Source organism: Bradyrhizobium sp. NBAIM03 (assembly GCF_020194055.1).
Classification (GTDB): domain Bacteria; phylum Pseudomonadota; class Alphaproteobacteria; order Rhizobiales; family Xanthobacteraceae; genus Bradyrhizobium; species Bradyrhizobium yuanmingense.
Map to the genome: position 1 here is coordinate 1 of NZ_JADYVS010000026.1, position 57048 is coordinate 57048.

Annotated in this window: 56 protein-coding genes, 1 tRNA gene and 1 pseudogene (1 of these 58 only partly in view); 40 read left to right on the forward strand and 18 right to left on the reverse strand. The window is 60.1% G+C overall.

What is annotated here, in order from left to right; genetic code table 11:
* Positions 1-147: 147 nt before the first annotated feature.
* Complete coding sequence (gene proB / locus I6F21_RS29530; protein WP_036008728.1) at positions 148-1269, reverse strand: glutamate 5-kinase; 1122 nt, start codon at positions 1267-1269, stop codon at positions 148-150.
* Positions 1270-1460: 191 nt separating this feature from the next.
* On the opposite strand from proB, the gene I6F21_RS29535 reads away from it, so the two are divergent.
* On the forward strand, positions 1461-2426 hold the full coding sequence (locus I6F21_RS29535; protein ID WP_225183866.1) for a Bug family tripartite tricarboxylate transporter substrate binding protein: 966 nt from the start codon (positions 1461-1463) through the stop codon (positions 2424-2426).
* 160 nt (positions 2427-2586) lie between these two features.
* On the opposite strand, the gene I6F21_RS29540 is transcribed toward I6F21_RS29535, so the two are convergent.
* The 3 genes from I6F21_RS29540 to I6F21_RS29550 form a co-directional block, all read right to left on the reverse strand.
* Positions 2587-4221 carry an alkaline phosphatase family protein gene (locus I6F21_RS29540; protein WP_225183867.1) on the reverse strand — a complete coding sequence of 545 codons (1635 nt, stop codon included), beginning with the start codon at positions 4219-4221 and terminating at the stop codon, positions 2587-2589.
* 237 nt (positions 4222-4458) lie between these two features.
* A complete protein-coding gene (gene obgE, locus I6F21_RS29545; protein ID WP_036008723.1) occupies positions 4459-5499 on the reverse strand; it encodes a GTPase ObgE in 1041 nt (346 codons plus the stop codon).
* Positions 5500-5584: 85 nt separating this feature from the next.
* Positions 5585-6067, reverse strand: a complete 483-nt coding sequence (locus I6F21_RS29550; RefSeq protein ID WP_036008720.1) for a MaoC family dehydratase — start codon at positions 6065-6067, stop codon at positions 5585-5587.
* 278 nt (positions 6068-6345) lie between these two features.
* Here I6F21_RS29550 and I6F21_RS29555 point away from each other — a divergent pair, with 278 nt between their 5' ends.
* Positions 6346-7260 carry a DMT family transporter gene (locus I6F21_RS29555; protein WP_057026543.1) on the forward strand — a complete coding sequence of 305 codons (915 nt, stop codon included), beginning with the start codon at positions 6346-6348 and terminating at the stop codon, positions 7258-7260.
* A gap of 174 nt (positions 7261-7434) precedes the next feature.
* Here I6F21_RS29555 and I6F21_RS29560 read toward each other — a convergent pair whose 3' ends face one another.
* The 3 genes from I6F21_RS29560 to rplU form a co-directional block, all read right to left on the reverse strand.
* Positions 7435-8028, reverse strand: a complete 594-nt coding sequence (locus I6F21_RS29560) for a GNAT family N-acetyltransferase (RefSeq protein ID WP_225130783.1) — start codon at positions 8026-8028, stop codon at positions 7435-7437.
* A 162-nt stretch (positions 8029-8190) separates the two neighbouring features.
* Positions 8191-8460 (reverse strand): 50S ribosomal protein L27, encoded by a 270-nt coding sequence (gene rpmA, locus I6F21_RS29565; protein ID WP_025032812.1) that lies wholly within the window; start codon positions 8458-8460, stop codon positions 8191-8193.
* A gap of 103 nt (positions 8461-8563) precedes the next feature.
* The gene (gene rplU, locus I6F21_RS29570; protein WP_036008712.1) at positions 8564-8950 is read right to left on the reverse strand and encodes a 50S ribosomal protein L21; all 387 of its coding nucleotides are present in this window, start codon (positions 8948-8950) and stop codon (positions 8564-8566) included.
* 332 nt (positions 8951-9282) lie between these two features.
* Between rplU and I6F21_RS29575 the strand changes: the two genes are divergently transcribed.
* Entirely contained in the window at positions 9283-10410 is a 1128-nt protein-coding gene (locus tag I6F21_RS29575; RefSeq protein ID WP_036008710.1) for an ROK family protein, read from the forward strand.
* 174 nt (positions 10411-10584) lie between these two features.
* On the opposite strand, the gene I6F21_RS29580 is transcribed toward I6F21_RS29575, so the two are convergent.
* Positions 10585-11448, reverse strand: a complete 864-nt coding sequence (locus I6F21_RS29580; protein ID WP_225183868.1) for an alpha/beta hydrolase — start codon at positions 11446-11448, stop codon at positions 10585-10587.
* A 159-nt stretch (positions 11449-11607) separates the two neighbouring features.
* Here I6F21_RS29580 and I6F21_RS29585 point away from each other — a divergent pair.
* From I6F21_RS29585 to I6F21_RS39085, 3 genes and pseudogenes are all read left to right on the forward strand, one after another.
* Positions 11608-11697 (forward strand) — tRNA-Ser (locus I6F21_RS29585).
* Between the two features lie 174 nt (positions 11698-11871).
* Positions 11872-12208 (forward strand): annotated as a pseudogene (locus I6F21_RS29590) (SOS response-associated peptidase family protein); the annotation flags it as partial.
* A gap of 21 nt (positions 12209-12229) precedes the next feature.
* Positions 12230-12430 (forward strand): 5'-nucleotidase, encoded by a 201-nt coding sequence (locus I6F21_RS39085; RefSeq protein WP_346656842.1) that lies wholly within the window; start codon positions 12230-12232, stop codon positions 12428-12430.
* Positions 12431-12505: 75 nt separating this feature from the next.
* On the opposite strand, the gene I6F21_RS38730 is transcribed toward I6F21_RS39085, so the two are convergent.
* Positions 12506-12940 carry a hypothetical protein gene (locus tag I6F21_RS38730; RefSeq protein ID WP_249787569.1) on the reverse strand — a complete coding sequence of 145 codons (435 nt, stop codon included), beginning with the start codon at positions 12938-12940 and terminating at the stop codon, positions 12506-12508.
* Positions 12941-13190: 250 nt separating this feature from the next.
* Between I6F21_RS38730 and I6F21_RS29600 the strand changes: the two genes are divergently transcribed.
* Entirely contained in the window at positions 13191-13736 is a 546-nt protein-coding gene (locus I6F21_RS29600) for a hypothetical protein (protein ID WP_225183869.1), read from the forward strand.
* A gap of 40 nt (positions 13737-13776) precedes the next feature.
* Here the strand turns inward: I6F21_RS29600 and I6F21_RS29605 are convergent, their stop codons facing one another.
* Complete coding sequence (locus I6F21_RS29605; protein WP_225183870.1) at positions 13777-14109, reverse strand: hypothetical protein; 333 nt, start codon at positions 14107-14109, stop codon at positions 13777-13779.
* A 497-nt stretch (positions 14110-14606) separates the two neighbouring features.
* The gene (locus I6F21_RS29610; RefSeq protein WP_225183871.1) at positions 14607-15503 is read right to left on the reverse strand and encodes an alpha/beta hydrolase; all 897 of its coding nucleotides are present in this window, start codon (positions 15501-15503) and stop codon (positions 14607-14609) included.
* A gap of 173 nt (positions 15504-15676) precedes the next feature.
* On the opposite strand from I6F21_RS29610, the gene I6F21_RS29615 reads away from it, so the two are divergent.
* Together I6F21_RS29615 and I6F21_RS29620 are read left to right on the forward strand one after the other, a co-directional pair.
* Entirely contained in the window at positions 15677-15907 is a 231-nt protein-coding gene (locus I6F21_RS29615) for a hypothetical protein (RefSeq protein ID WP_225183872.1), read from the forward strand.
* A 397-nt stretch (positions 15908-16304) separates the two neighbouring features.
* Entirely contained in the window at positions 16305-16721 is a 417-nt protein-coding gene (locus I6F21_RS29620) for a DUF302 domain-containing protein (protein ID WP_346656836.1), read from the forward strand.
* A 197-nt stretch (positions 16722-16918) separates the two neighbouring features.
* Here I6F21_RS29620 and I6F21_RS29625 read toward each other — a convergent pair whose 3' ends face one another.
* Positions 16919-17782: a LysR family transcriptional regulator gene (locus I6F21_RS29625; protein ID WP_225141845.1), complete on the reverse strand. Its 864-nt coding sequence runs from the start codon at positions 17780-17782 to the stop codon at positions 16919-16921.
* Between the two features lie 182 nt (positions 17783-17964).
* On the opposite strand from I6F21_RS29625, the gene I6F21_RS29630 reads away from it, so the two are divergent.
* The 3 genes from I6F21_RS29630 to I6F21_RS29640 all read left to right on the forward strand — a co-directional run bounded on the left by I6F21_RS29630 (position 17965) and on the right by I6F21_RS29640 (position 22076).
* Complete coding sequence (locus I6F21_RS29630; RefSeq protein ID WP_225183873.1) at positions 17965-19113, forward strand: HlyD family secretion protein; 1149 nt, start codon at positions 17965-17967, stop codon at positions 19111-19113.
* A complete protein-coding gene (locus I6F21_RS29635) occupies positions 19114-20721 on the forward strand; it encodes an MFS transporter (RefSeq protein WP_225183874.1) in 1608 nt (535 codons plus the stop codon).
* A gap of 731 nt (positions 20722-21452) precedes the next feature.
* Positions 21453-22076, forward strand: a complete 624-nt coding sequence (locus tag I6F21_RS29640) for an isochorismatase family protein (RefSeq protein ID WP_225141839.1) — start codon at positions 21453-21455, stop codon at positions 22074-22076.
* Between the two features lie 113 nt (positions 22077-22189).
* Here I6F21_RS29640 and I6F21_RS29645 read toward each other — a convergent pair whose 3' ends face one another.
* Positions 22190-22702, reverse strand: coding sequence for a DNA starvation/stationary phase protection protein (locus I6F21_RS29645; protein WP_225183875.1), 513 nt, complete (start codon positions 22700-22702; stop codon positions 22190-22192).
* Between the two features lie 340 nt (positions 22703-23042).
* Between I6F21_RS29645 and I6F21_RS29650 the strand changes: the two genes are divergently transcribed.
* From I6F21_RS29650 to I6F21_RS29660, 3 genes are all read left to right on the forward strand, one after another.
* A complete protein-coding gene (locus I6F21_RS29650) occupies positions 23043-23468 on the forward strand; it encodes a DoxX family protein (RefSeq protein ID WP_225183876.1) in 426 nt (141 codons plus the stop codon).
* A gap of 99 nt (positions 23469-23567) precedes the next feature.
* Positions 23568-24050: a nuclear transport factor 2 family protein gene (locus tag I6F21_RS29655; protein WP_225141833.1), complete on the forward strand. Its 483-nt coding sequence runs from the start codon at positions 23568-23570 to the stop codon at positions 24048-24050.
* Between the two features lie 344 nt (positions 24051-24394).
* A complete protein-coding gene (locus I6F21_RS29660; protein ID WP_346656838.1) occupies positions 24395-24694 on the forward strand; it encodes a hypothetical protein in 300 nt (99 codons plus the stop codon).
* Between the two features lie 62 nt (positions 24695-24756).
* Here I6F21_RS29660 and I6F21_RS29665 read toward each other — a convergent pair whose 3' ends face one another.
* From I6F21_RS29665 to I6F21_RS29685, 5 genes are all read right to left on the reverse strand, one after another.
* Entirely contained in the window at positions 24757-25647 is an 891-nt protein-coding gene (locus tag I6F21_RS29665; protein ID WP_225183877.1) for a LysR family transcriptional regulator, read from the reverse strand.
* A 415-nt stretch (positions 25648-26062) separates the two neighbouring features.
* Positions 26063-26293 (reverse strand): hypothetical protein, encoded by a 231-nt coding sequence (locus I6F21_RS29670; protein WP_225141830.1) that lies wholly within the window; start codon positions 26291-26293, stop codon positions 26063-26065.
* 137 nt (positions 26294-26430) lie between these two features.
* Positions 26431-26895 (reverse strand): nuclear transport factor 2 family protein, encoded by a 465-nt coding sequence (locus tag I6F21_RS29675; protein ID WP_225141829.1) that lies wholly within the window; start codon positions 26893-26895, stop codon positions 26431-26433.
* A gap of 182 nt (positions 26896-27077) precedes the next feature.
* A complete protein-coding gene (locus I6F21_RS29680) occupies positions 27078-29156 on the reverse strand; it encodes a pyridoxamine 5'-phosphate oxidase family protein (RefSeq protein ID WP_225183878.1) in 2079 nt (692 codons plus the stop codon).
* A 57-nt stretch (positions 29157-29213) separates the two neighbouring features.
* Positions 29214-29831 carry a glutathione S-transferase gene (locus tag I6F21_RS29685; protein ID WP_225183879.1) on the reverse strand — a complete coding sequence of 206 codons (618 nt, stop codon included), beginning with the start codon at positions 29829-29831 and terminating at the stop codon, positions 29214-29216.
* A 361-nt stretch (positions 29832-30192) separates the two neighbouring features.
* Here I6F21_RS29685 and I6F21_RS29690 point away from each other — a divergent pair, with 361 nt between their 5' ends.
* The 25 genes from I6F21_RS29690 to I6F21_RS29805 all read left to right on the forward strand — a co-directional run.
* On the forward strand, positions 30193-30816 hold the full coding sequence (locus I6F21_RS29690; protein ID WP_225183880.1) for an isochorismatase family protein: 624 nt from the start codon (positions 30193-30195) through the stop codon (positions 30814-30816).
* Between the two features lie 394 nt (positions 30817-31210).
* Positions 31211-32200, forward strand: a complete 990-nt coding sequence (locus I6F21_RS29695) for an NADPH:quinone reductase (RefSeq protein ID WP_225183881.1) — start codon at positions 31211-31213, stop codon at positions 32198-32200.
* A gap of 278 nt (positions 32201-32478) precedes the next feature.
* Positions 32479-33396 carry a LysR family transcriptional regulator gene (locus tag I6F21_RS29700; RefSeq protein WP_225183882.1) on the forward strand — a complete coding sequence of 306 codons (918 nt, stop codon included), beginning with the start codon at positions 32479-32481 and terminating at the stop codon, positions 33394-33396.
* 215 nt (positions 33397-33611) lie between these two features.
* Entirely contained in the window at positions 33612-34658 is a 1047-nt protein-coding gene (locus I6F21_RS29705) for a carbon-nitrogen hydrolase family protein (protein WP_225183883.1), read from the forward strand.
* Between the two features lie 124 nt (positions 34659-34782).
* Positions 34783-36387, forward strand: coding sequence for an MOSC and FAD-binding oxidoreductase domain-containing protein (locus I6F21_RS29710; RefSeq protein WP_225183884.1), 1605 nt, complete (start codon positions 34783-34785; stop codon positions 36385-36387).
* A gap of 112 nt (positions 36388-36499) precedes the next feature.
* On the forward strand, positions 36500-37471 hold the full coding sequence (locus I6F21_RS29715; protein WP_225183885.1) for an ABC transporter substrate-binding protein: 972 nt from the start codon (positions 36500-36502) through the stop codon (positions 37469-37471).
* Positions 37468-38253: an ABC transporter ATP-binding protein gene (locus tag I6F21_RS29720; RefSeq protein ID WP_225183886.1), complete on the forward strand. Its 786-nt coding sequence runs from the start codon at positions 37468-37470 to the stop codon at positions 38251-38253. Before I6F21_RS29715 ends, I6F21_RS29720 begins: the two co-directional genes overlap by 4 nt.
* Positions 38240-39037 (forward strand): ABC transporter permease, encoded by a 798-nt coding sequence (locus I6F21_RS29725; RefSeq protein WP_225183887.1) that lies wholly within the window; start codon positions 38240-38242, stop codon positions 39035-39037. The genes I6F21_RS29720 and I6F21_RS29725 overlap by 14 nt, the downstream gene beginning before the upstream one ends.
* A 223-nt stretch (positions 39038-39260) precedes the next feature.
* Complete coding sequence (locus I6F21_RS29730) at positions 39261-40013, forward strand: pirin family protein (RefSeq protein ID WP_225141807.1); 753 nt, start codon at positions 39261-39263, stop codon at positions 40011-40013.
* An 836-nt stretch (positions 40014-40849) separates the two neighbouring features.
* A complete protein-coding gene (locus tag I6F21_RS29735; protein ID WP_225183888.1) occupies positions 40850-43804 on the forward strand; it encodes a formate dehydrogenase subunit alpha in 2955 nt (984 codons plus the stop codon).
* A 12-nt stretch (positions 43805-43816) separates the two neighbouring features.
* A complete protein-coding gene (fdh3B, locus tag I6F21_RS29740; RefSeq protein ID WP_225183889.1) occupies positions 43817-44419 on the forward strand; it encodes a formate dehydrogenase FDH3 subunit beta in 603 nt (200 codons plus the stop codon).
* Between the two features lie 60 nt (positions 44420-44479).
* Positions 44480-45475: a formate dehydrogenase subunit gamma gene (locus I6F21_RS29745; protein ID WP_225183890.1), complete on the forward strand. Its 996-nt coding sequence runs from the start codon at positions 44480-44482 to the stop codon at positions 45473-45475.
* An 81-nt stretch (positions 45476-45556) separates the two neighbouring features.
* On the forward strand, positions 45557-47572 hold the full coding sequence (locus I6F21_RS29750; protein ID WP_225183891.1) for a 4Fe-4S binding protein: 2016 nt from the start codon (positions 45557-45559) through the stop codon (positions 47570-47572).
* Between the two features lie 74 nt (positions 47573-47646).
* Positions 47647-48108, forward strand: coding sequence for a DUF3305 domain-containing protein (locus I6F21_RS29755; RefSeq protein ID WP_225183892.1), 462 nt, complete (start codon positions 47647-47649; stop codon positions 48106-48108).
* A 28-nt stretch (positions 48109-48136) separates the two neighbouring features.
* Positions 48137-48514: a DUF3306 domain-containing protein gene (locus I6F21_RS29760; RefSeq protein ID WP_225183893.1), complete on the forward strand. Its 378-nt coding sequence runs from the start codon at positions 48137-48139 to the stop codon at positions 48512-48514.
* 257 nt (positions 48515-48771) lie between these two features.
* The gene (locus I6F21_RS29765; RefSeq protein WP_225183894.1) at positions 48772-49353 is read left to right on the forward strand and encodes a molecular chaperone TorD family protein; all 582 of its coding nucleotides are present in this window, start codon (positions 48772-48774) and stop codon (positions 49351-49353) included.
* Positions 49354-49400: 47 nt separating this feature from the next.
* Positions 49401-49526 carry a hypothetical protein gene (locus tag I6F21_RS38900; RefSeq protein WP_276573625.1) on the forward strand — a complete coding sequence of 42 codons (126 nt, stop codon included), beginning with the start codon at positions 49401-49403 and terminating at the stop codon, positions 49524-49526.
* 48 nt (positions 49527-49574) lie between these two features.
* Positions 49575-49781, forward strand: coding sequence for a hypothetical protein (locus I6F21_RS29770; protein ID WP_225183895.1), 207 nt, complete (start codon positions 49575-49577; stop codon positions 49779-49781).
* Between the two features lie 364 nt (positions 49782-50145).
* Positions 50146-51555, forward strand: coding sequence for a cytochrome ubiquinol oxidase subunit I (locus I6F21_RS29775; RefSeq protein ID WP_225183896.1), 1410 nt, complete (start codon positions 50146-50148; stop codon positions 51553-51555).
* Positions 51552-52559 (forward strand): cytochrome d ubiquinol oxidase subunit II, encoded by a 1008-nt coding sequence (gene cydB / locus I6F21_RS29780; RefSeq protein WP_249787571.1) that lies wholly within the window; start codon positions 51552-51554, stop codon positions 52557-52559. The genes I6F21_RS29775 and cydB overlap by 4 nt, the downstream gene beginning before the upstream one ends.
* Positions 52559-52705 (forward strand): DUF2474 domain-containing protein, encoded by a 147-nt coding sequence (locus tag I6F21_RS29785; protein ID WP_225183897.1) that lies wholly within the window; start codon positions 52559-52561, stop codon positions 52703-52705. Before cydB ends, I6F21_RS29785 begins: the two co-directional genes overlap by 1 nt.
* A gap of 512 nt (positions 52706-53217) precedes the next feature.
* Positions 53218-53970, forward strand: a complete 753-nt coding sequence (locus I6F21_RS29790) for a response regulator (protein WP_346656843.1) — start codon at positions 53218-53220, stop codon at positions 53968-53970.
* 169 nt (positions 53971-54139) lie between these two features.
* Positions 54140-54571: a hypothetical protein gene (locus I6F21_RS29795; protein ID WP_225183899.1), complete on the forward strand. Its 432-nt coding sequence runs from the start codon at positions 54140-54142 to the stop codon at positions 54569-54571.
* A gap of 260 nt (positions 54572-54831) precedes the next feature.
* Positions 54832-55773, forward strand: a complete 942-nt coding sequence (locus I6F21_RS29800) for a cytochrome c peroxidase (RefSeq protein ID WP_225183900.1) — start codon at positions 54832-54834, stop codon at positions 55771-55773.
* 14 nt (positions 55774-55787) lie between these two features.
* Positions 55788-57048, forward strand: the start of a protein-coding gene (locus I6F21_RS29805) for a two-component system VirA-like sensor kinase (protein WP_346656839.1). 1307 nt of this gene lie beyond the right edge of the window; only the first 1261 of its 2568 coding nucleotides appear in the window; the start codon lies at positions 55788-55790; the stop codon falls past the right edge of the window.

Here is a 57048-nt window from a genome sequence, read left to right on the forward strand (position 1 = left end):
TCGAGCGCATCAGCGCCTGGACCAAGACATTGGGCGACCGAGGTATCCTTTTGGTGCCATTGACAACCGCGATGCTGAAATCAAAATCCAGCTAAATCAACGAATTGGTTCGGCGCGGGTCTCCCGGCGGCGAGCGGGGCGGGGCCCTTACCCGCCCACCACCAGATCATCCCGGTGGATCATCTCCGCGCGGCCGCTGATGCCGAGGATGGTCATCACGTCGGGGGAGGAGCGGCCCTTGATCCGCTCGGCATCATCGGCGTCATAGGCGATCAGGCCGCGGCCGACCTCGCTGCCGTCGGGGCCGCGCACGATCACGGCATCGCCGCGGGCGAACTGGCCCTCGACCTTGTTCACGCCGGCCGGCAGCAGGCTGGCCCCGGCCCGTAGCGCGGTCACCGCGCCGGCGTCGATGGTCAGCGTGCCCTTCGGCTCCAGCGTGCCCGCGATCCAGCGCTTTCGCGAGGTGATGGGATTGGCTGGCGTCAGGAACCAGGTGCAGCGGCCGCCATCGGCGATCGCCTGCAAGGGATGCTCGATCTTGCCGGAGGCGATCAGCATATGCGTGCCTCCGGTCGTCGCGATCTTGGCGGCCTCGACCTTGGTGCGCATGCCACCGCGCGACAGCTCGGACTCGGCATCGCCCGCCACCGCCTCGATCTCCGAGGAGATGCTGTCGACGACGGGAATGAGTTTTGCGTTCGGATTGTTCTTCGGCGGGGCATCGTAGAGCCCGTCGATGTCAGACAGCAGCACCAGCAAGTCGGCGCTCGCCATGGTCGCGACGCGCGCGGCGAGGCGATCGTTGTCGCCGTAGCGGATCTCGGTGGTCGCCACCGTGTCGTTCTCGTTGATCACGGGGATCGCGCGCCATTCCAGCAGCTTGCCGATGGTGGAGCGCGCGTTGAGATAGCGGCGGCGCTCCTCGGTGTCCTGCAGCGTCACCAGGATCTGGCCGGCGCCGATACCGTGGGCGCCAAGCACCTCCGACCAGATTCGCGCCAGCGCGATCTGACCGACGGCGGCCGCGGCCTGGCTCTCTTCCAGCTTCAGCGGGCCGCGCGGCAACTTCAGCCGGCTGCGACCGAGTGCGATCGAGCCGGAGGACACCACGAGGACGTCGCGCCCTTCCTTGTGCAGCTTGGCCATGTCGTCGGCCAGTGCAGCCAGCCAGGACGCACGCACCTCGCCCCTGTCGGAATCCACCAGCAGCGCTGAGCCGACCTTGACGACGATGCGGCGGAATTGGCTGAGTTCGGGGCTGGCCATGTCTCTTGGGTGCTGGCGCTGGATGCGAATGACGGCGGAGCGACAGGCGGCGCCGATGAGCCCTGCTTTTGCAGCAGGACGGTGACCGGCGCAAGGCAGCCGGGATGGTAAACGACGCATGTCGGCCTTGTGTCAGCCGTCCGTCTGGCTCTAATGGCGATCAACGATAAACGGGCCGAAAGAGGAAACGAATGGATCGCCGCAAATTCATGGCCGGATGCCTCGGCCTGCCGCTGTTCGCGCAGGCGGGTGGTGCGCGGGCGCAGGCCGGGCTGACGAAGATCATCTTCCCGTTTGCGGCCGGAGCCGGCGGCGACACGCTGTGCCGGCTGCTCGCGCAGGAGATGGCTCCGCTGCTGCAGCGGACCGTCGTGGTCGAGAACCGCACCGGCGGCGACGGCCTGATCGGCATCAAGGCGGTGAAGGGCGCAAGCCCGGACGGCAGCATGGTGCTGGTGACGACAGGGCCGACCATGTATCTGCTGCCAATGGTGGAGGCGACGCCGAGCTTCGACACGGCCAAGGATTTCATGCCGGTGTCGCTGCTGGCGCGGTTCGAATTCGCCGTCGTGATCGGTCCAGGGGTCGACGCCGCGGATTTCAAGAGCTTCGTCGCCTGGCTGAAGGCGCATCCGGGAAAGACGTCGTTCGGAGTGCCGAGCAACGGCACCATTCCGCATTTCACCGGCTCCAAGCTCGAGAAGGATCTCGGCATTCCCCTGACCCGGGTGCCCTATCGCGGCAGCGCGCCGATCCTTAACGACCTCGTCGGCGGCCACATTTCCTTCGGGATCACCACGCTGGCGGACGCGCTGCCGCAGCACCGCGCCAAGGGCGTGAAGATCATCGCGGTCGCGAGCGCGGAACGTTCACCCTTCGCGCCTGACGTGCCCACGCTGAAGGAGAGCGGCATCGATCTCGTTGCCGACGCCTGGTACGGCATGTGGCTTCCCGCCGGCAGCCCGCCGGAGTTCGCGAGCAAGCTCGGGGCGGCGGCGAGCGCGGCGCTTGCCAAGCCGGAGGTGAAGAAGAAGTTGACGGCGATCGGGCTGATTCCGATCGGCAGCAATGCGGACGCGCTATCCAAGGAGCTCGCCGCGAACACCGCGCTGTGGCAGCCGATCGTGAAGGCGACGGGCTACAAGATCACGAATTGAAGGCTGCCTCTTCTCCCTCTCCCCGTTCTTACGGGGAGAGGGTTGGGGTGAGGGGCTGTCTCCGCGAAAGCGCTGGCAATTGAACTCGCGGAGAGTCCCCCTCATCCGGAATTTGCTCTCGCAAATTCCGGCCTCTCCCCGCAAGCGGGGAGAGGCTGCTTCACATCTTCGCGCGCTGGGCGATGCCGTCCTTGATCGCCGCGAGCTCTTTCTCGTCCCAGATGCCGATCAGGATGCCACCCTTCACCTGGAGCTGACTATCCGCATAGGCGGCGATCTTCTCGCGTGGTGTGGTGATATGATCGTTCGGATGCAGCGCCCAGTCGAACAGCTCGGCCTGGAGCCGCGCGATGATGCCGGCGCATTCCGGATCGTCGCCGCGATCCAGATATTCGTCCGGATCGGTTTCGAGGTCGTACAGCATCGGGCGGAAGCCGGAGGCGTGGATGTATTTCCAGCGCCCGTCGAACACCATGAACAGGCGGCAGCGCTCGATCGGCTGGTTCAGCTTCAGCCGCACGTCCTGCATGGAATAGTCGTATTCGGAGAATGCGACCTTGCGCCAGTCGCCCGGCTTCTCGCCGCGCAGCAGCGGCAGCAGCGAACGTCCTTCGAGGATATGGCCCGCCACCTTGCCCCCGAAATAGTCCACGAAAGTCGGCGCGAGATCGATCGCCTCGACCAGCGCATCGCTGCGCGTGCCGCGCGTCGCATCGGCCTCTTTCGAAGGATCGATGATGATCAGCGGGATCTTTGCCGATTGCTCGTGGAACAGGTCCTTCTCGCCCATCCAGTGATCGCCGAGATAGTCGCCATGATCGGAGGTGAACACGATCATGGTGGTGTCGAGCAGGCCGCGCTCACCTAAAAACTTCATCAGCACGCCCATCTGATCGTCGATCTGGGTGATCAGGCCCATATAGGTCGGGATCACCTTCTCGCGTGCATCATCGCGCGCCATGTTGCGGGAATAGCGCATGTCCATGTAGGCGCCGAACACCGGATGCGGATTCTGCCGCTCGCGCTCCGAGCGGATCACCGGGATCATGTCATCCGTCGAATACATGCTGGCATAGGGCTCCGGCGCGATATAGGGCCAGTGCGGCTTGATGTAGGACAGATGCAAACACCAGGGGCGGCCGTCCGTTTCCGCCTCGCTGATGAAGTCCATCGCGCGCCGCGTCATGTAGGGCGTCTCGGAATGCTCTTCTGGCACGCGCGCGGCCTTGTCGGCGTGCACCAGCAGCCAGCCGTTGTGCAGCGAGCCGTCGTCAGCAGCGCCGGAATTGGCCCAGTGCTCCCAGGGATTGGTGGCTTCAAAACCGTGCTTTCGCAGATATTCGTCGTATTTCGGCCGCGGCCGTCCGGTCGGATGCAGGCCGTCGTCGCGCTCGTAAGGCTCGAAGCCGCATTCGGCGACATGCACGCCGATCATCGATTCCGGCGGGATGCCGAGCGCCTTCATGCCTTCGATGTCAGGCGCCATGTGGGTCTTGCCGACCAGCACGTTGCGCACGCCGATCTTGTTGAGGTGATCGCCGAGCGTGGGCTCCCCGACGCGCAGCGGCCAGCCGTTCCAGTGCGAGCCGTGCGAGCGCATGTAGCGCCCGGTGTAGAACGACATCCGCGACGGGCCGCAGATCGGCGATTGCACATACGCCTTGCTGAACAGCACGCCGCGCTTGGCCATGGCGTCGATGTTCGGTGTCTTCAGCGTGGGATGGCCGGTGCAGCCGAGATAATCGTAGCGAAGCTGGTCGCACATGATCCAGAGAACGTTCTTCGCGCGCGCCATGCGTTGTCCCTGCCGTTTCTTGATTGTTTGATGCTGCGCTATCGCGGGCGCGAAGACAAGCCGGTGATGCGCGCGCTCGCAGCGATAGACTCCGCTGTCGTCCCCGCGAAGGCGGGGACCCATAACCACAGGGAGTCGTTTGGCGAAGACTCGTCGTTCGGTACTTCGACCCTTCGCAACAGATAGATCACGCGGTATGGGTCCCCGCCTTCGCGGGGACGACGTTGGGGAGAGAGTTTAAGCCGACCACGGCTCCGCTTCGGCCGCGCTCTTGGCCTTGGCGGAGACCGGGCTTTCGCCGATCACATCGGCCAGCGCGCGCAACGCCTCCTTGACGCCCTGGCCGGTGGCGCCCGACAGCAGCAGCGGCGTCTTCTTGGCGGCGCGCTTCAGGCGGTCCTTCTGCTTCTTCAGCTCGTCCGGCTCGACCGCATCGATCTTGTTCAGCGCGACGATCTCGATCTTGTCGGTGAGCTGCCCGCCATAGGCGTCGAGCTCCTTGCGCACGGTCTTGTAGGCCTTGCCGGCATGCTCGCACGTGGCGTCGATCAGGTGCAGCAGCACGCGGCAGCGCTCGACATGGCCGAGGAAGCGGTCGCCGAGGCCGGTGCCTTCATGCGCGCCCTCGATCAGGCCGGGAATGTCGGCCAGCACGAATTCGCGGCCGTCGGCATTCACGACGCCGAGCTGGGGATGCAGCGTGGTGAAGGGATAATCGGCGATCTTCGGCTTTGCCGCGCTGACCTTGGAGAGGAACGTTGACTTGCCCGCATTGGGCATGCCGACGAGGCCGGCGTCCGCGATCAGCTTCAGCCGCAGCCAGATCCAGCGCTCCTCGCCGGGCTGGCCGGGATTGGCGTTGCGCGGCGCGCGGTTGGTCGAGGACTTGAAATGCGCATTGCCGAAGCCGCCATTGCCGCCTTCGGCCAGCACGAACTTTTCGCCGACCTTGGTGAAGTCGTGGATCAAGGTCTCGCGATCCTCGTCGAAGATCTGCGTGCCGACCGGCACCTTCAGCACGATGTTCTTGCCGTTGGCGCCGTGGCGGTCCGAGCCCGAACCGTTCTCGCCCTTCTGCGCCTTGAAATGCTGCTGGTAGCGGTAGTCGATCAGCGTGTTGAGGCCGTCGGCGACCTCGATGATGACATTGCCGCCGCGGCCGCCATTGCCGCCGGAGGGACCGCCGAATTCGATGAACTTCTCGCGGCGGAACGCCACGCAGCCGTTCCCGCCGTCACCGGAGCGGATATAGACCTTTGCTTCGTCAAGGAATTTCATGGGCCATAGGTAGGCCAGCCGGCCGCCTGCGGCAACCCGGATTGACCCGCAAACCGGCTGAAATTCCGCCGACTGCTGCCCTTGCTTAACCGGTCGGTCGCCGCCGGATCAGGAATTTCTGCAGGCCGTCCAGCACCAGCTCCTTGCGCTGGTTGAACACGGTGCTGCGCAGCGTCACCACGCCGGTGGTGCGCCCCGGCACCAGCTCGGTGACTTCGAGCGCGGGATAGATGGTGTCGTCGGCGAATACCGGCTTGAGGAACCGGCTCGACTGCTCGAGGAAGCCGACCAGGGAGTCCTCGACCATGAACGGAAACAGGCCGGCGCCGGGCGCGGTGTGGATCAGGGTCTGGAAGCCGTGGGCGAGCAGGTGCGGCATGCCGCGGGCGCGGCAATATTCCACGTCGTAATGCACGGGGTGGGTGTCGCCGCTCGCGGTCTGGAATGCGGCGAACAATGCCGAGGTTTGGGTGCGGCTCGGCAGCACGAAGCGTTCGCCGACGACGAAATCCTCAAACCAGCGTTGCGTCGGGATCATGCGATGCCGGGCCGGATCGAAATCGGTCATGGCTTAGCTCTCTTCTTGGCTCTCTCGTCGCGTGGCCTGTATCGCTACCGCGATGCGAAGAGTGCGACAATCCGTTCAATTCGGCGTTGTGGGCTTGTCCCGGCGGCTCACGTCATTAAAACGACGGCAAGCACCACTACCAGCCGATTCCTGACGCTCTCTCCCCGTCATTGCGAGCGCAGCGAAGCAATCCAGAATCCCTCCGCGGAAAGATTCTGGATTGCTTCGTCGCAAGAGCTCCTCGCAATGACGAGCCCCCGAACCTGCAACTCGTCGCAATGCCCCTGTTCAAGAATCTCTCCGCCTATGACGATCGCTCCGCGCGCCTGGCCGGCATCGGGCTCATGGTGCTGTCGATCTTCATGTTCTCGTTCGGCGATGCCATGGGCAAGTTCCTGGTCGGGACCTATTCGGTGGGGCAGCTGCTATTCCTGCGCGCCTGCGCGGCACTGCTCCTGCTGTCGCCGCTGATCTGGAAGCAGCGTCACCAGTTTCTGCATTTGGAGCGGCCAGGCCTGCAGCTGGTTCGCGTCGTGCTGTCGACGCTGGAAGTCGCGGCCTTCTTTCTCGCAACCGTCTATCTGCCGCTCGCCGACGTCATCACCTATTATCTCGCCGGCCCGATCTTCGTCACCGCGATGTCGGCGATCTTTCTGGGCGAGAAGGTCGGCTGGCGGCGCTGGACCGCGATCCTGATCGGCTTCTGCGGCGTCTTGGTCGCGCTGCGGCCGTCGGCGCAGACCGTCAGCCTGCCGGCGTTGATCGCGCTCGGCGGCAGCCTCTCCTTTGCAACCCTGATGCTGATCACGCGCAGCCTGCGCAAGACGCCCGACATCGTGATGGCGTCCTCGCAGTTCGTCGGCACGTTCTCGCTAGGCGCAGTGCTGTCGGCGTTCAACTGGGTGCCGCCGACGCCCGGCAGCCTCGTGATCTTCGCGCTCGCCGGATGCGTTTCGGTAACTGCGCTGTTCTGCGTCAACCGTTCGCTCAAGCTCGCGCCGGCCAGCGTCGTGGTGCCCTATCAATATTCGATGATCGTATGGGCGGTGATCTTCGGCTTCGTCGTGTTCGGCGATGTCCCATCCATCGCAACACTCGTCGGCGCCGCAATCATCATCGGCGCCGGGTTCTACATCTATCTTCGGGAGCGGGATTTGGGACGTGAGAGCGACGAGGTCAATCCGCCGGCGTAGCCACGACGTCGTCCCGGGGCGCGCGCAGCGCGAGCCCGGGACCCATAGCCCCAGGGAGCAATTGGACGACGACCCGGAGTGGGCGCTTTGCCCCGCACTGCGCTCCGGGATTATGGATCCCGGGCTCGCGCTACGCGCGCCCCGGGATGACAATTGCGAGTGCGGCGCCTTCGCCTACCGCACCCTCCTCGCACTGCTCCAGCTCTTCAGCGAGGCCCACACGCCGCGCGACAGGCGGAAGCAGTCGACGGGGGTCGAGGAGCCGAGCGCCAGGAAGCGGTGCAGCTGCACGCCGCTCCACTGGAAGCCGCACTTCTCCAGCACCTTGCGCGAGGCCGGATTGGTGACGCGCGCGCCGGCGTAGAGATGCTCGTCCTCGAACTCCTCGAAGAAGAAATCGATCGCGCCGCGCGCGGCCTCGGTGGCAAAGCCCCGGCCCCAATGCTCGACGCCGAGCCAGTAGCCGAGCTCGGCATTGCCGGGCTTGGAGCAATCGATGCCGACCATGCCGACCGGCCCGCTGTCGTGCTCGATCAGGAACACGGTCTCAGCTCCGAGCTCGGCGGTGGCGCGGATGAATTCGGCGGCGTCGTCCTGCGAATAGGGATGCGGCAGGCGGCGCGTGTTCTCGGCGACACGGCGGTCGTTGGCGAGCCGGGCGATGGTCCTGACGTCGGCCAGCGTCGGCCGCCGCAAGGTCAGCCGCTCGGTGGCGACGACGCTTGGCCTCGCCTCGGCCAAGGTCACGCTCGAGAAATCCTGCAACATGTCCGGCTCCGTGAAAGTCACTAAGTCAAAGTGCAAAGAACAAAGTGAGCAAAGAAAAGGGGAGGCCGGTTTCCCGCCTCCCCTTGGAGCCTTCGATCTCTTGCGATCTCTAGGACTCCGCCGGTTCAGTCGGGACCGGCGGACTCCGTTTTTGTCCACCGTCTATTCAGCAGCCTCGGCAAGCGGGAGCACCGATACGAAGGTGCGGCCGTTGGCTTTGGCTTGGAACGCAACGCGGCCCTCGATCTTGGCGAACAGAGTGTGGTCCGTACCCATGCCGACATTGAGGCCGGGGTGCCAGGTCGTGCCGCGCTGACGCGCAATGATGTTGCCGGGCGTGACGATCTCGCCGCCGAACGCCTTGATACCGAGGCGCTTGCCCTTGGAATCGCGACCGTTGCGCGATGAACCGCCTGCTTTTTTGTGAGCCATGGCTCGTCTCCGAAATCCTGCGTAGTTCTAGGTCAATTCCTTGACGGAATCATTTCAAAACGTCGCACGCATCAATTCGTGAATTGGCGTGATCGGTTTTGCGTTACTCGGCGGCTTCCGCTGCCGGCTCCTTCGTCACCTTTTCCTTCTTCGGACGCGGGCCCTTGGTGGGTTTGGCGCCGTCCGTCAGAATCTCGCTGATGCGCAGAACCGTGATCTCGTCGCGATAGCCGCGCTTGCGGCGCGAGTTCTTGCGGCGGCGCTTCTTGAACGCGATGACCTTCGGTCCGCGCTTGTGGTCGAGCACCTCGACCGCGACGGACGCGCCTGCGACCGTCGGGACGCCCAGCACCGGCGTGTCGCCGCCGACCACGAGCACTTCATTCAGCTGCACGATCGAGCCGACTTCGCCTTCGATCTTGCCTACTTCGAGAACATCATCCGGCACGACGCGGTATTGCTTGCCGCCGGTTTTGATGACTGCGAACATCGTTCTTTCTCCGTGTTCAATCCCGGCCTCGGGACGCGGAGCGTCCGGGTCGGCTTTTTGTCAGTCGCTATGGTTTATGCGAGTCTGCGTGGGCGGGAGTTATCCCTTTGAAAACCCAAGCAAAAACAAGCGGCGCGAGAAACGCCCCGCGCCGGCGGTGGGACTTATAGCGGCCAACAGCCGCAAGTCAAGGAAAACTGGGCGAAAACCGCCCGGATTTGAAGGCTTTGGCCGCGCTGAAAGCGCGCAGCCGAATCTCGGGTGGGCTTTGCAACAAACGGGTTCCCCCGCAGTTGTCCCGGCCGGAACAGGAAAGCGGGGCAAGGGCTCTCATGGCAACAGACGAATTGGTCAAAACAACGGGCATTGCCCAGCATGGCGCCGAACGGCTGCCATCGGTCGATGTCGACAGCTTCAACATCGAGATCAAGGACGAGGACGGCTTTCTCGGCGACCGCGCCAGCAAGGGCGCGTTCCGGGAGGTGCTCGAGCGCTGGCGCAAGCCGCTGCGCAAGACGGGGGAGGACCCGTTCGGGAAGGTGCCGACCGAGGAGATCAACAAGAAGACGCTGGACGCCATCCTGATCGGCGACGACACCGAGGCCTCGGCCGTGGTGCACAGCGCGATCGAGGATTTCTCCCAGGAGCTCGCTTATGTCACGCGCCGATTCCTCAAGACCAAGGCCTGGGCCAAGACCGAGCGCATCGTCGTCGGCGGCGGCTTTCGCGATTCAAGGCTCGGCGAGCTCGTGATCGCCCGCGCCGAGATCATCCTGAAATCCGAGGGCTTCAAGATCGACCTGCAGCCGATCCGCCATCATCCTGACGAGGCCGGCCTGATCGGCGCGCTGCACCTGGCGCCGTCCTGGATCTTCGAGGCTCATGACAGCATTCTCGCCGTCGACATCGGCGGCACCAACATCCGCTGCGGCGTGGTGGAAACCGGCTGGAAGAAAGCCAAGGATCTGTCCAAGGCCAAGGTGGTGCATGCGGAGCTGTGGCGTCACGCCGACGACGAGCCGACGCGCGAAGGCGCGGTGAAGCGGCTGACCAAGATGCTGAAAGGGCTGATCACGGAGGCCGAGGCCGAAGGCTACAAGCTCGCGCCGTTCATCGGCATCGCCTGTCCCGGTGTGATCAACCCGGACGGCTCGATCGAGAAGGGCGCGCAGAATCTGCCGGGCAATTGGGAGAGCAGCAAGTTCAACCTGCCGGCGAGCCTGATCGAGGGCATCCCCGCTATTGGCGAGCACGACACCGCGATCCTGATGCACAATGACGGCGTGGTGCAGGGGCTCTCGGAAGTACCGTTCATGCAGGACGTTGACCGCTGGGGCGTGCTCACCATCGGCACCGGACTTGGCAATGCGCGCTTCACCAATCGCCGCAAGGAAGGCAACGGCAAGGACCGGGATTCCACGGAGAACGGGAAGAAAAAAGGTAAAGCGGACAAGGAGTAACCTTGACCGGTTAGGTTAAGGACCGGATTGCGTTGCGGACCGCCCGTCGCACGCTAGGGTCGAATCGTCGCTTCCACTCGGCCGGCGAAGCCGCCCTTCACGGCCAGTATTTCAATAAGCGGCACGGGACCGCCAGTGTTTACCGCGTCTGGCGGTCCCACCCCGTTTTTCTCCTCAGCTCCAGCCGATACGCGCAAAGAACGCGGCGATCTCGCTTGTCGCGCGATCCGGATTTTCCCGATGCGGGAAGTGGCCGACGCCGGGAAACATCTCGAGGGCGAGATCGCTGAAGGTCTCGGACAGCCGGTCGGTCCAGCCAAAGGGAAACAGCGGATCGTGCTCGGCCCAGCGCACGCAGGTCGGCACCGCGATCGGCGGCAGCCTGGACGCCTCGCCTTTCATCATCGCCACGCGTCCGGCATGCGAGGCGCGGTAATGCGCAAAGCCGCCGGCGAGGTTGCCGTCTTTCAGGAAGTTGTCCGTGAAGGCGTCCAGCACGTCGTCGAAGGCGTTTGTCCGGTGCGCCCAGCCCTTGAGGAAATGGCTGATGTAGAGCCGGCAGCTCTCCCGGCTCGCACCGATGAGCTGTGGCGCCATCTCCATCTGGTGAAAGGACTGGTACCAGATGTGGTTGAGCCTGTCGGGCGCGGCCATGCGCGGCCCGATCCCGGGATAGACGAAATCGAAGAAGAAGAGGCCCGCCATCCGCTCGGGCGCCTGCCGGGCCAGCGGCTGCATGACGGCGCCGCCGACATCGTGGCCGACGACGCCGAATCGGTCGATGCCGAGCCGGTCCATCAGCGCCAGCATGTCGGCGGCGTGGCCGTCCGGCCCGTAAGGGCCATCCGGCTTGTCGCTGTCGCCGAAGCCGCGGAGGTCAGGCGCGACAAGCGTGAACCGGTCCGAAAGCCTCGATATCACCGGCTCCCAGGTCAGCCAGAATTCGGGCCAACCATGCAGCAAAAGCAGCGGTTTTCCCTGTCCGGCGCGGACCAGGTGGAAATCGGCGCCGTTGGCCGTGACAGTCAGGTGCTCCATGGCGGTTCCTCATCGCTTGAAAGGCCAAGGGGACGACAGGCGGGACGACAAGGGCTGAACAGGGAGCGGATTTTGCTCTTTCGCTCCTTGTCTGGCCCGCCATCCTCGCCTATTAACGCCCCCAACCACAGGGGCCCAGCTCCTAATATGGCGCCTTCAGGAGAGGTGGCAGAGTGGTTGAATGCACCGCACTCGAAATGCGGCATAGGTGCAAGCCTATCGGGGGTTCGAATCCCTCCCTCTCCGCCATAATAAAACGGCTTCGAGAAAGCCCCGTAAAACCAGGTCTTACTGCACGCCAGAGGTCTCTGGTGTAGCCCCACGGTGTAGCCCCTAGGGTGGCTCCAATTTGCCATGCCAGACGGCCGAAGGCAACGTGAGGAAGTGCGCGGATCTGCGACGAATGACTCGTCCAATCGAGATTTCAACTCGTTCAGCGAGTTCAACGAGGCCGAGGGGGCGACTTTGGTTCGCGCTCAACGAAAGCCGCCCCTCGCATGCTTTGCCGGCATCTGGACCAACTGGACATCGGTCCGGAAGGCAAAGCAAGGCGAGACGGTCAAACGATCTCTGTGGTTTCCTGACGACCGAGGCCAACGCCGAAGTTTTCGCCATCCCCCGAAGGCGATGACCCGCGATCCTGACGACGCCCGAAGAGGTCGACACCTGGATGACCGCGCCGCGCGACGATGCTCTGAAGCTGCAGCAGCCCCGTCGGGACGGGGAGCTGAGAATCGCCGCCCGGGGCGCAAAGGAAGATCAGGTCGGGTGGACGATCCTCATGACCGACATCCGCGAGACCCTCAGGTCCCAACCGCTGCGCATAGGCATTTCGACCCGCGACCTCTTCAATCTCGAAGAGGAGCACGCCGTGGTCGAGAGCCAAGGGGGCGAGGCCTACTCGAAGCTGCAGCTCGAGCAAGAGGGAACCCTCATCGGAAAAGGACCTGGATACGAAGTCGTGAAGCGGCTCCTGCGCTGAACGAGCCGGATCAAAAACCCTAGGTCGAGGTCTTCCTTCTCTCGCGCAATTCGCCCGACGTTTCCCTCCGGACATTCAATTCCATCGACCATTACGACTCGGCATAAAGGCGGGCAGCTTGACCAGCGGCCGCTCGCTCGGCTCTTCATCTCCGCCCGGGAGCTGGACCTCTTCCTGTCCAATGCAATCGCCGACGTGCAGGCGCCGATAGAAGCGGGAGCCGCCGCAGCGAAGCTGGGCACGGCTCGTGTGGTTCGCCAAGAGGATCCCAGCGACGAAGTTCGCATCGCCTCCGACGGGGACGCCATCGCGTTCAGCGCCGATCCGACGAACTCTTAGGATCAAGGATTGCAGGCCTTCCCGGCTCACGAACGCGAGAACGCCAAAACGACCGATGTCCGGCGGGCGATTCGGCAAACTCCTGCGGAAAGTCTCGATCCTCCGGCAGAACTTCATGAACGACAACGGCGTCAGCAGAGTTCGGATCGCCATCGTCACGGCGCGCAACATCGCCAGCTTGACTCAGTCGCCCTTCGGGTCTGGACACTGTCAGTGTTCGTGATCGTTGTAGTCGCAATGGTAGGCATTCAGCAAGCAACCGAGCGCAACCGCCCGATTGGAATAAAAAATGTCTTCAGCCAAAGAAGTTGAAATCTTATTCCAGATAGCAAAGCAACTCGTAATACGGGAGTGAGAAGCGCGCTGCTTGTTCTATCTTGTAGCCGGCGTGTCACGAGTACGCATCCGGTGAAGACCCCGGTTGGATCTGTCGTTTCCGTTTGGTCTATGGCCAAGTACGAAGCGCTTCCTGACAGGTGAGGGCGGAGACCGGTGGGAGCTACATCGCCGCGAAATTGCTAACTGGTTCGAGAGAAACAACCACCTGATTCAGCCATGCGACGAGGGTCACGAATATCTCGAAGCCATGGAAGCCTGGCGGTTGACCGGGATGCCGATGGAATTGAAGCCCTCGTGGAAAGGCGAAGGCGAACGAAGCATTTTGGAGGTGCTCAACAGTGTGGAGGAAGTGGTCGCCGAAGGTGAGGTCGTGATCGCGATCATCGACGACAGAAAGGCAAGAGCGGTGATCAAGACCCTGGAAGATGTCGACATCGATCTGATGGCCACCGAAACGTACCTCGAATGGCTCGTGAAACGGTTCGGAATCAAGGAAGCTGCAGCCGCCTGGACGACGATAAAAACTACGACCGACAAGAAGGCGTCCGACGCCCCCCGGCCAGGATGTTGTCCATATTCACAAAATCAAATGATGGCTGGCGAGGGCGTGATTTCGACGGCTTCGTGACCGCCAAGTGCCAGTGCCCACGGTCCGACTTGAAGTTCGCTTAATCGACTCGATTCTGTCCTACGGGCACACAGAGAATCACAAGACGCGCTCTCTGTCCGAACCGCCGATCATCCCACCGATTCATATCCCAGATAGCGAGATCGTTCAACCGGCCCTCAAGCCAATCAAGCGTTTCAAATAACGCCTCTGCTGCCTCTTCATAGGCCTTCTCCGAACCCGCAAATCCGGCTCGATCGACGCCGTTATTCACGTTTCGATAGATGCGTTGGCTGATCGCGTCTGTTCCTGCCTGCAAACGCTCTGCATTCATCAACCTCGCTGAGCAGTCCAGTAACCGCTGCATGTCGCGCCAGGGGATCTCCCGGTCCACCTACCACGTCCGGTCGACCCTGACAGCCTTCCGGTGCCGGACGCGTATTTCTCGCCAACGCTTACTGAGGCCCAAACAGCGCCCGAAGCGGTCACGCGTCCCCTGAATTTGAGGAGATTGGGGTGGCTTATGATCCCCTTCCTCACGTCCACGGTGAAATTGTACGACGAATCACATGCTAGGCCGCGTTCCGTAACGAACAGGAGGGTCCAAACTCCGTCGAATTGTGAGGCGGACCTAGTCGCATTAGCCTGTCCAGTCGCAGTCCATGCGACGAATAGCGCTAAGACGAGCTGCGCCGGAACAGAAGTCATCCTCATTCTTGTTTCCCTTTCTTAGTACTTTGAGGTCGAGGAATTCGGCCGCTATGGCTTATCGCGGTTCGGCAGTGGAGCGCGTTCGAGCTTGCGTGACAGAAGTGGTTTGACGGGCATGTGGGACCCCTCCGCTCACTTAGACCTCGAGGCAGCGAGGTGGAGGCAGTTCCAACCACAAACTCATTCGTATCCTAAGGCCTCGGGCAGGGACTGCATGAAGGCCTCCGTCTCTTCGGCGACCTCATCGAGGCAAGTGTCCATGACGAAGTGGCCACCCTCCAAGAGCACGACTTTGGCGTCGGGTAGATCCCTTTTGAATGCATCGGCGCCCGGGGGGATGAACGACTGGTCGTAGCGGCCCCAGAGGATAAGGCTCGGCGGTTTGTGCTCACGAAGCCAAGCTTGCCAAGTCGGGTAAGACGCGAGGTTGTTCTGGTAGTCGTAGATCAGCTCCGCCTGGATCGCGTCGATCCCGGGCCGATGCAGGTAGGCGAGCTCATCCATCCAGAGATCGGGGTCGTACGCCTCGGTGTTGGGGTCGCTCCCGAGGTGACGGTTGCGCACCGTCGCGGGTGCCAACGCTCCCTGCCGAACAGTCGCCTCATGGGCGGAACGATCGGACCAGAACGGACGCCGCGTCTCCCATACTAGGCCGAGCCCTTCGTCATAGACGTTGGCATTTTGAAAGATCATGGCTCTGACGGCCTCCGGCCGGGCGGTGGCCATACGCATGCCGACGGGGCCGCCGTAGTCCTGCATCAAGAGCGTAAAGCGCCTAAGGCCGAGAATGTCGGCGAACTTGAGCGTAAACGCCGCCAAGTTGTCGAACGTGTAGGTGAATTTATTTGGGGGCGGAGTGTCGCTGTTGCCGAAGCCGATGTAGTCGGGCGCGATCAGACGGTAGCGAGGCGCAAGTTTGCGCATAAGGGGATCATACATCCGGGACGAGCTTGGAACACCGTGGAGCGCTAGGATGACCGGTGCGCTCGCGGGGCCAGCCACCCGATAGAACACTTTCAGCCCCTCGACCGTCGCATAGCGGTAACGAATAGGAACCGACATGGAATGGCGATACATGTGTCCTCCAGCCGCGACGAGATCACGCCCCAGTACGCGCGACCGCGAGCATCGCCAATCATCCCTACGGTTGGTTGCGGAGCGCAATGCCGGCCCCGGTCCACGTGAGCTATAGCCCGGTGTCGCCCGGTGTCGCACCGCTCGGTAGGGCCGCCTCAACCTGGAAAGGCAGCTTGGTCGAAGCATCCCACATTCGAGGATGGAACATTGACCTGAACAGAGAGTGCAAAGCAGATGGCAAACGCGTGACCATTGTAAGCCGCATTGGCCGTAAATGGGTGGCAATGACCGTCTGCTCCAACGATGCAGTCAATATGCTCCAGCACAGTGACACTCATTTCGAAGGGCGCAGCGATCGCGAACTGCAAGCCAACTTTTTGAAGAAAGACATCATCTGTCGCTAATGCGTAAGCCTCCGGTGGGGATCGTCTTCCCCAATTGTACGTGAACGTGAGATGATCTGCTCATCAATTCGCAAGAAAATTAGCAACGTGACGACGGTTACAATTCTGTCCGGTCCTGAGGGGCGACGGCGGTGGACGAGCGCCGAGAAGCTTCGGATCGTGGCAGGACCGTGACGAGAGTTGTAGAATACGCCGTCCGATGATTGCGGTCCCGAATGCCACACATGATCGAGCAACGTAGCGTCGTATCCAGCAGCAAGCCCAGCATCTGAGGACCAAGGCCCTCGGCCGACCAAGCTCGGTTGGAGCGCAAAATGCCGAAACTATACGTCAGTATAGTTTCGGCTCCGGTCGCGTGCAGCAAGTATGAACCGAGTTTGCGAGCACTGTCCGGAAAGTGGATGTCGAAAATAGATCAAGATCCGGACGCCGTCCTCGATGGGAGCAGGCCGTCTCAGATACAATTCTTCACGGCGGCAGCTGTTTTGGCGGGCAGCTTGGCTTCAGGAAGGGCTGCGGTGATCACGATGCCGGTGCCGAAGAAGCAGGGTTGCCGCTGCGGCCGACCGATCTTTTAGTCTTTAGAACTGCCAAGGGAGGTACGCCTTTGATGCAATCTCAGCAAACGATCGGCATCGATCTGCCTTTGAAAGCGCTCGTTTGGGAGGACGCGGACGGCACCACTTCTCTTGCCCACAACGATCCTGCCTATCTGGCGCACAGGCATAATCTCGCCGAATCGACCTCTCCCGTCACTGCGGCGCTGTTGGGAGCTCTCAAGAGCATCGCCGCTAAAGCGACGTCCGTGCCTTAACGGACGCTGAGCCACCGGAGTGGCAGGCAGGAACGTACTACGTCAAACATCCAGCCCCCGGTCCGTTGCATCGATCGCTCGTCCGGTCGGCTATCGCGGGAAATACGGGCTCGGATGTGTTCGACTAACAGCCCAATCAAGCACTGAAGTTTGTCTCGACAAGCTCAGCCAGAAGAGCTGCTTCTTTCCAAAACGCGCTACCCGAACTTATGAACGAGCAAATCGATCAAGACCCTGATTTTTCTGGCGAGATGCCGTCCAGGCGGCCGGACCACAAATATGCCTACGGGAGGAAGAGTGTAGCGCGTCATGATGGGCACAAGCTTATCCGCCACCGGGCAGCTCTCTGCGATGATTGCGGGAAGTGCAGCGATGCCGATGCCCATGGCTATCGCCTCAGCGATGGCAAGCGCGTTGTCCGCCTTGAAACGCCCTTGCGGGTGGACGGTGGTCGTCTTCTTGCCCTCACTGAATTTCCAGGTTTCGGTGCCGATCATGACGGCCTGATGCTGATCGATATCGGCTGGCGTTTTCGGCGCGCCCCGCTCCCTGACGTAATCGGAACTCGCGTACAGCTGCACGGTGAAAGAACCGATGCGACGTGCGACAAGGTCCGATTCCGGGAGATAGCCGACGCGGATAGCGCAATCGAAGCCTTCACCGACGATATCGACATATCGGTCATTGTATCGAGTGTGGACGTGAAGCGATGGATGCTTCCTCGCCAATTCAGCGAGTACGGGCGCAAAATGAGTTGGGCCGAAGGATGCCGGAGCTGCTATTCGGAGAAGGCCCCGCAATTCACCGCTGGGGGACATCTCTTCGCGCGCAGCTTCAATCTCGGAGCACACTCGCGACGCATGATCGCGAAGAATCAGTCCCGCTTCAGTCAGCGCGGCTCCCCGCGTAGTTCGCGCCAGAAGCTGGACGCTGAGCTCGTCCTCCAGCCGAAGCACGCGCCGGCTAACAATGGATTTGGCGACCCCAAGATTACGTGCCGCGGCAGAAACGCCCCCCGATCGGGCCACTTCGACGAAAGTCTGCAGATCCTCGAATTCCATGAGCCTCATTCCGCTGTCGGAAACGGAGCTTACACGTTCTTAGGCTCCCCCGCCAACCGTTGGCATAGCTTAAAACCGTCTCGCCACGGCTCGCGCCGTGTACTGCAGCACTGCAGGCAGCCAGGGACGCAAAGCTACGGATCGCCTTGGCGCAGAAAGAGGCCGAGAAAGACGGAAGAAGGATGAGCGATCAAGCTGCAGTGCCACCACCGCCCGCACCTGAACCCGCCGTGGGCGCCAGTACGCAATCCTCCGCCACGCAGCCGACATCGCCGCGTACGCAAGTCACTCTCTTGAACAGGCTCTCCATACCGGTCGTGGCGATCGCCATCGCAATTGGATGTGTCGTTCTGGCGACCTCCCGTTGGAATTCATGGGTAGGAGGAGCAAGAATTCAAACGACCGATGACGCTTTTGTGCGAGCCGATATATCGCGCCTAAGCGCCCGTATCTCCGGCCAGGTAATGTCGGTGCCGATCGGCGCGTTCATGCGGGTCAAGAAAGGAGACCTTCTCGTTCAAATCGATCCCGCGGAATATGTGGCTCAGGTAGGTCAAGCAGAAGCAGTTGTTTTGGCAGCGGAAGCTGCGCTTGAGAATCTCAAGAACCAAATCGAATTACAACATGCGATGATCTTCCACGCCAAGGCGGCTCAAGCGTCCGCAGAGGCGCAACAAATTGAGGCGCGTCAGGAACTGGAACGACAACAAACCCTCTCGCAGTCCGGTTCGGGAACAAGGCAGCGACTTGAGCAGGCGACGGCCTCGCAGGCTAAAATGCAGTCTGACGTCCTCGCGTCTCGAGCGACAGTGGCAGCGCAGCAGCATCAACTACAGGTCTTCATGAGCATGCAGAAGCAGCGTGGAGCAGAACTGAAGGCAGCGAGTGCTGCGCTCTCGGCGATAAAGCTCAAGCTCGACTATACTAGTATCACGGCACCATTCGATGGAGTTACCTCCGAACGACAGGTGCAAGTTGGAGACTATGTCAATGTCGGCAGCAGTCTGATAAGCATCGTTCCCTTGCCGAGCGTATACGTCATCGCGAACTATAAGGAAACGCAACTGACCAACGTGAGGGTGGGTCACTCGGTCGTAATCAGTGTCGATAGCTTTCCTGCGGTCCAGATCCGCGGCTCGGTCGAGCGGATCGCTCCTGCCAGTGGTTCTCAGTTTGCGCTTTTGCCGCCCGACAATGCGACAGGAAATTTCACGAAGGTCGTCCAACGAATACCCGTGCGCATTAAGTTGGACGAGGGACAAAAGGACGTGGACAATCTTCTACCAGGAATGTCCGTGCAAACGAGCATCCGTACCAACGGCGGTACGTAGATGTCCGCAACCAAGGCAGAAAAGCCGCATAGCGGTGCGCCGTATCCGGTGTTGGCTGTGGCCGCTGTGCTCTTTGCTTCCTTGACCGCGAGCATCGACGGCCGCTTCACCGCAGTGGCACTGGCGGATATCCGTGGTGGGTTAGGATTGAGTTTCGACGAAGGGGCCTGGCTTTCCACGGCCGCCACAGCACCACAAATTTTTATAGCTCCGGCGGTCGCTTGGCTCACAACGGCGTTCGGATTGAGAAGGGTATTGGGCCTTCCGGCTGCCGCTTACGGGCTCGTTTCGTTTGCCATCCCTTTTGTGAGCGATTATCCGATCCTTCTGACGTTGACCGTACTGCACGGTCTGCTGCTCGGTACCTTCGTCCCTGCGACGATGATGATAATCTTCAAAACCTTGCCGCCGCGTTGGTGGATGCCTCTCATCGTCATCTACGCTACTAGGGTCGGATTTTCCCTGGATGTTTCGCACTTTCTGGTTGGAGTCTACGAACAACACTTCGGTTGGCCTGCGCTCTACTGGCAGGGGACAGTTGTGGGTCCAGTAATGGCCGTGCTTGCCTACCTTGGAACTCCCCCGCTGACCGTAGATCGCGGGCTGATGTACCGAGCCGACTGGGGCGGCATGATGCTCTTAGGCGCGTCCCTTGCGATGGTGTATTCGGGCCTTGACCAAGGAAACCGACTCGATTGGAGCAACTCCGGAACGGTGATATCTCTGCTCGTCTTGGGAGTAGCTCTATTTGCTGCTTTTCTCGCCAACGAAGTTGTTGTCAAAGAGCCTTGGGCGAGGTTCAAGGGGCTGTTTTCGCCCGGGATGGGCTTGTCGCTGGTGGTCGTAGTACTCTTCAACGTTGCCAGCCTATCCAACTCCTCGCTAGTGCCGAACTTCCTCGGTGCCGTCCGGGGCATGCGACCCGAGCAAGTCGGGGAGCTCCTGCTGGTCTCAGGGGCAATTCCCACCGCCCTTCTGATTCCGTTCCTCATTTTCGTGTTGAGATACGTTGACGCCAGGTGGACCGCGATGGCTGGACTCTTTATCTTCGCGGTAGCCAATCTCTCAGGTACGCAGATCACCGGAGATTGGGCGCGCGACGATTTCGTAGGGATCGTTTTTGCAACCGCAGTAGGACAGGCGTTGGCGCTGACTTCCTTAATCATTATCGGCTTCTCACATCTCCGGACCGACCGGACTACGGCGGTTGCCGCGTACGTTCACAGCATTCGGCTGGGGAGTACCGAGATCGGCATCGCTTTGATGTCAACCTGGCTTAGGGTGCGTGAGCAGATACATTCTTACTATCTTGGCATTAACATCGATATCGGCGGCGCCGACGTCGTGGCAGCGATTGATGCCGCAACTAGGCAGTTCTTCGCCCGTGGTGCAGACGAGGCTCGCTCGCAAGCGGTCGCGAGCCTCGCCGCCCGGATTCAACGCGAGTCGAACGTGCTGGCCTACATCGATGCTTTCTGGTTGTGCTTTTGGGCAGCCATTGCCGCACTGCTAGTCTTGGCGCTGGTTGGCGTTGCGCCCAAGGGGCCGTTTTCTCCGGTCCCATTCAGGTCTGCGGAAAGCCTCTTCGGCGCTCGAGAACCTAGATGACGGCATCACAGCGAGAAATGCTTGCGATCCTGCGGCTGGTGCTTTCACCCAAGTGAAGCACGATATTCGATCTGTCTACTCCTCGGATGGCATGGCATCGAGGGAGACATACAGTGCCTGGATGCGCCCAGCTTTGAAGTGCTCAACATCCAAGCCCGTCACCGCAGTGGGCCCATTGACGGGCCCCGCCCTCTAACGAAGCCGGCCGACAATCATGGTGACCCACGGCTTGCCCTATCGACGTGAAGACGAATTCACTCGGCAAACTTGCGAGCAAGTTCGTCACTGCTTCCGAAATCGAAGCTGCGCAGCTGGCTTGGTGATCGGGTCCGTAAAGGACGGCATTATCTGCATACAGCATACGGATTTGGGGTCTCGCTCGCTAAATAGGTGGACGACATTATCTTCCATAAGTCGGTATAATCACTTGGCTCCATGAAATCCTCCACTTGGCCCGTTCTCAACTTCGCGAGAGCACGGGTAGGACATGGTGAGCCGGATGGGCAGCGGCCATATATAGATGGGGATGTCCAAGGTCGGCCTCGCCGAGGCCGCCCGATCTGTCGACAGTTGGTAGAAAGCTCTTCAACCTAGGCCTGACGTATAAACGACGCATCCTCAATCATACCAAAAGATGCTTGTTGCGTCGCGCAAACTCCAATTCTTTCTTGGATCAGGGGCTTCCAATACTTCCTACAATCTCGCTCCAGCATCCAAGATGGAAAATCCGAATGTCCTACGATCGTCTCACCGCAGAAAACGCCGCCGTGCTATTCGTTGATCATCAGACAGGTCTTGCCAATGGCGTGCAGACCCAAAGCCCGCCAGAATTCATAAACAACGTAGGTGCACTGGTGAGGATCGCGCAGATCTACAAGCTCCCCGTGGTGATCACGACGAGCGCTGCCGACGGCCCGAACGGTCCTATCATGCCTGTCGTAAAGGACGGTCTTCCCAACGCGACGATCGTGCATCGCCCTGGCCAGATCAACGCCTTCGATAACGAGGACTTCGTTGCGGCAGTGAAGAAGACCGGGCGAAAGAAATTGCTAATTGCTGGTATATCGACCGAAGTCTGCCTTGCCTTCTGCGCGCTGTCGGCCCTAAAGGCAGGGTACCAAGTATACGGGGTCCTCGACGCTTCCGGTACCTGGAACAAGATCGTCGAGGATGCGGCGATTATGCGTATCGTGCAGGCTGGAGCCATTCCGATCACGTGGGTAGCTGTCGGCGCCGAGCTTCTTTACAGCTGGCAGGCGGCGACGGGAGAGGCTCATGCCAAGCTCATGGGCGATTTCCTGCCATTCTCCGCGAACAACATTTCGGGCTTCATGGCAGCAAAGGGCGGTCACTAGAGATTCTGTCGGGAGAAAATCAACTATAGAAGTCGCTCGGCCCGTTGGGCCGAGCGACCGCGGGCAGAGGTTCAGCGAACACTCCGCACGGTTACATCATCATCGTTCCTTCCTTATAGATCGCCACCTCGACCGGATTCAAACAGAAACCAAGTCCGGCGCTCAGATTCGTCGATTAAGTTCTCGAGCACGCTTGCGGTCGCTACGTCCCCGGCATCGTCCGCAATTCCGTGGGCACTACGCATCGCGGCGGTGATAGCCTTGTTATCGTTCATCAGCTCACGGAGCATCTCCCGCGGCCTGACGAAAGCTTCATCGTTGTCCCTGATCGTCTGCAGTCGTGAGATCTGACTGATCGATTTCAGCGTGGTGCCACCAATCTTTCTGACGCGTTCGGCTAGGATATCAGTAGCGGCAAACAGCTGTGCGGCCTGATCATCCAGAAGAAGATGATAGTCGCGGAAGTGCCGGCCGCTGACATGCCAGTGAAAATTCTTTGTCTTGAGATAGAGGACAAAGAAATCCGCCAGCAACGTATTGACGACGGTTGCGACCTTTTCGATCTTATCCGTCGATAGATCGGTCGGCGTCTCAAGTTCAGTCGGTGCGATTGTTAGTCTATTCACGGCGGCTACCTTTCCTTTTTATTCATTGTTAGTGGGGCCCGAACTCAGCATCCGTCGCAAGCATCTCTAGGTATGATACATCGTCCCAGATGAACAAGTCGTCTTGATTGCGGCGGCTTCGAGTGGCGAAGAGACCTAGCGGTGATCTACCAAGTTTTCTTTGACAGCGATTTTTCTGGAAAAGTGCTCCCTTGCGCGTCTCGCTAGGTCCATGACCATTCATTGTTTCGCTTGATGTAACGGCGAGTTGCCGAGATTGAGGCTAGTGTCGGCCGGGTTGTCAGCACATCATTAGCCCAACGGATCGGGAACTAACCTCACGGTGAAGCAGGGGATTACTATGAGTACAGATCGCTATCTTCCCTTCGTGGGCCGTATCCTCATCGGCCTGACATTCACTTTTCTCGGGCTTGGCAAGGCGATCGCCTGCGGCAAAACCGTCGCAATGATCACGGCAGTAGGTCTTCCCTTTCCGTCGCTCGCCTTTTTAGCTGCCGTCAGCCTCGAGATCGTCGGTGGTCTCCTCCTTATCGTCGGTTACAAACTGCAGCCGGTTCCTCTTTTGCTGGCCGTATTCTCCATCGTCACCGCATCCTATTTCCACTGCAACATCGCCGACGAGAATACGCTGGTCCACTTCTTTAAGAATGTCATTATCGCCGGTGGACTGTTTCAGATCGCGGGCTTCGGCGCCGGCGCATTCAGTATCGATCAGCGCGCTTCTAGGGGAAGCGGCAATTTCGCGGGGCTTTCGACCGCGCGGTGATCGTAGATCAGTCGAAGAAGGTTCGGCTGTACCGAAGTCGTCGAGCGAAGAACGTCTCATCCAGTCTCGGAGACATTTCTACACATTGGAACCATTGAAATGAACGATGAAAGAACTCGAATGTCGGATTTTGAAGGACGCCTTCGGACGGTGGAGGATGAACTCGCGATCCGCAATCTAGTGGCCCGATTCACTGATGCTGTGAATCAACGCGACACGAAAGCTTTCAAGCGGCTTTGGAGCGATGATGCGGTATGGGAAATCGGTCCTCCTTTCTCCATCAAAGCGACGGGAGTCGAAGCCATTAGCGGTATGCTCGACGAGCTTTTCAAACCGAAACTTCTCTTCGTACAGCTGACACACTCGGGCATCATTATCTTCACGGGAAATGACTGCGCCACGGGACGTTTTACGGAGCGAGAGCGTGGAAAGGGCGAGGGCGACTTCTACGAGAATCTCGCTGTTTATCACGACGAGTATATCCTGAGCCCGGACGGCTGGCGCTTCAAGCGCCGTTATTACGAGTACCGGTTCCTAGATACTTTTGCCTTCTCAGGCGAGATCGTTCCGCGCACGAGATGACGAGCCCGGCGAAGGTTGACGTTCGACCTTCGAAGAGCCAACCGGAGCCAAGCGGCCTGCCGACGGGCATAATCAACAATCTATCAATCGTTCGCGTTTGTTGCAGTCGTTGATCAAAAACTCAGTACACCGAATGCAGTTCGCTTGCGTCTCTCCATCCAGAGGCTGCATGTAGCTGTTCGAGTCTCAGTTTCCTGCCGGCATTCCTTCGGTCTCGGTAGTAAATGAGCTGCCGAGAGAGGCCGTTCTGCTCAGCCAGGAAAAGCGGCATTGTCGCCGACGGAAAGGGGAACGGGCGGCGCCGCCCGAGAAGAAGATGGCCGCTTTGGCGTGTGGAGACGAAAGTGGCCGACGCGCCTTCGACTCAAGGAAGAAAAGTTGGCATTGGCACGATCGCAACTATCGGTTTTTTATCTGTTTTGCTGGTGTTTACTATCGTGGTTGCCATGCTGGGCTGGACGTCTGCGAGCGACGTTCAGATGTCGATCAATGGTTGGATCGCATTAGGACTCAGGGTGTTCTTCTCGCTTTTGATCGGAAGCGGTCTCATGGGACTGGTGTTCTACAGCAGTCGAACCGAATACCACGAGGCCATGGTCGTTCACGTTAGGAACATCCAGGATGGTCTGGGGGAGGAATCATGAGCATCGATTGAACGTCGCGGCGCGCGATTGATTTATCTACGCGCGCCGTCCTCGTGGCGGCATCAGTTCAGGAGTCGGTTGGAGCGAAGGCGAGAAACAGCAAGTTCTAGGAATGCCCGCACTTTTGCCGGCGCGTGGCGACCTTCTGGATAGAGCACGTGAATGGGAAGTGGTGGTTCTTCATGTTCACCAAGAATGATTTGCAAGTGACCTTCAACGAGGGCTGGACCGATCTGATAGTGGAGCAAGCGCGTCAACCCCCAACCGGCCTTCGCGGTGGCGATCGCAGCTTCATTTGTGTTGCATTGCAGGGCCGGGCGAACGATGACGCGTTCGTCACCCGCGAATCGCCATTCGGGTGAGGCCCAGGCGCTCGTCGACGTTACAATGCGATGATCCTTCAGATCCGAAGGGCTGGCAGGGATGCCGTTCTTTTCGAAGTAGGAAGGGGCCCCGCAGATCACGCGCCTTACCATGCCAACCTTGATGGCGGTAAAGCCGGAATCCGGCAAATGCCCGATGCGAATCGCGACATCGACACCGTCCTCAACGATGTTCACCGGGCGATCGAGGAACAGGGTCCTGCCCGACATTCCGGGATGGGTGTCGAGATATTCCATCATGATCGGTAGCACATACATCTGGCCAAAGAGAGCCGAAGCGGTGACCACTAGCGTGCCGGATGGCTTTGCGTATGATCCCGAGGCAGCCGCTTCCGCTTCGACGATGTCGGACAGGATGCGACGGCAATCGTCGAAATATCTGGTCCCGGATTCGGTAAGTTTGACGGAGCGGGTCGTGCGGACGAACAGCCGAGTACCTATCGTTTCCTCGAGGGCTGCGATCGCCCGGGTCACTGCGGGCGCACTCATATAGAGAAGCCGGGCGCTTTCCGCGAAACTTTCAGCCTCAGCGACTTTGACGAAGATGCGCATCGCTTGCCAGCGATCCATGGCCTTCCCTCTCTTTTAGCTCCTTCCTACCTGCTGAACTCGGAGACAAGCTCCATCTATACATTGGAGTTATTGACCGGCTCCTATCGGTTCCTCGTGGATATATCGGCTGTTGGCTCGTCGTGAGGAGACGACTGCCCCCAACATCGCCGGCGCGCGCCTTTAGCCATTCTATGAGTCGAAACCCGCCGGTCGCGATTGGAAACCCGCCGGGCATACCGCCGGCATAGGAAGAATGAGGCATCTAGCGGCAAGGCTTCGACTCCCGAGTTTGCTTACGAGTCGAACCAAGACGAGGTAGCGCTCGCAAGCGAAACCTAGGCGAGTTGAAGGAAAAAGAGGGGGCGTTCAGCGCGCCCCTTCGTTCATGATTGGTCGGAGAATCCGGAATGCCTTCGCTCCAGACATTTGCCGATCAGGCGCCCGCGTCAGTCAGGCCACAGGGCGCGCGATCTTCCCTTCGGACGATTTCCTCGATCTGGCCAATGATCTCGCTGCCAATGCCCGCCCTACGCATCCGTTCTCGTAAGATGCCTATGGTCGCGATATCCCCGTCTCTCTGCGCCACCGCAAAAGCAACGACAAGGGATGTCCTAGCATCGAAACTCGTTCCACGACGGGCCGCATCAATCTCGGCACCGGTCATCCCAAGGCCTCGCAAGCTCTCCTCTTGGCGCCTGAGCCGAGGCTCATCTTTGCTTCTTGCGGTTATAGCAAGCTCGATCGAAATTCGCGCCCGATCGTCGAGAGTAAAGCTGGACATCGTGGTATCCTCAAGCGAGGCTAAAAGCCGAAATAGCTGAGCCCCGGGTGATCGTCGGGTCTGCGTCCAAGTGGCCATCGGAACTTCCGGTCTTCCTCGGCGATCGGATGCTCGTTGATGCTGCTGTGTCGAACACGCATCAAACCGTCGTCGGCAAACTCCCAATTCTCATTGCCGTAGGCCCTGAACCATTGACCGCTGTCATCGTGATACTCGTAGGCGTATCGCACCGCGATTCGATTGCCAGAAAAGGCCCAGAGCTCCTTGATAAGCCTATAGTCCAACTCATGGTTCCACTTGCGGGTGAGGAACGCTTGCACCTCATCCCGCCCCGTCAGGAATTCAGCTCGATTGCGCCATCGCGTCTCCGTCGTGTAGGCAAGCGCTACCTTCGCGGCGTCGCGGGTGTTCCAGCCGTCCTCGGCAAGGCGTACCTTTTCGATGGCAGTCTGTTCGTTGAAGGGCGGAAGTGGTGGACGGGACATAGGTGCTTCTCCGGGTTAAAGGACGATATGTTACCCTGTGGGCGGCAGGCGAAGGCGTCTCTAGCGGCGGTACTGTCGATCGAAGGGACAGTAATCTCTGTTTCCGGCATCGCGCGATAGCGATCTTCACATTGTATCCTCTCAAGAGCCTGTCTGCCGGTTACGGTCGGTTGATATGTGCTTCAAAGCGCGAGTTCGATCACTGCAACTTCATCGCCGCCTGGCTGTGCCGGCACCGCGCAGCAAATTAAGACTTCGTCCCGTGCGACGGTGGCGGTAGGCTCTTTGACGTATATGATCGTGCCCCTCGAGAGTTTCGTCCTGCAGGTGCCGCACGTTCCCGTCCTGCAGCTGAAATCGGGGCTGAGTCCCCGAGTTTCGGCCAGCTCGAGCAGCGTTCCAGATTTCGGTGTCCAACGTGCTTCCTTCAGCGACTTGGTGAAGACGACCGGTACCGGCTGCGTCGACGGTGGCGGACGTTCGACAACCACTGCGTCGGCGTCACGAGATCTCGTCAGCGACGAAGGTCCGAAAGCTTCGGCGTGAATGCGGTTGTCGGCAACATTCAACCTGCGCAGACCGTCATAGAGCGACTGCGTGAACTGAGGTGGACCACAGAGATAGAAATCATAATCGTCAAATGGCAGGAAGCGAGAAAGCAATCCGATGTCGACCCGGCCGCTCGCATCGTAATCGACCCCTTCTTCTGCGCCCTCAATGTCGCTTAGCACGCGGACAACTCTTGCCGAACCGCCGGAAGATTTCATCAGTTCGTCGATTTCCTTGCCAAAAGGCAGATCACGCTTCGAGTGTGCCGCCTGGAAGAGCACGGTGCGTCGGCTTTTTCGGGTACGAAGGCCCTCATAGACGACATGTCTCAACATCGCCAACATCGGCGTGATGCCGATCCCGCCTGCGATCAGGACAGCCGGTCGCTTCTGACCGCTGTCGATCGTGAAGTGTCCGTCCGGCGCCCGCGCTTCTATCAGGTCGCCGAGCCGGATAGCGTCGTGGAGATAATTAGATACGGTGCCGCTGCGTTTCACGCTGATGCGATACACGCCGTCGGACGGTGCTACCGAGAGCGTGTACGTCCTGATGACGGGCTTGTCGGTGTGGGACAGCCTGATTCTGATTGGAAGATGCTGGCCAGCCCGATATGGGGGCAGGCCACCGGCACCATCGTCAGGCTGAAGGTAAAATGATCGTATCGATGTGCTCTCATCGACAATCTTCGTCACTCTGAAGGGCCGCCACCTTGCTGCAAGCTCAATCGCGCGCAACCGATCGGCGGCCGCTTCCCAGTCGCCGGTCATGAGGGAGGCCGGAGACCACCCGTCTCTTTGGAACGTCCAACGGAGCGCGATAGCGTTGCGCCGTCTGATGACCTTGCGGGCGCGAAAACTCCATAGGCGCTCAGCGCCCTGGAAAGCAGCTATTTCAGGAGAGTCGAGTATTACCTTTGCGTCCCCCGCGAGCTGAAGAACGTCACCGGTCTCGAAGTCGACGAACGCCAGACCTGCTTTGCCGTTCATCATGATATTGCCAAGGGTCGCGAAGAAGTAGTTTCCATTGAAATCCGGAATCGTGAGCGTTCCGTCATCGTTGATGCGTACGAAGCCAGCTTTGCCCCCTCGATGGGAAACATCGACCTGTCGCCTATCCTCGCGCTCAATGTAGGAGGCGACAAAAAACGTGTCGGCGGCTTGGATCATGTCGCGATCGAATGCATCCAACTCAGCGCTCTCCTCCACGATGCCACCGAAGTGCTCCGTGGGGTTGCGGACGAACCTGTAATCCCGGAGCTGTATGTATTGAGGACAATTGCCAAAGCTCTGATCCACATCGAATCCGAGCGGTTCTCCAGCAGTTGCTCTCAAAATTCCGTTCACGCGATTTCGGCGGCGGGTGTTCAATTCGATGCCTAGAAGTCCGATCGCATCGCCATCGCGCATTCCAACGCTCGCCGGATCGCTCGGATCTGGTTGCAGATCGATCGTGAGTGTGCGCGAACTCGGCGACGACACGAAGCCCGGCCGACCCGTGACAAAGGTCGCCCATGCATCACCCCTCAGGTCGACGCTACCGAGTGCCATGAACGGAATCTGGGCGTAGAACTCCCGGTGCTGGTCCGGCATGTAGTCCCGAACGACCCGCCGGCCCGCGACTTCCATCCGCTCTGCGACCCCCGTCTTTTCCTGGATCGCCTTTTCGCCCGCGTGCCACGTGTCCAGCTTCGCTATCGGTCGCCGACCAATCATCTTGCATCTCCAATTCGAGATAAAGGGCGCGCCCGGAGGCGCGCACCCGTCCAACAATCAAGCCGCGGCTGAAAGGCCTACCGGTGTCTTGATGAAGGGAGCGAAGCCGGGCAGTGACTCGATGCGTTGGAGGAAGGCATTCACTTTTGGATAGCCGGACAGGTCAACGTTGCCTTCAGGAGCGCGTGCAACATAGCTGTACAACGCGACATCAGCGATCGTCGGACGCTCTCCCACGAGCCAATCTCTGTTGGCCAGATGATTTTCGAGCCTCTTCAAGAGCACATGGGATCTTCCGATCACGTCTTCCGGATTGTACTTCGCGCCAAAGACAGTTATCAAGCGCGCCGCGGCAGGGCCGTACGCCACTTCGCCGGCGGCTACAGACAGCCACCGTTGTATTGCTGCTGCTCCCTCCGGGTCCTCGGGGAGCCATTCCGCCTTGCCAGATTTCTTGGCAAGGTACACGAGTATCGCATTTGAGTCTGATATGACGATACCGTCATCGTCCAACACCGGGACTTGCCCGAAGGGGTTCAGCGCCAAAAACTCTGGGGTCTTGTGGGCACCGGACTTCAAATCCACTTCGATCAGGTCGAAGGGCTGTCCAAGCAGCGAGACGAAAAGACGTGCGCGGTGCGAGTGACCGGAGAGGGGGTGATAGTAAAGCTTCATGATCGTGATTCCTGCGTGAGTGACCAGGCTCAACTCCCGATCAACGGGGAAAATTTGACAGAGCTCTTTGGCCCCGAGAACGATCATCCTAAGCACTTCATCATTGTCGCCACCGCAATGATGGATCGTGAGATTTAAGTGGCTGAAATCGCTAGAATTGTTTGCTCCGTCTGTTATGGCAGGGTGCGTGCGCAATCGGAAACCGACGAAATGGCAGGATAAGCAGCTTCGTCCGGCGTTCCCGTATTGGAGACGCGGCGTATCAAAGCGGGTGGCTAGTTGAGCGACGGGGACGCAGACATCTTCGATTTGAGAATGATTTCGGCATCCGGAATCACTCCGAACATCGAAAGGAAATGTCATGTCGTACGAGCGCCTCACTGCCGAAAATGCGGCGGTACTCTTCGTCGATCATGAAACCGGACTTGCGAACGGCGTACAGACGCAAAGCCCTCCCGATTTCATCAACAACGTGAAAGCGCTGGTTACGATTACGCAGATCTACAATCTGCCGGCAGTGATCACCACGAGCGCGACGGACGGACCAAACGGTCCCATCATGCCGGTTGTCGAACAAGGACTTCCGAAGGCAGCGATCGTTCATCGTCCGGGCCAGATCAACGCATTCGACAACAAGGACTTCGCGGTGGCGGTGAAGGCGACCGGTCGGAAGAAGCTGCTGATCGCGGGCATTTCTACGGAGGTCTGCGTCGCGTTTGCGGCGCTTTCGGCACTCGAGCTCGGATACGACGTGTACGCCGTGCTGGATGCGTCCGGGACCTGGAGCAAGTTGGTCGAGGAGGCGGCAATCGCGCGGATGGTGCAGGCCGGCGTCAATCCCATCACCTGGGTCGCGGTTGGCGCCGAACTATTGGGTACCTGGCAATCCTCTACAGGAGAAGCGCACGCCAAGCTTATGGGGGATCACCTGCCGTTCGCTGGCTACAATCTGGCTGGCTATCTTTCGATAAAAGGGCAGGCGTGACATCATTCGGCACGAGCACAGTAAAAGCAAGGCAGGAAGGCTGTGCCGGTCCATCGGTCGGGCCGGCACAGCTCAATTGAGCGACGCTTCAAACCCGTCATATTCTTAGCGGCTGTAGCAATTCGAGGCGGCGTGTCAATCGCCAACGTCGACTATTTCGATTGTGGGCTTTCGCCGATACGCGCAGGTCTCGATGTAAGAGTCTTATGACGCACCTGTTCGCCAATGGCCTCGAATCTCTGCTGCGAGCCGAAGACAGCACCCTGCTGGCCGATCATCAGTTCTGTCGGTTCACTAATCTGAGAGTCCGACGGTGCTGATGCGCGTGCTACCGCGCTGGATCTGTGGCGCCATGATCGCGTGAATTGAAAGTTGTCAACGTACGGAGTTGAGAATGCGTGCGGTCTATTACAGGCGCCAGGGTGCAGCGGCAGAGGTTCTAGAGCTCGGCGACTTACCGAAGCCGGTGCCCGCACGAGGAGAGGTTCTCGTGCGAATCGAAGTTTCCGGCATCAATCCGAGCGATATCAAGAATCGAAGCGGGTTCGCATTCAAGATGCCTTTCCCTCTGATTGTGCCGCATCAAGATGGCGCAGGAGTCATTGAGGACGTCGGTGAAGGCGTATCGCGGAGCAGAGTTGGAGAACGCGTCTGGATATTCGAAGCTCAGACGGGCCGTGCGAGAGGGACTGCCGCCGAGTACGTCGCAGTGCCCAGCGACAATGCCGTTCCGCTTCCTGATGAGACCTCCTTTGAGATCGGAGCGTCACTCGGCGTTCCGGCTATGACGGCGCATCGATGCCTTTTTGCCGGTGGAGAACTTCGCGGGCGTCGCGTCTTGGTACAGGGCGGCGCAGGAGCGGTCGGTTCCGGCGCAATACAACTTGCGAAGTGGGCGGGGGCATGGGTGGCCGCCACCGTCCGGCGCCCCGAGCAGTTAGAGGTCGCGCGCGCGGCTGGGGCCGATCTCGTGATCGACCTCGCTGCCGACTCTGTCGAGACCGAAATCACCAGCCATACGAGGGGCGAAGGCGTCGACCGCATTGTCGAAGTAGACCTCAGTGCCAACTTGGATGTGGATTTGAAATGTCTTGCAAGCGGTGGCTCCATCTCCGCCTATTCGACGCACAATCCCAAGGAATCGATCTTACTCCCGACGATGCCGGCCATGCTCGGCAACGCCGCAGTCCGTTTCGTTTACGTCTACACGATGCCTACGAGTGCGAAGAGGATGGCCATACGCGAGATCAGCGAGTGCCTACTGACGAAGGTATACAACCCGAAAATCGGACTGATTCTGCCGCTGCGCAGGACGGTCGAAGGTCATCTTGCTGTGGAGTCGGGAACGATCGGAAAGACCTTGATACGATTGGATGCGGAATGAGCGTCCCTGCAAACAGGCTCTTTGCAGGGGCCGCTCGGTCCCACAGGGAGTAGACGCGAGATGTTCTGTCGACGCCGCCGTATGACGGGCGCGACAACGGTTCCTGATGTTCATTGCGGACTTTCGACGCAACTTCAATAAACGTCCAGCCCGCAGATCGACGCAAGTCAAAGAGCTTGCTCGGCGTGCGGCAGGGCCACGGCGCCGGAGACTTGCTCGAACCCCATAAAGTGGGCGAAAGTGCAACAGGAAGTAGCCATTCAAGATTGGAGACCGACTTGCATTTCAAGCACCTTCAATACCTGGTTGCCTTGGCCAAGGAGCGGCACTTCGGACGGGCGGCGAGTACCTTGGCGATCAGCCAGTCGGCCCTCTCGCAAGCCATTCAGCATCTGGAGAAGCATTTCAGCGCACCGATCGTGTTGAGGGATCAAAGCGGATTCCAAGGTTTCACGCGGGAGGGTGAAGCAATTCTCAGCTGGGCGCGACAATCGCTTGCCGACTACGACCGGCTGTTGAATGCGGGCCAGCACGACAACCCAACCGAATTGAAGGGCAGTCTGCGCCTTGCGCTGTCTCCGGTCGCCATGACGATCACTTCGCTCCTGACGGCCCCCTTCGCAGAACGTTATCCCGGCATCACGATTTCAGTTCTATGCAAGACGATGCCGGAGATCGAGCGCGGCCTCAAGGAGTTCGAATATGATGTGGGCGTTACTTACCTGGACGGCCTGACACTTGGCGGTCTACGACCCTACTCGCTCTATGACGAGACCTACTACCTGCTGGTCCCGAAGGACCATTTTCTTAGCGACAGGAAATCGATCGACTGGGCGGAGGTCGGCGAGATGCCGTTGTGCCTGCTCAGCCCCAACCTTCACAACCGGATCATCATCGATCGAATCTTCGCGAGCGTCGGCGTCGCGCCAAAGGCAGTGATTGAAACCAATTGCAGTCTGGGGCTATTCGCGCACATGCGAACAGAGAACTGGCTGACTATCGTACCGCATTCCTACTTCTATCTTTTGGGCGACTGGCTGTTCATCAGGTCGATACCCATCGTCAATCCCGCGACGACTGCGACGATCGGTCTCGTCATACACGAGCGCGATCCCATCTCACCGAATATTCGGGCATTCGTAGAAGTCGCGCAGGAGGCCCTCATAGGCAAACAACTCGACCGTTACCGCAACTGACCGGATCGTCCGATTTCCCAAAGTATTGCATCTTCTTGAGGGGGCGCTGATCTCTCTCGGACGCAGGTGTCTGTCACCTCATAAGTAAAATTGACTGCGTGATAAGGCGCTTTTGCTCAACAAAGCTGCCCTAGCAGCGGACTATTTGGACTTGAGCTTCCGCGTTTCTTTCGCCGATATGAGTGCATCTTCTGTTGGAAAAAGGAGGCGCAGCGATGCGAACCTACCCAAAGTTCAAAGCCGCTGCCATGCATGTAAGTCCGGTCTTTCTCGACACCAAGAAGACGGTGGACAAGGCCTGCTCCCTGATCGAAGAGGCGGCCAACAACGGCGCCAACCTGATCGTCTTCCCGGAAGCCTTCATCCCATGCTTTCCGATCTGGCACTCGCTGCGCGCACCCGGCCTCAACCATGGATATTTCCAACGTCTAGCTGCGGCCGCCGTGCATGTGCCGGGACCGGAGGTGCGTCGCCTCGCGGAGCTTGCCAAGCGACGCGACGTTGTCATCTCCATGGGCATCAACGAAGGAACCACGGCGAGCATCGGCTGCCTTTGGAACACCAACATCCTGATTGGAAACGACGGCTGCCTGCTGAACCATCATCGCAAGATCGTGCCAACCTACATGGAAAAGCTGACCTGGGCGAACGGCGACGGCGCCGGCCTCCGCGTGGTCGATACGCCGCTCGGCCGCATCGGCGGGCTGATCTGTGCGGAGAACTGCAACCCGTTGGCGCGCCATGCCCTGATCGCGCAGGGCGAACAGGTGCACATCGCGACCTACCCGTCCACCTGGCTGAACGGCGGCGGCATGAGTCTCGCCGAAGGCGTCCGCATCCGCACCGAGGCGCACTGCACCGAAGCCAAGGTCTTCACCGTTGCTGCATCGATGTATCTCACGGACACCGCGAAGGACCTCCTCGCCGAGGGCGACATGAAGCTGCGTGAGGCTATGGACGCCGGCGAGCGCAACCCGAGCATGATCATGGGCCCGAGTGCCGAGCTGAAGGCGCCGGTGTTGCGCGACGACGAGGGCATCCTCTACGCCGACATCGACGTCAACGACTGCATCGTGCAGAAGCAGTTCCACGATCTCGCCGGATATATGAACCGTTTCGACATCTTCGACCTGACGGTCGATCGCTCCACCAACGATCCCGTGACGTTCTCGGCCGTGCGTGGCCGCCGCGAGCATGTCGGTCTCGACCTCACCGATGATGCCGACATTGTCTGGTCGCGCTCGCCGCAGGCGGCGGAATAATGGCACTTGGTGATGGCCGTGTTGGATAACGCCCGTGACTAACGCTCGCATACAGGGAATCTACGTTGGCCGCGCTGCACCGCTTGGCGACGGGCGCGTACCGAGCGGTTTCGTGAAGACACGGGTGAGCAAATCGATCCAGGCTGGTATCGATGGACTGCCGGGCGACGAACAGGCTGATCGGAGGGTACACGGCGGCCCGGATATGGCGATCTACGCCTATGCCTGCTCGCATTACGATCGCTGGATAGCGGAGTTTCCCGAGCATGCAGGCCTGTGGGGCAGCGGCGCATTGGGCGAAAACCTCGCCATGCACGGATGGGAAGAAACCGATGTCTGCATCGGCGACATCGTTCGCGTTGGCGGTGCCATCCTTCAGGTCACGCGGCCACGGAAACCGTGCTTCAAACTGGCGCTGCGCTTCGACGACCTGCGTCTGCCGCGACGACTAGTCGAGACCGGCCGCTGCGGATGGTACTATCGCGTGCTGGAGCCGGGCGCGATCGCGGAGGGCGACGAGGCAGTTCTCCTCGAGCGGTTGCATCCGGAATGGTGCATCCGCCGCGTCAACGACCTCAGCATTCAGCCCGACGCTGATCCGACTGAGTTACGCAAGATGGCCGCGCTGCCCGAACTCGCCGGCAATTGGCGCGCCCAGGTGCAGGCGGCAGCGCTCGCGGGAGAGGCTGCTGCGCGCAACACTGCATTCCGGGAATTCATCGTCCTCAAGACCATCGACGAGAGTGCCACGATCCGCTCGTTCGAACTCGCCCCCGCTGACGGAGGCGGAATTCCGGCCGCTCAGCCAGGCCAGCATCTCGTCATCAGCGCTCAGGCCGACGGACGAAAGATGTCTCGTCCTTATTCGATTTCGGCCATCGCCAACGGCCACCTGCAGATCAGCGTCAAACGGGAGACCGGCGGGTTCTCGGAGTGGCTGCACACGCGCGTCAAGGCCGGCGACCGGCTCAACGTGCTTGGTCCTCGCGGCTCGTTTCAACTGGAAAGCACCAGCGGACTGCCGCTGGTCCTGATCTCCGCCGGAGTCGGCATCACCCCGATGATCGCGATGCTGCAGGCGGCGACGACGAATAACGGCGCCAGGATCGTGCCGAAGGGTGTATCGTTCATCCACTGCGCCCGGGATTCCAGCCATCACGCTTTCAGGGCGAAGCTGGCCGACATCCGTGCAAGGCATCCGTCGGTATCCTTTCACACGCGCTTCAGCCGGCCGGGCGCGGAAGACCGGATCGGCGTCACGCATGACAGCGTCGGTCGCGTCGATCGAGATCTGATCCATCGCACGATTGCGCTGCTCGGCGCGTGCAACGTCTACATCTGTGGCCCCATCGCCTTCATGGCCAATGTCAGTCGCTGGATTGGCGAGATCGAGCAATCAGGTATTCGCGTCATGACGGAAGCATTCGTGCCTTCCGGCGCCGCAGCGAGCGCGGATCGAAAGCGCCGTCCCGATCACGCGCGCGTCAGCTTCGCGCGGTCGGCTCGATCGCTCGAAATGAACGGTTCCGGCTCGCTGCTCGATCTCGCGGAGTCCGAGGGATTGCCGGTCGTGAGCGACTGCCGCTCAGGCACCTGCGGCGCTTGCGCCGCCCGGGTGATCTCCGGCGAGGTCGGATACGATTTCGAACCGGTCGCGCCGATGAATGACGGGGAAGCGCTGCTGTGCTGCGGTTTCCCGCTTAGCGAAAAGCTCGTTCTCGATCTCTGAGGTCGAGAATGGTCATCGATCTTCAAGTCGCGCCGCCATCAAGAGTGCGATGTCTGTCAGGGAAGAACGCGCCGGGTCGGCCGGATTCACGCGATTGTCGAGGGACTTGAAGATGAACGTGAACATCACACGACGTCAGGCGAGCGCGATGATGCTCGCCGCATTTGCGGGCGGGCTGCGCACCGCATCGGCCAATGATGCCGCGCCGCTGCGTATAGCGCACGATTTACCGGTGGCATGGCTACCATTGTTCGTCGCCTATGAGCGCAAGCTCTGGCAGGCCGAGGGCATCGCGCCGACCACCATTCCCTCGCCGCACGGCACCGCGACCCTGATCTCCGTCGCCGGCGGCGCCGCCGACATTGGTGTGTCGACGGAAATGTCGGTTTGCGTCGGTGCCTTCAGCAAGACGCCGGTCAAGATCATCGCGAGCTTTAACCAAGTCGAGAACATGGAATTGGCCTGCTCGACCGCAATCAAGACCCCGGCCGACCTGAAGGGCAAGAAGATCGCCGTAGTGCAGGCCAACCCGTCGCAATATTACTTCTCGCTGTTGCTGAAGAAATACAATCTTACCCCGTCGGATCTTTCCATCGTACGGCTAGGACCGGCCGAAATGATCTCCGCGCTCAACGGCGGATCGATCGATGGTTTCGTCTGGCAGGAGCCTTTCCTGACGCAGGCGGCCAAGCTCGAAGGCAAGAAGTTTCATCGCCTTGCCGAGCCCGGCCTGAACGCCATCTTTGCCTCGATCATCGTCAACGAGAAGACGCTGCAGGAGCGGCGTCCGGTGCTGGTGAAGGCGCTGCGCGCGTTGGACCAGGCCTGCGCCTTCATCAAGGCCAACGGCGAGGATTCTGTGCGGATCGGCGCGCAGTTCTCGCAGATGGATCCCGCGGTCGCTGCCGACGCGATCAGCCGGATGAAAATCGGTCTGTCACTGGATGTTCCCATGATGAAGGCGAAGATGATCGACGAGGCCAATTGGGCACTGGCCGAAGGTATTGCCCGTCCGGGATCGCCGGTTCCCGACTACGCCGATTATCTCGATCCCACCCTGCTGGCCGATGCGAGAAAGACATGATGACGCAAACCCTGCAGCAGCCGGCCTTCACCGCGATTCCCAACTTCATAAACGTCGATTCCGTTACCTTCCGGTTCGACCCGAAGCAACTTGCGCTTGGCAACGTCAAGCTGACCATCCCGCTCGGCCAGTTCGTCTGCCTGCTCGGTCCGAGCGGCTGCGGGAAGACCACGCTGCTCAATCTGATCGCCGGCTTCCTGGTTCCGACCGACGGCTATGTGTTCGTCAACGGCAAGGTTGTCGACGGCCCCGGTCCGGATCGCGGTATGGTATTCCAGGACTATTCGCTATTTCCCTGGCTGACCGTGCTCAAGAACATCGAGTTCGGGCCCGGCATTGCCGGCATGAGCGCGTCGGCCCGGCGCGAGCGGGCCATGCACTATCTCGAATTGGTCAATCTTGGGCAGATCGCCGACCGCTACCCCACCCAATTGTCCGGCGGTATGAAGCAGCGTGTCGCGATCGCCCGGGCGCTCGCCGCCGGGCCCAAAGTCCTGCTGATGGACGAGCCGTTCGCCGCGCTCGATGCGATGACGCGAAGCAAGCTGCAGAGCGAACTGATCCGCATTCACGAACTCGAACGACCCACCATCCTGTTCGTAACCCACAACATCGACGAGGCGATAAGGCTCGCCGACCGCGTCCTGGTGATGTCGCCCAATCCCGGCCGCGTCGTATCCGATGTCATGATTGATCTGGAGAAGCCCCGTGCTCGCACCTCCGTCGAATTCGCTCGCTTCTACGACCGTTTCGAAACAGAAATCGGCCTTGAAAGCTCCTAGCATCCGGAAGGATACGCGCAGGGTCCGGAGCGCAGCCATCAGCGCCGCCGGCATCGGGGGGTTCTTCCTGCTCTGGCACCTGATCGCTACCAGCGGCTTGGTCGACCCGGTCATGCTGCCGTCGCCCGCCGAGGTCTTCCGCTCGGCATTCGCGATCGCGAAGACCGGCGAACTTCAGGACCATATTCGTGCGAGTGTCTTCAGAATGGCGCTGGGTTATGCTGCGGGATCCGGCATGGGCATCCTCTTGGGAGTGCTGCTGGGCCGCAGTACCTTCCTGGAGTCCCTGGTGGGACCTATCCTGCAGATGGCGCGGGCCATCCCGCCGCTCGCGCTAGTGCCGCTGATCATTTTCTGGTTCGGCATCAACGAAGGCGCCAAAGTGTCCCTGATCGCCTGGGCGACGTTCTTCCCGGTCTGGATCAATACTCTACTCGGCGTCAAGGGCGTGAATCCGCTGTTCATCCGTGCTGGCCAGAGTCTCGGTGCGCGTCGCGGTACGCTGCTCCTCAAAGTCGTCATACCGGCAGCGCTGGCGCCGATCTTCTCCGGCATGCGGGTCGCTTTGTCGATCTCCTTCACGGTGCTGGTCGCGGCCGAGCTGGCCGGCGCGCTGGCCGGCCTCGGCTATCTGATCCAGATGTCGGCGCTGTCGTTCCGTGTCGACACCATCTTCGTCGGCATCGTCGTGCTCGCGATCCTCGGCTTTATCGCCGACACGCTTTTCATGATGCTGCTGTATTGGCTCTTTCCCTGGTACCGCAGCGAGCAGACGGGAAAGTAACCCGCGAGCAAGTCAAGGTTGCCCTAATTGAGCAATTGCTCAAACGCTCAAGACACCCTCCAACCATCGAGTGAGCGGTCTCTCCATCTTCCGCGTCCCGCTTTTTGCGACACTGCTGTCCGCTTCCTAAGGCTACTTCGGGATTAACAGCGTCGATAGTTTAGGTACACGCAACGAGGAGTGCTAATTATCCACTAGCGCTCCGAAACCTAGGATCTGAGCCATGAAGACTATCAAGATGAAGCGCGGCGCGAAACGTGGCAACCCGGATCGTGGATTTTCGCTCGAGATAATCTATCCCGGCCTGACGTTTGAAAGAGGCGATAGTGGCGTTGGAGCTATTGGCCGGATCGATCGGGCTCGCATTCACCCCGGGCACACGATAGCGATGCATCCTCATCGTGACGACGAGATTCTCACCTATGTGCGAGTCGGGTCGATGCTCCACAAGGACACTGTCGGACACCGTGAGGAAATCCGGCCTAATCGGCTAATGATGATGAATGCAGGCCATACATTCCAGCACGAGGAGACGATCCTCGGGAGCGAACCGCAGGAAGCCCTTCAGATTTTCCTGCGCCCTCGCGCGACATCCCTTGAGCCGAAGGTGCAATTCCATGACTTTGGCGAAGCAGTGAGCGTTGACGCCTGGCGTCTCCTCGCCGCTCCGAGCGGCGCACCGCTAGAGGTGCGTGCTCAAGTTTGGGTACAGGATACCCGATTGTCGGGTGGTAAGACCCTATCGTTACCGCAAGTCCAAGCGCTCGGAGCTACACGATTGCTCTACGTGTTCTCGGGAGATGTGCGTGTAGGCGATCTGGTGCTCGAGGCTGGCGAAGGCGCGTTCCTCTCGGAACGCGAAGTCGAGGTAGCATCGAATTCCGGCGCCGATCTGGTGTTGTTCACGACTGACGAAAAAGCGCCGGTCTTCAAGGGTGGAATGTTCAGCGGAAACGTGCTGGTCATGACTGCCTAGTAATCCGAGGTGCCGTTCCGGTGAAGCCGGAACGGCACCCCTTGCGATTCCGATTAAGACGACAAACGCCGGTTGACGATCATCGCTCCATTGACGGGTGAGCGCGCACCAAAATTGCTGCCCGACCGCTTGCGGCCCATTGATCGATCTGCGGTTTTCTCATGCATAAGAGCGGCATAGAGCCGCTTCTTTGTATTTGGCTGTAGCCAGTCGAACCCGCACGGCGGCAGCCAACCTCGTCTAGTGGCCTCCGAAATCAGATCTCTCAGGCCTGAACATACGGCGCGGGCCGGCCCCTTTAACGTAAACATCCTCGCGGAAGGTCAAATCAACCTATCGCCCCTGCCTGCTCGAAGAGGCACGCCCCACATAGAAGCCGACACGAAGTCTGATCCGACGAAGTTGTACTACGTGCAACGATTGAAGGGCCATAGCGGAACCAATGGTGACGGCGGTCCTTCTCGGTTGGCTACTTATACGATGATATGATTTCCCTATCTGGGCGCTCGAGGCTACCCAAGTAGCTCCAGAAGTAAGGCTGTGCGGCATATCGATTGATGTCGATCGCTTACTTCAGTTCGGCCGTCGCTGGTCGTTCCATCGGGGAGTGCACTTCATTGAAGGATGATCAAGCACCGAAGCTGATTCGACGTGACATACTTCGGCTCACTTTTGTTAGTACCTGCACATTGGCTGCGGGTCCGGTCATGCCGACGGCGGCTGCGGCGAAGCTTGTCGATCTCGATCAGAAGCGTAGGGCTCGCTATCGACCTGACTCACAGGAAGTCAGGAATTTCTATCGCGTAAACAGCTATCCTGCTCGATAGGAAGCTTCCGTGCTGATCAGGAAGTCTGACCGTCGGCCAGAGCGTGCCAACCGAATCGATGCGGTGACTGACGAAGCATCGGGGAAGCTGGACAGGCGCACATTTCTGAAGCAATCGGGAATTACGGCTGGCGCATTGGCGGCGGTGGGTGAACTTGCGCTGCATAGCGTGCGAAGGGTAGAGGCGGGACCACCGCCGCCCGTCGGCGCGTCGGTTACGATCCGGAAGAATATCTGTACGCATTGCTCGGTCGGCTGCTCGGTAATCGCCAAGGTCGCCAACGGCGTGTGGATTGGACAGGAGCCCGACTTCGGCAGTCCGATCAATCGTGGTTCGCATTGTTGCAAGGGTGCTGCGGTTCGGGACGACGTGCTGAACGAGCGACGCCTGCGCTATCCGGTCAAGCTCGTTGACGGACGGTGGACGCGTATCTCTTGGGAGAAGGCGATCGACGAGATCGGCGACAAGCTATTGGACATCCGCCAGAAAGCGGGGCCCGATTCGGTCTATTGGCTCGGTTCCGCGAAGTTCACCAACGAGGCCGCCTATCTCAATCGCAAGCTCGCGGCGTTCTGGGGCACCAACAATTCCGATCATCAGGCGCGGATCTGTCACTCGACAACGGTCACCGGCGTAGCCAATACCTGGGGTTACGGTGCGATGACCAATAGCTACAACGACATCCGCAACGCCAAGACCATCCTGCTCATGGGCGGCAATCCTGCCGAAGCTCACCCGGTGTCCCTACAGCACATTCTCGAAGGCAAGGAGCTCAACCGCGCCAACATGATCGTGGTCGATCCCCGGATGACGCGAACGGCCGCGCACGCGACCGAGTACGTCCGGGTTCGCCCCGGCACGCATATCGCCACGATTTACGGCATGTTGTGGCACATCTTCGAGAATGGGTGGGAAGACAAGGAATTCCTCAGTCAACGTGTCTATGGACTTGATGAAGTCCGAAAGGAAATTGCAAAGTGGCCTCCCAAGGAGGTCGAGCGCGTGACCGGCCTGCCCGAGGCGCAGGTCAAGCACGTCGCCCAATTGTTCGCGACGCAGAAGCCGGCCACGCTGATCTGGGCGATGGGGCAGACCCAGTTCGCCACCGGAACCGCCAATGTCCGGGCCAGTTGCCTGTTGTTGCTCGCCACCGGGAACGTGGGGATGCTAGGTGCCGGCGCCAACATCTTCCGCGGTCATACGAACGTGCAAGGCGCGACCGACCTCGGTCTCGATGTCACCTCCTTGCCGCTTTACTATGGCCTGGCTGAAGAGGCTTGGCGGCATTGGTGCCGGGTGTGGGAGGTCGATTACGACTGGATGAAGTCGCGTTTCCCCGACAAGAAGCTGATGGAGACCCCGGGGATCCCGAGCACGCGCTGGTTCGACGCAGCCTTGCTGCCGAAGAATCAGATCAGTCAGCCCAACCCGGTGCAGGCCATGTTCATCATGGGACACGGCGTCAATACCATCACTCGAATGCCTGAGGCCGTGAAGGGCATCGAGAAGCTCGAGATGCTGGTGGTCTGCGACCCCTATCCGACAGCGTGGTCGGTGCTGTCGGAGCGGAAGAATGGCACCTACTTGTTGCCCGCCTGCACGAGTTTCGAGATGGATGGCTCGCGCACCAACTCCAACCGCTCGCTGCAATGGGGCGAGAAGATCGTCGATCCGGTCTTCGAGGCGAAGAACGATTACGACACGATGTACATGCTCGCCCGCAAGCTCGGCTTTGCCGACCTGATGTTCAAGAACATCAAGGTCGAGAACGGCGCGGTTTTGGCGGAGGACATCCTGCGCGAGATCAATCGCGGCGGTTGGTCGACCGGATATTGCGGACAGTCGCCGGAGCGGCTCAAGGCGCATATGCGCAACCAGCACAAGTTCGAACTGGTAACGCTGCGGGCGCCGAAGGACGATCCCGAGGTGGGCGGGGAATATTACGGCCTGCCATGGCCATGCTGGGGCACGCCGGAATTCAAGCATCCGGGCACACCGATTCTCTACAACACCAATCTTCCCGTGAAAGAAGGCGGCGGCACCTTTCGCGCGCGGTTCGGGGTCGAACGCGTCGTCAAGCGCAAGGTGGTGGAGAACGGGCAGGAAGTGGAGCGGGAAGATCACGATAATCTCCTCGCAGAGGGCTCGTACTCCGTCGGTTCGGAGATCAAGGACGGCTATCCCGAATTCACCCTCGGCGTGCTTAAGAAGCTCGGCTGGGACAAAGATCTCACCGCGCAGGAGCTCGAGGTGATCGCGCGCATCAATCCGGTTGATCCCGACAAGGTGTCGTGGTCGACCGATCTTTCCGGCGGCATCCAGCGGGTCGCGATCGAGCACGGCTGCTCGCCCTACGGAAACGCCAAGGCTCGCATGATCGCGTGGAATCTTCCCGACCCAGTTCCGGTGCATCGCGAGCCGATCTACACGCCGCGGCCCGATCTCGTAGCCGACTATCCGACCTTGCCTGACGCGAAGCAATTCCGTGTGCCCAATATCGGCTTCTCCGTACAGAAGGCCGCTGTCGACCGCGCAATCGCGAAGCAGTTCCCGCTGATCCTAAGCTCGGGCCGCCTGGTCGAATACGAGGGCGGTGGCGAGGAAACACGGTCAAACAAATGGCTCGCCGAATTGAAGCAGCACATGTATGTCGAGATGAATCCGGCGGATGCGGCCGAACGCGGCATCGTCGACGGCGGCTGGGTCTGGGTGACGGGTGCGGAGAACGGCTCGCGGGCCCGGATGAAGGCGCAAGTGACCGAACGCGTCGGCAAAGGCGTGGCCTGGATGCCCTTTCATTTCGCTGGCTGGTATGAGGGCGCCGATCTCCGCGCGAAATACCCGGCGGGCACCGATCCCATCGTGCTCGGTGAGAGCGTCAATACGCTGACAACCTATGGCTATGATCCTGCCACCGGCATGCAGGAACCGAAAGCCACGCTGTGCCAGATCAGGGCCGCATGAGAGGTTGGACCGATGGCACGCATGAAATTCCTCTGTGACGCGGACCGTTGCATCGACTGCAATGCCTGTGTGACCGCCTGCAAGAACGAGAACGAGGTGCCCTGGGGCATCAACCGGCGCCGTGTCGTCACAATCAACGACGGCCAGCCCGGTGAGCGGTCAGTGTCGATGGCCTGCATGCACTGCACCGATGCGCCTTGCGCCTCGGTGTGCCCGGTCAAATGCATCTATCCGACCGACGACGGAATCGTCCTGCACAATAAGGATCTGTGCATCGGCTGCGGCTATTGCTTCTACGCCTGTCCGTTCGGAGCGCCGCAGTATCCGCAGGTCGGAAACTTCGGCTCCCGCGGCAAGATGGACAAATGCACCTACTGCGCTGGCGGCGGCGGGCCAGAGGAGCCGGGTAGCGCCGAGGAATATGCAAAATACGGCTCGAACCGCTTCGGCGAAGGCAAGCTGCCGATGTGCGCCGAGATGTGCTCGACCAAGTCACTGCTCGCGGGCGATGGCGACATCATTGCGCAACTCTACGAGGAACGCGTCAAGAAGCGCGGTTACGGCTCCGGTGCCTGGGGCTGGACGACGGCCTATCACGAGGACGTCAAGACTTAACGACCCGCGCTTGCTGCCGGTGGGTGCGCGAAGATTAGAGACGAAGATTGGGTATCCGTCATGACGGCTTTCGCATGCATTCGCAACATAGCGTTCCTGCTGATGCTGCTCGGGGTTACGACAGCATCAGCGTTCGCCCAGAAGTTCGGGCCCGACGGGGCGCCCAATCCGACCGCCAGCGTGACCGACCAGAAGATGCTGCTCGAGCAGACCCCGCGCATCCAGGGCCGGATCGACATTCCCGACGTGAAAGCCAGCGTGCTGATGCAGCCGATGGGACGAACCTGGGATTATTTCCACGAGGTGCTGCTGCGCCGGGGCGGCGCACTGGTCATCGTTGGCACGGTCGCCATGCTGGCGCTCGCCTATCTGATTATGGGCCGGCTTCGCATCGAGGCCGGGCGCTCCGGACAGACGATCGTCCGCTTCAAGGCTTTCGAGCGGTTCTGTCACTGGTTGACCGCTGTGTCGTTCGTCTTGCTCGGGTTGACGGGCCTGAACGTCACTTTTGGCAAGGTCCTGCTGCGGCCGCTGGTCGGCCCGGAACTGTTCTCCGACATTTCCCAGATCGCGAAGTACGTGCACAATTTCACGAGCTTCGCCTTTCTGACAGGCCTTGTCCTGATCACGGTTCTCTTCTTCAAGGACAATCTCCTCCGGAAGGTCGACATCGACTGGGTCAGGCAAGGCGGCGGCTTCATCAAGTCGAAACATGCGCCCGCGGGACGCTTCAATCTCGGTGAGAAATTTGTCTACTGGCTATCGGTCGCCGCTGGCCTCGCTGTCTCCGTATCGGGATTCGTGCTGCTGTTTCCCTTCTACGGAACCGATATTGCGGACATGCAGATCGCCCAGATCGCGCACGCGGTCGTAGCGATCTTGTTCATCGCGTTGATCCTGGGACACATTTATATCGGCACGCTCGGTATGGAGGGCGCGTTCGAGGCCATGGGCACCGGCGAGGTCGATATCAATTGGGCCCGAGAGCACCACGATCGCTGGCTGACCGAAAAGCTCGCCGAAGGCAGGCAAACGTCGGTAGCGCAAGCGGAATGAGGCGCTTCGAGGAAGTAGGATACCGTGACTAGCGTCCCGAAATCTAACAGGCGAATACTGATCTGCTCCTGCGAAGGGTCGATGCCGCTCGACGTAACTACAATCAGCGGCGCCTGTCGCGGTGGCGTTACCGCTACAACGCATCTGTGCAGCACCGAGTTGGACCGGTTCAAAGCTGTTGCCAACGAAGATGTTCCGCTCACGGTAGGGTGCACGGAGCGAGCGACACTGTTTAGGCAGATAGCAGCCGAAAATGATCGCTCCAATCCGATAGAGTTCGCCAATCTCCGCGAGACCGCGGGTTGGTCCGGAGATTCCGATCGCGCCGGACCGAAGATGGCAGCTCTGCTGGCCGCCGCGGCCGAAGCCACCACACCAGTGCCAATGGTCCAGCTGGAAAGCAGCGGCATCATTTTGATCTACGGTCGAGACGAAGCTGCGATCGAGGCTGGCGAGCTACTGAAGGATCATCTCGACGTCACGGTGATGATCGTGCCACCAGCCTCTATTACGCCGCCGCGCGGGGCCGATTTTCCGATCGCCAAGGGTCGGATACGAGCCGTCAGCGGCCATCTGGGTGCGTTCAACGTGGTGGTCGACGATTTCGTCGAAGCTGCAAGGTCCTCGCGGCGCGTCCTGACGTTTGGTCCATCGCGGAACAACGCCCGTTCGGTATGCGACATTGTACTGGACCTGACTGGCGGGCCCGCGCTGCTTCCGTCAGATCTGCGCGACGGTTATTTGCGCGCGGACCCCGCCAGTCCGGGCGCAATCCTCCGGGCTGTACTCAAGGCGCGCGATCTCGTCGGGACTTTCGAGAAACCGCGCTACATCGCTTTCGACGCCGGACTTTGCACGCACTCTCGGTCGAAACAGATCGGGTGCACCCGTTGTCTCGACGTCTGTCCTGCCAGCGCGATCGCGCCTGCCGGCAACCATGTGGCGATCGATCCCAATATCTGCGCGGGCTGTGGCCAATGTGCAACAAGCTGTCCCACCGGAGCCGCGTCATATGCGCTGCCGCCCGAAGACGCACTAGTCAGAAGGCTCCGCGCCATGGTGATCGCATATCGTCAGGCCGCCGGTGAGCGGGCCGTTGTTCTTGTCCATGACGAGAGCCACGGTGCACAGCTGATCGACGCGCTGGCGCGATTCGGTGCCGGCTTGCCGGCAAACGTACTGCCATTCGCGGTTAATGAAGTTACGCAGGTTGGGCTCGAGACCATCATGGCGGCTTTGGCATACGGCGCCTCAGCGCTGCGCTTCCTGATACGCGCAAAACCGCGCCACGACGTCTCCGGAGTGACGCGGACTATCGCCCTGGCTGAGCCTATTCTTGTCGGGCTCGGTTTTGGCCCCGACCGCCTCTCAGTCATCGCGACCGATGATCCTGACCAACTGATCGAGGCGCTCGGCAAAGCTCCGGCCGACGCGCCGGCGCCACACCCTACGAGTTTCCGCCCCGTGGGCCCCAAGCGCGACGTGTTGCGTTTTGCACTCGCCGAGCTTCACCGCGCTGCACCTGCACCCGTCGATGTCGTTCCGTTGCCCGCGGGTGCCCCGTTAGGGGCCATCGAGATTGATGCGGCGGGCTGCACGCTTTGTCTATCGTGCGTCTCGGCCTGCCCGACCGGCGCCCTGCGCGACGACCCCGAGCGCCCGGCATTGCGGTTCGTCGAAGACTCCTGCGTTCAGTGCGGCCTGTGTCGGACGACGTGTCCGGAGAACGTCATCACGCTGGTGCCCCAGATCGATTTCCGCGCTAGTCGCGCGCCGATTAAGGTCCTCAAGGAGGAAGAGCCGTTTTGCTGCATCCAATGCGGCAAGCCGTTCGGCGTTAGGAGTAGCATCGAGCGTGTAATCACCAAGCTCGAAGGCCAGCATTGGATGTATTCGGGCTCGGGTCAGAGCCTGGACGCCATAAAGATGTGCGGTGACTGCAGGGTCGGATTTATCGTGGCAAAGGGACCAAGGCTCGACAGTTCGCCAAGTCGGAAAGTCCGCACCACAGATGATTTCCTGCACGATTCGATGCCAAGAGATCGGACGGCATCCTCCGTAGGCCCATTCGATCACGATCTGTCCGAGCAAAGTTAGAGCGACGCATACTTCTGGGATGTCTATTGCATAAATCTCGCATGTCGCGAACTGAGATTAAGGGAGATAACAGGGTGATCTCTACTACTCTTGTAAGCATCGTCGTTGGGGTCGCAATAGAACGACGTAAGGCGAACAGCCAATGGCTCGATTTTCTGTGGCGACCTGCTTTTGTCTTCGCAGGCGAGCCGTCTGCCAAACCGTGGACCGTAATCGGAGACAATGGCAAAGCTAAGCTGTTTTACGCTGGCGAAGCTGTTATCGAGTTGCATCGCACCGAAACCACCGGCTACTGCGAAAATCTGTCGTCTGGCTCGCCCGCGCTTTGGGTCAAGGTTCGGCCTACAGGGTCAGATCCCCCATTAGAGTTGGTTGCGATTACTGCCGATCCGGCGGAAGGCGAGGCGTTTACCGATTCAGGCGATAGTCTGGTGGAAGCCGTGCCTATGCCGATCGGAATATACAATATCATCAGCCGTTTCGTTGCCGAGCATCACGTAGAGCGCGCTTTTGTCAAGCGACAGCGTATACGTTAGTGCTTCCTTGTTTTTGAGGGGCAGAATAGTGCGAGACGGTACTGTCTTTCTTCGATGGGCGCGGCTTAAGCAAAAGATAAAGGGGCACGATAACTCTGTACCGCAGCAAAAGGCCGCACGGAGCGCGTTTCAAAGTAAGGCCGATGGCGCATTTGCTCCAGCGGTTTTGCCGGCGGTCGAATCAATTTCCGATCGGACTGACATCTCCGCGTATCTACGCTGCGGTGTTCCGAAGTACTTGGCGCGTGCAGCACTACGTCGAGCTTGGACTGCTGACCCAGCCATCCGCGACTTCATCGGGATTGCCGACAATCAGTGGAATTTCAACGATCCTGACACAATGTCTGGATTTGGGCCGCTCGAGTTAACTGCTCCGATCTGGTCGCGTATTTGCAGAAGAGAGTGAGGCAGGAACCTGCCTCAATTGGAGATCCGGATGGGTTGATGTTCGAGCCGGAGGTTCTACCAACGAGTTCTCTCATCGAGCCGTCGGGTCCGCCTACTTAGGCCAGTGCCGAGTGACGGGCTTAAGGTCTCTGACTGCCCCTGTATAACTTCGCGTTCGCCAGCTGTGGCGGCCGAAATCAAACCCCGCGGACGGCGTAGCGCCATGGTAGCACTCTGCCGCGCTAAAGCGGGCGAAGTCGAAATGGGAATGTAGTTGTGGAGATCAAAGACGAGCTTGATCTGGCTAGGTCGAAAGAATACGCCTTGCTGGCGGCACTGCTGACGCGCAGCCCTGACGATCTCCTCTTGCGTCGAATCTCAGCAATAGCGGCAGATCAAAGCCCGTTGGGAGTAGCGCACGCCAACCTTGCTCATGCGGCCCATCGGTCAAATGAGCAGACCGCTGCGCGGGAGTTTTTTGCCCTTTTTTCAGGTTTGGGCAAAGAGGCGTTGCTCCCCTATGCATCCCACTATATGTCGCATACCTTGTATGGCAGGCCACTGGTACAATTACGTGAAACATTGCTGTCGCTGAACCTTGCGATGGCACAAGATCGAAACGAGCCGGAAGATCACGCGTCACTGGTGTGCGAAGTCATGGCCGCCATTGCCAGCGGGCGCGTCTCAGTGGACGCTGGTGCTGAGCGTGTCTTTTTTCACGAACACGTCTCAAGCTGGATGATCCAATTCTTCGATGATCTTGAACGGACAAGATCAGCAGACTTTTACGCCGCGGTCGGCAAGGTTGGGCGAACGTTCATCGATATCGAACTGAAGGCGTTTATACTCGCTAACTAACGGCGCTATCCGTAATCAAGCAAAAAGTCGAAAAGGAACATCATATCATGCGGGCTTTCGTCGCTTCGTTGTTCTGCGTCGTCCTTATCGCGGTCGCCTCTGCCGCTGTCATCGATCGCTACGTGCAGGAGACCGTCCTTGTGGCGTTCGCCGAGCATGGCGTGCGCCCTTAATTGTCATTGTCCATCAAGTGATAAGCACGCGCAGGTCAGGACTATTTGATGATACATCGTTTTGGTGCGTCTTTTGTTGTCTTGGTCCTGATCACGGCCCTTTCGATCGTCTACGTGAGGCGACCGCAGTCTATAGAGTTGTATGCTGCGGCAATGCCATCTTTGATCGAGATGCACGACCGTGCAGGCGTTCACGGACTTTCCGACGACAATCTAGATGATCAAGCACTTGTTTTTCCGGGCAAGCCAGAATGATATTTTGTGCTGCTCGGCCGAACCTCATTTTACCCAGCTGAACAGATGTCGAAAAGAAAAGCGCAAGTATGCGTGTTCCGTCGCCGATGAATTCGTGAGCCAAGCAAAGACGAAGCGAGAACAGGGAGCAAAAAAGGCAGGCTATGGCTTGGCCCTCAGTGTTGGGGGCGCCCGACCCAGGACGATATTTTCTCGCAACATCGCGCTCATTGCTCCGGTGCTGCGATGTTTCGGCGATCTTGGTCGAGGCGAACGCAAGGTACGTCCCAGTTGACTCTTCTGTCGTCCATCATCCTTACAGACTAATTGTTGAGCCGTCATTGTGGGCTAGAACACAACGGCTGTTGTACGCAGGAGAAGGCAGATGTCGGAAGGTTGGGACGCGACGACGCTCGCCCGGGCGCAGTTCGCTTTCACGATGTCGTTCCACATCGTGTTCCCAGCCTTTTCGATCGGGCTCGCCAGCTATCTCGCGGTCCTTGAGGCGCTATGGCTCGTCACCAAGCGCGAGGTCTTCATCAATCTGTTCAACTATTGGCTGAAGATTTTTGCCGTCGCCTTCGGCATGGGCGTGGTATCGGGCATTGTGATGTCCTACCAGTTCGGCACGAACTGGTCGGCCTTCTCCGACAAGACAGGGCCCGTGATCGGTCCGCTTATGGCCTATGAGGTGCTGACGGCGTTCTTCCTCGAGGCGGGCTTCCTCGGCGTCATGCTGTTCGGCCTCGACCGCGTCGGCCCGAGGCTGCATTTCTTTGCGACCCTGATGGTCGCTGTCGGGACGCTGATTTCGGCGTTCTGGATCTTGTCCGCCAATTCCTGGATGCAGACGCCGGCCGGCCATGCCGTCAATGATGCAGGCCAGTTTGTTGCGGCAGACTGGTTGAAGGTGATCTTCAACCCGTCCTTCCCATACCGTCTCGTGCACATGGTGCTTGCAGCCTATCTCACCACCGCCTTCGTAGTCGGCGGGGTGGGTGCCTGGCATCTGCTGCGCGACCAGCGTCTGGCCGGCCCGCGCGTGATGTTCTCAATGGCGATGTGGATGGCGACGATCGTAGCGCCAATCCAGATTTTTGCTGGCGACCAGCACGGGCTCAATACGCTGGAGCACCAGCCGGTTAAGATCATGGCGATGGAAGGCCATTTTGATAGCCATAAGGACGGCGCACCGCTGTACCTGTTCGGCTGGCCCAACCTGGCCGCAGGTAAACTGGATTACGCGATTGGCGTACCAAAGCTGGGCTCGCTGATCCTGAAACATTCGCTCGACGCGCCGATGGCCGGCCTTGACACTGTGCCGCGCGAGGACTGGCCGCCTGTCCCGATCACCTTCTGGTCGTTCCGCATCATGGTCGGCATGGGATTGTCGATGATGACGCTTGGCCTGCTCAGCCTGCTGATGCGGTTTCGCGGTACGCTGTATAGTTCTCGCCTGCTGCATCTGATTGCTGTGGCGATGGCGCCGTCGGGTTTTGTCGCGGTCCTCGCTGGTTGGATTACCACCGAGACCGGCCGACAGCCGTTCACCGTATATGGCCTGTTGCGGACCGCTGATTCGGTCTCGCCGCTGGCCGCGCCCGCGGTCGGCTCGTCGTTGATCGCTTTCATCATCGTCTATTTCGTCGTGTTCACAGCAGGCGCGATCTATCTGCTCCGCTTGATGGCACAGCCGCCGCATCATCGCGAGCAGGGGCCGCGCAGCGACGTGCCGGCGCGCGCCGCCGGTATCACGCCCGCCGCTGCCACTGCCGCCGAGGGAACGCTGAGATGATCACCATCGATCTTCCCGTGATCTGGGCCTTCATCATCGCGTTTGCGGTGTTCGTCTATGTTGTGATGGATGGTTTCGACCTCGGGCTCGGCATACTTTTTCCGCTGTTTCCGAAGAAGGCCGACCGCGACGTCATCATGAACAGCGTCGCGCCAGTCTGGGACGGCAACGAGACCTGGCTGGTGTTGGGCGGCGGGGGCCTGATGGCGGCTTTCCCGCTGGCTTATGCCGTCCTGATGCCGGCGCTCTACACGCCGATGATCGTGATGCTGCTCGGCCTCGTGTTCCGCGGTGTTGCCTTTGAATTCCGCTGGCGCACCCGGAGCGAACGCAACAAATGGGACCTCGCGTTTGCCGGCGGCTCACTGCTGGCCACGCTGGCGCAGGGCATTGCGCTCGGTGCTATCCTGCAGGGCATCCGTGTCACCGAGAGGCATTACGCCGGCGGCTGGTGGGACTGGCTGACACCGTTCTCGATCTTGACCGGCATTTCACTGGTCATCGGCTATACGCTGCTTGGCGCCACCTGGCTGGTGATGAAGACTGATGGCGAATTGCGCGCCCGGGCCTATCATCTGAGCTGGCTGCTCCTGGTCGCGATGTTGTGCGCTATCGGCATAGTCAGCATCGCAACCCCGCTCCTGAGCGTGCAATACACCCAGCGCTGGTTCGGCTGGCCGAACATCATCCTTACCGCGCTGGTGCCGATTGCGGTGGCGGCCGTTACCGCGCTACTGATGCGCAGCCTCGCCAACAAAGATGACTACAAACCGTTCTTCCTAACGCTCGCGCTATTTGCGCTGTCCTACGCGGGGCTCGGTATCAGCATGTATCCTTACATCGTGCCGCAGACTATAACGATCTGGCAGGCAGCCTCGCCGCACAACACTCAACTATTCATGCTGGGAGGCGTCGCGATCCTGATTCCTCTGATCCTCGGGTACACCGCATGGGCCTATTGGGTGTTCCGCGGAAAGGTCAGGGCTGGACAAGGCTATCATTGATGGCAAATGGACCCCCGGTGCAGGATCGGTCAACTTCAGGAACGCTGGCGCAGCGCGTGCTTTGGTTCGCGGTCCTCTGGCTCGGCGGCGTCGGCACCGTGCTGCTGATCTCCTACGGACTGCGGTTATGGATTGCGCCAGAATAGCATGCGCTCGCAGCTCTTGTGCTAGGACGCGAACCATCGGCAATGCCGCTGGCCGAACGCGCCAAATGGAATGATCCTGTCGACGGGTTGGGTCTCCGGCGATCGGATACCAGTTGAAACTTCGTGTTATTCGAGATCGGGCGTCGGCATCATGACGTCGAGCAGGCGCTCAATGCGAAAGGGATCGACGTCGACCGTGCATTTGCGCCGTTCGACTATTGAGTGCGTCTCTCAATCGGCCTGTCTGCAGGGAATGCGCGGGCGGCTGTCGGGGATCTGCTGAGAAAATCTTGATCATACGAGTGGGTTTTGTTGCGATTGTAATCGTCTGGAAATGGTGCTGCTCTGCGCGCGCAGAGCGCCAAGCCAGATGCTTCCTAAGACGGCTCTCGGAAACGTGTGCTGCAATTTCGGGTTGCCGTCTTATATGTTTGCGGCGAGCCGGTAAGATCGGAGTTACGAAAGCTGAGGTCAAGCCGCGCTCGCCGTCTAACTGGCACTAACGCGGTAAAATCGGTTCCTTGCCCCCAAGCGACAGCTCAGAGCGCCGGGTGCCTTTATGTCTCGTCGTCGAAGACGACATGACCATGCGGCATCTGGTGACCAATTATCTCGAAGACCACGACATTCGGACTCTCTCTGCTTCGCGACGAGAGGAAGTCCCGGCTCTCCTTCTCCGCAATCCACCGGACCTCGTAGTGCTCGACCTTCGTCTCGGTCAGGAGGACGGTCTGGACTTGCTGCGCGAGATACGCGCGCAATCGGATGTGCCGGTCATCATCACGACGGGGCATCGGCGCGACGAGATCGATCGCGTGGTTGGCCTCGAACTCGGAGCCGACGATTATTTAACGAAGCCTTTCAGCCTAAGGGAGCTCGTCGCTCGTATCAGAGCTGTTCTGAGGCGACGAGAGGCCGCTCCGGTCGCGGTCCAGCGTGATGTCGAGGAAGGCCGCTGGCGTTTTGGCAATTGGCAAATCGATCGGCGCTTGCGCCGCCTGACCAACGCGAAGGGCGAGCCAATCGCCCTCACAAAGGGTGAATATGCGCTGCTGATAGCCTTTCTCGATGCGCCGCAGAAGCCGTTGACCCGCGAGCATCTGCTGCAGGCGACGCGTCTGCACGACGACGTATACGACCGGAGCATCGATGTGCAGGTGCTTCGGCTGCGCCGCAAGCTCGAGACAGATCCAAGCGCCCCATCCGTCGTCCGGACCGAACGTGGTGTCGGCTATGTCTTCACGCTATCTGTGGAGCGGCTTTGACGATGGGGCAGTAAGGGGCCGCTCATTCGGTAACGGGCCAGGAACATCGCTCGCCCTTTCGAAGGCTCCTGGGATTCGTATTACAGATGTAGCCTTTTCGGCTCGCGTTGGAATGTCCGGGAAACGCGACGGCTGCAGAGTCTCCCATGCTCACGACATGGAGACGATCATGCTACCGCTCAAGAAGCCGACGGGCGACGATCTACAAAATGGCATGCCGACTCGATCTGGCAGGCGCACTCGCCAGGAACAAACGATCGTTAAGGCGGGGTTCTTGCCCCGGCTATCACGGATCAATCAAGCGGCGCTTCAACCCAAGCTGGGAAGGCGCATCAGGGAGGGTTTCGCGGGCTCGGTGATGTCCTTGGCCGAACCAATTGCCGATGTTGCACTCGCCGTCGGCTCCCTGCTGGTTGCGGAATTTCTTGCCAGCTGCGCCGCCTACGCCTGTGCGATGTATTCATCCCGCGATCTTGCGGAAGAAGGCGAAGCGCCGGTCGCGCCCAGACTCGCTCCTGATCAGCCGCGGAGTGATTGGGCGAAAGGGCACGCGGGGAAGCCGGCGCTAGATCGTCCGTCGGCCAAGCCTGTTGGTCGATGACGTGGAATCGCATCGGCCGCTACCGCTTCGGGATGCGGCGCCGTTGATGTACGACAGTCCGCCGGTCAGTGGTTTCTTGCTGCCGTCCCCAGCCTGGTATGCGTCGACTGTGCGGCGACGCTGGGCAGATCGATCGCGCGCGCAGGGCTGTGCGCCGCGCTCGGACCGAACTGCAGGCAGATCGACGATCGGCTCCTGCGAGACGTGGGGATCGGTCGTCTCGATATTGAAAGCGCAGCCAAAGGGAAAATCAACCTGGGATGAAGTGGATATTGGTAACCGTCTGTGTATCGACCTTGCTTGCAGGAGTGACGGTCGGCCCCGAGCCCTCGAGGGGACGGCCTTCGACGGCTTCGGCCGACGCGGATGGTGAGCCGATCACGCCGATCCCGCCGCCGCCGCTGGCCGATCCTCTAAAGCTCGCTCTGGGCGAGCGGTTGTTCGGCGATACGCGGCTTTCCGCCGATGGGACGTTTGCCTGTTCATCCTGCCACGACCTCCGCACCAATGGAGCAGATGGGGGCAAGAGGCGGAATCCAGAACCAGGCCAGCTCGACACGCCCACCGTGTTCAACGCAGCGCTGAGCTTTCGTCTGACGTGGGAAGGTCGCTACCGCACCCTTGCCGATCAGGCGGAAGCCTCGATCAGAAGCCCGGCCAACATGCGCAGCACAATTGAGGACGCCGTGCAGAAATTGCGGGCGGACACGGCTGTGAATAAGCAGTTTCGTGTTGCCTACGGCCGCGACGTCGATCGCGACAGCCTGCTAGATGCTATCTCGACGTTCGAGAAATCCCTGCTAACTCCGGACAGCCGCTTCGATCGGTGGCTCGCAGGCGATGCATCCGCGCTCTCCCCGGCCGAACTCTTCGGCTATAAGACCTTCAAGGCTTTCGGCTGCAGCGCGTGCCATCAAGGCGTCAATATCGGCGGCAATCTGATCGCTCGTCAGGGCATTTTCCGTCCTCTGGTTGCAGGCGGGCCGTTCCGGGTTCGTGTGCCGAGCTTGCGCAATGTCGCCGTGACCGGCCCATATTTTCACGACGGAAGCGCGGCCACTCTCGAGGAAGCTGTGCGTCGGATGGCGGCTGCGCAGCTCGATCGGACATTGAACGACGAGCAGGTTGCCTCGCTGGTCGCCTTCCTGGGCACCTTGACCGGCAATTTTCGTGGCAAACCCGTTCGCGAAGGGACGCCATGAGAAGCGCGCGATGGGTGCCAGTCGCGATCGGGCTGTCGGTTCTGCTCACCTGGTTCTCGTGGCGCGCGGCGAATCCGGAGGCGGAGCTTTATGACCGTGCACTGGCCGAGATCGATCGCTTCGGCATGATCGAGGACACGCTGTACCGTGACCTCTTCACCGCCCGGGCAGGCCTGCTGCGCAACTATGATCCCTTGGTCAGTGAGATCGATGGGCTACATCAGGCCATCGCCCGCTTGCGCGCAACTGCCCAGGTCGACAGCCAGACCACTGAGACGATCAACCGGCTCGCCGCTTCGGTGGATCGCCAGGAGGAACTGGTCGAGTGTTTCAAGAGCCGGAATGCGGTCCTGCACAACTCGTTGTCCTTCTTCGCGCGATTCGCGATGAATTCGGATCAGCACGATCTGGATTTCGCCATCAGGTCGGCCGCAACGGCCATCCTCCACCTGACACTGGACACGTCGTCGGTTGCGGTCAGGGAAGCCGAGGAGCGTCTGGATGAACTGGACGCGCAGGCGACCGGATCCGGGCAGGTGGCTCTGGTCGAGCCCTTCCTCGCTCATGGTCGTCTGCTGCACAGGTTGTTGCCTTCCGTCGACGACATCCTGAAAACGACACTGACGCTGCGACAAAAGCAGGATCAGGAGACCTTGCGCACGGCGATCCTGCACCGGGGGGTTGCCTCGCGACATTCGGCGCGCGTCTATCGCGTGATGCTCTACGGCTCCTCGATCGCGCTGGTGGCGCTCCTGATCTATCTAGGTCTCCGGTTGAAATCACGCGCCAACGCGCTGCATCGGCGCGCGGCGCTCGAGCACATCATTGCGGACATCTCGATGGGCTTCATCAATGCGACTCCGCAAGGTATTGAAGCGGAAATCCAGCGAGCGATTGCTTCGTTCGGGACATTTGCCGGATCCGATCGCGTCTATGTCGTCGTGTCCGGCATGACGACAGAGTGCTATCTGTGGCATCAGCCGGGCAGGGAGTTTCCGCCCGGTTGGCCCGAAGGCGCAATCGATTTGGCCTCCCGGATGGCCGACGGGGAAGGCGTCGTCCACGTGCCCGACGTGCGCCGCATGTCCGTGGGCGACAACAAGATCTTCCTGGAACGCATGGGCCTTGGGGGATGGGCCTGTGCGATCAACAGCGATCGCCAAGGTCGCATGATCGCCTTCGGCTTCGATGCCGTCGGTTGCAAATGTCGCGTGGCTCATACCGACGAGCTCGTTCTCTTGCGCATGGCTTTGGATACCTTCATCCATGCGGTCG

What these genes read in the sequence shown, in the direction of transcription:
- I6F21_RS29715 (WP_225183885.1), top strand. Translation starts at nt 36,500, where the DNA reads ATGAACGTGAACATCACACGACGTCAGGCGAGCGCGATGATGCTCGCC.
- I6F21_RS29635 (WP_225183874.1), top strand. Translation starts at nt 19,114, where the DNA reads ATGTCCGCAACCAAGGCAGAAAAGCCGCATAGCGGTGCGCCGTATCCG.
- I6F21_RS29745 (WP_225183890.1), top strand. Translation starts at nt 44,480, where the DNA reads ATGACGGCTTTCGCATGCATTCGCAACATAGCGTTCCTGCTGATGCTG.
- I6F21_RS29720 (WP_225183886.1), top strand. Translation starts at nt 37,468, where the DNA reads ATGATGACGCAAACCCTGCAGCAGCCGGCCTTCACCGCGATTCCCAAC.
- I6F21_RS29650 (WP_225183876.1), top strand. Translation starts at nt 23,043, where the DNA reads ATGAGTACAGATCGCTATCTTCCCTTCGTGGGCCGTATCCTCATCGGC.
- I6F21_RS29665 (WP_225183877.1), bottom strand. Translation starts at nt 25,647, where the DNA reads ATGGATCGCTGGCAAGCGATGCGCATCTTCGTCAAAGTCGCTGAGGCT.
- I6F21_RS29750 (WP_225183891.1), top strand. Translation starts at nt 45,557, where the DNA reads ATGCCGCTCGACGTAACTACAATCAGCGGCGCCTGTCGCGGTGGCGTT.
- I6F21_RS29580 (WP_225183868.1), bottom strand. Translation starts at nt 11,448, where the DNA reads ATGGAGCACCTGACTGTCACGGCCAACGGCGCCGATTTCCACCTGGTC.
- I6F21_RS38730 (WP_249787569.1), bottom strand. Translation starts at nt 12,940, where the DNA reads ATGTTGCGCGCCGTGACGATGGCGATCCGAACTCTGCTGACGCCGTTG.
- I6F21_RS29630 (WP_225183873.1), top strand. Translation starts at nt 17,965, where the DNA reads ATGAGCGATCAAGCTGCAGTGCCACCACCGCCCGCACCTGAACCCGCC.
- I6F21_RS29685 (WP_225183879.1), bottom strand. Translation starts at nt 29,831, where the DNA reads ATGAAGCTTTACTATCACCCCCTCTCCGGTCACTCGCACCGCGCACGT.
- I6F21_RS29705 (WP_225183883.1), top strand. Translation starts at nt 33,612, where the DNA reads ATGCGAACCTACCCAAAGTTCAAAGCCGCTGCCATGCATGTAAGTCCG.
- I6F21_RS29680 (WP_225183878.1), bottom strand. Translation starts at nt 29,156, where the DNA reads ATGATTGGTCGGCGACCGATAGCGAAGCTGGACACGTGGCACGCGGGC.
- I6F21_RS38900 (WP_276573625.1), top strand. Translation starts at nt 49,401, where the DNA reads ATGCGGGCTTTCGTCGCTTCGTTGTTCTGCGTCGTCCTTATCGCGGTC.
- I6F21_RS29775 (WP_225183896.1), top strand. Translation starts at nt 50,146, where the DNA reads ATGTCGGAAGGTTGGGACGCGACGACGCTCGCCCGGGCGCAGTTCGCT.
- I6F21_RS29555 (WP_057026543.1), top strand. Translation starts at nt 6,346, where the DNA reads ATGCCCCTGTTCAAGAATCTCTCCGCCTATGACGATCGCTCCGCGCGC.
- I6F21_RS29610 (WP_225183871.1), bottom strand. Translation starts at nt 15,503, where the DNA reads ATGTATCGCCATTCCATGTCGGTTCCTATTCGTTACCGCTATGCGACG.
- I6F21_RS29655 (WP_225141833.1), top strand. Translation starts at nt 23,568, where the DNA reads ATGAACGATGAAAGAACTCGAATGTCGGATTTTGAAGGACGCCTTCGG.
- cydB (WP_249787571.1), top strand. Translation starts at nt 51,552, where the DNA reads ATGATCACCATCGATCTTCCCGTGATCTGGGCCTTCATCATCGCGTTT.
- obgE (WP_036008723.1), bottom strand. Translation starts at nt 5,499, where the DNA reads ATGAAATTCCTTGACGAAGCAAAGGTCTATATCCGCTCCGGTGACGGC.
- I6F21_RS29625 (WP_225141845.1), bottom strand. Translation starts at nt 17,782, where the DNA reads ATGGAATTCGAGGATCTGCAGACTTTCGTCGAAGTGGCCCGATCGGGG.
- I6F21_RS29800 (WP_225183900.1), top strand. Translation starts at nt 54,832, where the DNA reads ATGAAGTGGATATTGGTAACCGTCTGTGTATCGACCTTGCTTGCAGGA.
- I6F21_RS29695 (WP_225183881.1), top strand. Translation starts at nt 31,211, where the DNA reads ATGCGTGCGGTCTATTACAGGCGCCAGGGTGCAGCGGCAGAGGTTCTA.
- I6F21_RS39085 (WP_346656842.1), top strand. Translation starts at nt 12,230, where the DNA reads ATGACCGACATCCGCGAGACCCTCAGGTCCCAACCGCTGCGCATAGGC.
- I6F21_RS29730 (WP_225141807.1), top strand. Translation starts at nt 39,261, where the DNA reads ATGAAGACTATCAAGATGAAGCGCGGCGCGAAACGTGGCAACCCGGAT.
- proB (WP_036008728.1), bottom strand. Translation starts at nt 1,269, where the DNA reads ATGGCCAGCCCCGAACTCAGCCAATTCCGCCGCATCGTCGTCAAGGTC.
- I6F21_RS29540 (WP_225183867.1), bottom strand. Translation starts at nt 4,221, where the DNA reads ATGGCGCGCGCGAAGAACGTTCTCTGGATCATGTGCGACCAGCTTCGC.
- I6F21_RS29640 (WP_225141839.1), top strand. Translation starts at nt 21,453, where the DNA reads ATGTCCTACGATCGTCTCACCGCAGAAAACGCCGCCGTGCTATTCGTT.
- I6F21_RS29535 (WP_225183866.1), top strand. Translation starts at nt 1,461, where the DNA reads ATGGATCGCCGCAAATTCATGGCCGGATGCCTCGGCCTGCCGCTGTTC.
- I6F21_RS29675 (WP_225141829.1), bottom strand. Translation starts at nt 26,895, where the DNA reads ATGTCCCGTCCACCACTTCCGCCCTTCAACGAACAGACTGCCATCGAA.
- I6F21_RS29690 (WP_225183880.1), top strand. Translation starts at nt 30,193, where the DNA reads ATGTCGTACGAGCGCCTCACTGCCGAAAATGCGGCGGTACTCTTCGTC.
- I6F21_RS29550 (WP_036008720.1), bottom strand. Translation starts at nt 6,067, where the DNA reads ATGACCGATTTCGATCCGGCCCGGCATCGCATGATCCCGACGCAACGC.
- I6F21_RS29785 (WP_225183897.1), top strand. Translation starts at nt 52,559, where the DNA reads ATGGCAAATGGACCCCCGGTGCAGGATCGGTCAACTTCAGGAACGCTG.
- I6F21_RS29670 (WP_225141830.1), bottom strand. Translation starts at nt 26,293, where the DNA reads ATGACCGGTGCCGAGATTGATGCGGCCCGTCGTGGAACGAGTTTCGAT.
- rplU (WP_036008712.1), bottom strand. Translation starts at nt 8,950, where the DNA reads ATGTTCGCAGTCATCAAAACCGGCGGCAAGCAATACCGCGTCGTGCCG.
- I6F21_RS29575 (WP_036008710.1), top strand. Translation starts at nt 9,283, where the DNA reads ATGGCAACAGACGAATTGGTCAAAACAACGGGCATTGCCCAGCATGGC.
- fdh3B (WP_225183889.1), top strand. Translation starts at nt 43,817, where the DNA reads ATGGCACGCATGAAATTCCTCTGTGACGCGGACCGTTGCATCGACTGC.
- I6F21_RS29770 (WP_225183895.1), top strand. Translation starts at nt 49,575, where the DNA reads ATGATACATCGTTTTGGTGCGTCTTTTGTTGTCTTGGTCCTGATCACG.
- I6F21_RS29560 (WP_225130783.1), bottom strand. Translation starts at nt 8,028, where the DNA reads ATGTTGCAGGATTTCTCGAGCGTGACCTTGGCCGAGGCGAGGCCAAGC.
- rpmA (WP_025032812.1), bottom strand. Translation starts at nt 8,460, where the DNA reads ATGGCTCACAAAAAAGCAGGCGGTTCATCGCGCAACGGTCGCGATTCC.
- I6F21_RS29795 (WP_225183899.1), top strand. Translation starts at nt 54,140, where the DNA reads ATGCTACCGCTCAAGAAGCCGACGGGCGACGATCTACAAAATGGCATG.